The following is a 57,671-nucleotide window of genomic DNA, read 5'->3' as shown; positions in this document are numbered from 1 at the left end:
ATTTTTACCGGAAAATCAAGAGCTGAGCTCAAAATTTTATATGAATCCGCGAGGCTGGATAAGTTTTTGCTCACGTTGCTTCTGATGGATTCAAGGCTTACCTCAGGCTCCTTCCGTTTCCCGTCTTCCATCACGGTCTCCAGCAATGGCCGGCAGCCTGCCGGCGCTGCTTCATCCTTTAATCCGATAATATCTTCGACATACATGCCGGTTTCATCGGTTTTGCGGAATACCTGTTTCTCATCTATTAGAATAACCCCCCAAAGCATTAATTTTGTATCAAAGTACAGCAAGCCGCTCCTGAAGGATTTTGGCTGCTTTTTATTGACGTCATGCACAACAGAATTGATGCGGTAAAAAATTTGCGATAACGAATCGCCATTAAGCTGCACTTAATGATCGCACGGACAGAATTTCCGTATCCCCGATAGGGCGCACGTCGGCTAACCTAAGGGTAACAAGCGCCTGCGTTCTGCCAGAACCCGCAACAAACTCTACTTCAATCCCCTCTGGTTCGTATAGTTCCACAACTGCGCCGATATCTCCGCACTTTAACCCTTGTTCCGGCAAATTTTTTTCCAAAACCACTGTTTCTAATAGTTTAAGGGTCATCTTTGGTCTCCCGGATATGCCGTAATGAAATGTGGAATCTGTTCTTCCACCCGTATAATCCATACGGTTACGATATTGACTTTGCCACCCAATGGACTGGAAATATATCCCCTTATCTCGTATTTTTGCCCGTAATCTGTTGATTTGCTAGCATAAGCATCCAGGGTGAGCAAAGCACGGATTTCGGATTCTAATTGCTGCCAATTATCATTAGTATAGCCAATGGCTCGGAAAAATGCAGCTTTAAATTTTCCAACGGGATGATTCGGCGAAAGGAGATAATTCTGCAGTTTTTCCGTTGGTATAATCGCTTGATCAGCATTTGGCAGTTTCATATATGCAAGCGTTGGTTCAGTTTTAAATGTCTAATTGCTTTGAACCTGGCGCAACCGCTCGCTTATTTTTACCGGAAACACCTGTGCCCCTGTCAGAGAGGTATAAGGCTCGTTAAGCTTGGATAGATTGGTTTTGACCCTATTGCGGATATCTTCAAGACTTGTTTCAGGCAGCGTCCGCTCTCCGCCTTCCATCACGGTCTCCAGCAGCGGCCGGCAGCCTGCCGGCGCTGCTTCATCTTTTAAGCCGATGATATCCTCAACATACATGCCGTTTTGATCGGTTTTTCGGAATACCTGTTTTTCACCCGCCAGGTTGACCTTGCCGGGGCTCAGCTTGCGGATGTCCCGGTTCCTGAAATGGACCATTTTGTAGACAATATCAAAATACGGGGCATCCGCCGAGACCCCCAGTTTGGTGCCCACGCCGAATGCGTCGATTTTAGCCCCGGCTTCGATGACCCGGGCGATTTTATGTTCGTCAAACCCGCTTGAGGCAAATATTTTAACGTCTTTCAGTCCGGCGTTGTCCAGAATCTGCCGAACGCGGCGGCTCAAGTCCACCATGTCCCCGCTGTCTAAGCGCACGCCGATCAGTTTCCGGCCTTTCTGGGCCATTTCCCCGGCAATTTTAACCGCATTTTCAGCGCCTTGAATCGTATCATAGGTGTCGATCAAAAGCACGGAATTTTCCGGGTAGGTTTCGGCAAAGGCCCGGAACGCTTCGATTTCCGTGTCAAAGGCGGTCACAAAGGAGTGGGCCATGGTCCCGGATACCGGGATGCCGTAGAGTTTGCCGGCCAGCACGTTGCTGGTGCCGGCAAATCCCGCCAGATAAGAGCTTCTGGCCACTTTAAGGGAGGCTTCGCCCCCGTGGGTGCGGCGGGCCGAGAAATCGATGAGACTCCGGCCTTCGCCGGCATGCAGGCACCGGGCCGCCTTGGTGGCGATCAGGGTTTGAAATCCAATGGTATTAATTAAAAGCGTCTCAATGATCTGGGCCTGAATGAGCGGAGCGGAAACCTCGATTACGGGTTCGTCCCTGAAAAATACCGTGCCTTCGGGCATGGCACGCACCGTGCCGGTAAACCGGAAATCCTTTAAATAGTCAATAAATGCATCCGTGAAAAAACCGGTTTGTTTGAGATAGCTGAGATCGCTCTCTGTAAAGGTGTAATTTTCAAATTCAGCCAGCACATCTGCCAGGCCGGCGGCCACGAAATAGTTGCGGTCTGCCGGATAATCCCGGATAAAAAGGGAAAATACGGCATTATCCTGGATATGGTGGTCAAAATAGCCCGCTGCCATGGTCAGTTCATAGAGATCGGTTAACAGCGGTCCGGATCGGGGTAAGTAAGACATAAACTATCGACTCCGGGGTTTTCAATTTCATCAGATTACCGGCAGTTGTCACAACTGTTTGACACTGCCGCATAATTCAATTAAATGGGTCATGAATAATATGGAATATTATGATGAATTTGTTCTGTTTTTTGGGGCGGGCACGGTGGCCCGCCCTACGCATGGTATTCAATGGGCGGGCGCGGTGGCCCGCCCTGCGATGGGCATGACGGAATTTCGTAGGGTCGGCCACCGCGCCGACCGCCCTTGCGAACAGCGCCATAGTTATGAGCGTTACAGTCAGAACAAATTTAGCCTCTATAAACATAATGGAATCTTAACCAGATATCAATAAGGAATGCAGGACAGACACAATGACCGATCAGGAGAATTACCCGCTGCCGTATGAGATCCGATCGCCGGATACCATCCAAACGGATCTTTTAAATATATTGGATTATGATTACCGGGGACGCCGCGACATTGAAATCAGCATCCGGCACCCCGAGTACACGTCGGTCTGCCCCATGACCGGGCTGCCGGATATGGGCACCATCACCATCACCTATGTGCCGGATCAAACCATTGTGGAACTAAAGTCCCTGAAATATTATCTGCTGCAATACCGGAATGTGGGAATCTTTTATGAAAATATCGTAAACCGCATTCTGGATGATCTGGCCGGGGCGCTTTCGCCAAAAAAAATGACGGTCACCGGCGAGTTCACCAGCCGGGGCGGGCTTACATCCCGGGTGGAGGCGGTTTACGTGAAGGAGACTGGATGAGTCTGCAAACGCACTATGATCTTGAGATTACACAGGAAAAGCTGTCCGATAGGTTAGGGCCGGAAGTCATTGGTGCCAAGAGCTAAATCTGGCATTAAAAGGTAAAGGACGTACGCGAAATTTTCCTTCTGTGATGCTTATGATAGCTCCGTCTGCCAAGGATCGTTCTTGTTCAGCAAGGACTCGTTTCAAATAGCGATTGACATTTTCAGGCCGCATATTCCGAAGGCGAAAGACGACAACGCTGGGAAGTCTGGCACCGCTCGCTGCCACCAAATCACCAAAATCGAGATCATGGGTCAAAAGAACCATCCCTTCATTGCGGGCCTTTTCCATAATGGCCGGGTCTGCCATCCGATTAAGCCCTTCTTCATGTAGGTGCAAGGCTTCGTAGCCCAAATCTCGCAGAAAGAAGATTGTCTTCGGTGAAATGCCCATGTCCGCCAGGAATTTCATATAGCAGCGGGTTCTATTTTATAGACAGCGTCTTCCGCCAACCAAGCGGCATATTTTAGGGACTGCCGAATATCTTCAGATTCCAGATAAGGGTATGCCTCAATGATTTCCTCTACCTTCATGCCGTTGGCCACAAGATTGATAACCAGGGATACAGTCACTCGCGTCTCCCGGATGCATGCCCGGCCCCCCATCACATTTGTGTTAAACGTAATTCGATCAAATCCCAACATGAGTTTGCTCCGTTCTAAATTCCGATGCATATTTAAAGAATTTCATAAAATGCCATAATATCGCTAAGGTATTGTGCTTTGTCTGAATCAGCACTCACTATAGCACTAATATGTATATCCGGAAAATAATTGTCAATTTTAAATTCATACCTTCGAATGCGGCCGCTTTTGAAAGAGTCGGTTCACGGGCCCGCCTTTTCCGTGTCAAGGTATTGTTTGACCAGGGCTTTGCAGCGGCTGTTTTCATCGATCAGGGGAAAGAGTTCGATCAATTCCCTTTTCGCATGGACTTTCAGCTTTTCAAAAAAGGAGCTCAAATCGCGAATCAGGGCGGCGTCTACTTTGCCCGGGGCAATCTCATTTTCCCGGGATAAAATGGCCTCCAGTTCTTTTTCCAAAATACCGTGCTCTTTTTGAAATCCCAGCACCACCAGGGCCGTGTCATAGGATACGCTGCCGTTGATCGCCGCCGGGAAGAACACGTGCTCCTCGAGTTCAAAATGCTTTATCAGGTCCTTTTTTAAAAATCCGATAAACTGATTGAGCTGCGCAAAAAAGGTCTTGTCTTTTTCAGCCTTGCCTTTTGAAAATTTGGCCACATAGTCGGCAATTAATTTGTGTTCCTGGGAGAGTTTGGCAATGGTGTTATCAATTTTGCTGACATTTGTCATCGGTCACCTCTTTTCTCGTTAATCAGAAACCTGTCTTTAATTCTGCCTGCTAATTTTAACGACTCTGTCCTCTGAATCAAGGAAAAAAGCCCGATAAACGGAACAAATTTATCGTAAGGAAAAAACGGAAAACCGGCATGGTGTCTGTTTTCCGGGCAATGCATCGGGTTGGCCTCCCTGACAAAATTATTGACCGCATGCCGGGACTATATCATAGTAAATAAAGCGATTTAATTTGCCTCGCATTTTTATTGAAGCGTTAAAAACGTTTTTTTGAAAGGATTGGCGCAGACGTTTTGGCAGACGGCGGCCATATCATATATTTCAATTTTTACACCATCGGCGCCCTTATTCCGGTGGTTTTCCATTTTCTGATCACGGTCTTTTTTCTGTCCATTCCGGAAAAATCCCGGGCCACCCTTCACCTGGGCATTGCCTTTCTTTTCATCACCCTGTTTAATTTGGCCTATGTTCTCGCCGCCAGCGTCTACCACCCCATGGCCGCCTACCACCGTTGGCTGACCGTGGGCGTCATCATGCTGGCGGAAACCCATTACACCCTGTTTTTGTTCAATTATCCCCATCCGGGGCGGCTGAAGACCGAGCGGCTGATTCAAATCCCCCATTATCTGATTTCCTTTCTAATGACCGGCGTCTTCATGTGGGTGAGTTTCAAGTCAGGGGTGATCTATCATTTTGACGGGCATTACTGGGATTTTACCGCGGATGATATCAGCAAGCTCGTGGGCATTGTCATCGGGCTCTATCTGGTGCCCTTTACCGGGATTTTTATTTACAAAATGACCAAAATCCGCGGCCGGGAGCGCTGGGTGATTTTTTTTATGGGCATCGCCTATCTGGTGGGCTCATTGATTCCGGCCATTGCCAATGCCATCAGCCGGGAGGGGCTGATCGACCGCCAGTTTTTCCAGATCATCTGGGCCATGGTCAATATCTTCGGCTTCTTCTTTCTGGCCATTATCTATATTAACAACACGCGGGACCAGTCCACGTTTATGGCCAAAATCGCAGGCATCAGCATGGTAACCTTCCTGGTCCTTCTTCAGGGGGTCAGCTATTTTGCCTTAAATGACAAGGAGCAGGCCTATGATGAAATTCATCGGCAGATGAACCACCGGATTGTCTCGGCAGGCGACAACTATCAGCCGCCCCAGCTCGCCTACGTGACTGCCTATGATGCCAAAGCCCGTCAAGCCACCGTCGAGTATCAGGATAAGGGGCTGCGCCTGGACACGCGCCGGATAAAACAGGATTTGGAAAACGCCTGGTTTTTCAAAAAAATCAGCGAAACTCATGGGAAGGGCCGGCTTCGGCGCTTGTTAACCGGCACATGGCGGAAAAGCGGGCATTTGGCCGGCTACATTCGCAGTTTGGGCGCATTTGCGGCCGGACAGCCGGACGGGCTGACATCAACAGCCATCCAGGCCTATATTGAAAAGCTTGAGTTTTATGTGGGCTATTACCGCAGAAAAGTCCGGAATATGCCGGCGCAGGGGGTCCGAAAAGCGGTCGGCGCATTTCTGGACAGCAACAAGGCCACGCTTTCAAATTTTAATATCACCCTGTGGAATCATCTGGCAAAAAGTGAATCCCATGGCAATGCCCTGAAATCGGAAATTCTGGCCTATCTCCAGCCCCTGCGGCCATCCGGGGAGCGGTTTTACCGTAAACTTCCGGCCGATTCTCCGCATGTGGTCGCATTTGTTCACCATGCAGGGGATTCCAACCGCATCTATGAACTGGGATTTAGTTATGACGGCTACCGGCATTATATCCATCCGGCGGCCGCCAAGATGATTCTCCTGCTTTTCGGGTTGATCCTGTTTGCGCTGGTGGGATTCCGGCTGTTTTTTCTGGGTACCTTTATTCACCCGATGCGCATGCTGGTGGACGGCGTAAAACGCGTCAACTGGGGGGATTTAAACGTTTCGATTCCCGTGCGGGCCGGTGATGAGATCGGGTATCTCACCCAGGCGTTTAACCGGATGGTAGGTTCCATTAAGGAGTCCAACCGGGAGCTGAATGATACCCGGCTCTATCTCAAAAATATCTTTGACTCCATGCCGTCCATGCTGATCGGCGTCGATCATCAGGGCCGGGTGACCCACTGGAACCAGGAGGCTGAGCGGATTACCCGGCTGGCGGAGGATCGGGCCCGGGGTGAGGCCATTGAAAAACTGATTCCCCAGTTTGCCGAATACCTGGAGAACGTGCATGCGGCCATTAATCACCGGAAATCGCAGAAAATCGAGAAAGTCGCCTACCAGCTGGGAGGCGAGACCCGGTATTCGGATATTGTGGTCTATCCGCTGACCGCCAACGGGGTTAAGGGCGCGGTGGTGCGGGTGGATGACATCACCTCGCGGGTGCGGTTTGAGGAAATGATGGTGCAGTCCGAAAAAATGGCGTCGGTGGGCGGTCTGGCCGCGGGCATGGCCCATGAAATCAATAATCCGCTGGGCGGCATCATGATGGCCGCGCAGAATATCGAACGCCGGTTTTCCCCGGCTTTGAAAAAGAATCACGAGGTGGCGGAAGAAGTGGGCACCGAGATGACAGCCATCTCCGCATATATGGAGAAACGGGGCATTTCAAAGATGCTTGCCGGTATCCTCGAGATGGGCCAGCGGGCCTCGAATATTGTCGCCAATATGCTTAATTTCAGCCGGAAAAGCGAAACCCGGCGATCGTCCCAGAATATCAACCAATTGATTGATGAGACCATTGAGCTGGCGGCCAATGACTATAATCTAAAAAAGCAGTATGATTTCCGGCATATTGAGATCTCCCGGGATTATGAGCCCGGTCTGCCGATGATTCTCTGCATCCGCACCGAAATTCAGCAGGTGTTTTTAAATCTTTTAAAGAATGCCGCCCAGGCCATGGCGGAAAAAACCTATGAATCGGAATCACCGCAGATTCGGATCCGCACGGCCAGGGCAGGTGATATGGTGCGGGTGGAGGTGGCGGATAACGGCCCCGGAATGCCCGATTCGGTGCGCAAACGGATATTCGAGCCCTTTTTCACCACCAAGGATGTGGGAACCGGCACAGGGCTCGGCCTGTCGGTTTCCTATTTTATCGTGACCAAAAATCACGAGGGGCAGATGGAAGTCAGCGCCCGGGCCGGCAAAGGGACCCGGTTTATCATTAAACTGCCAGCGGCGGAGTAAAATGGGGCATTCAGAGATTAAAATTCTGGTGGTTGATGACGAAGAAGTGGTCAATGCCAACCTGCAAGCCTTTCTTGAAGATGAGGGGTTTACGGTCTATACCGCAGCCAGCGGTGAGGCGGCGCTTCAACTCTTGGATCGCCAGGCCGTTGATGTGGGCATTATCGACATGCGGCTGCCCGGTATGGACGGCAATACCCTGATTTTAAACGCCCATCAGAAACAGCCCTTGATGAAATTTCTGATTCATACCGGGTCAACCAACTATGCCCTGCCGCAGGCCCTGCTTGATATCGGTTTGACCAAAGCGCAGGTGTTTCGAAAACCCCTTTCGGATTTATCCGTATTGACCCCTATGATCAATCAACTGAGTAACATGGAAAAACGCGATGATTAAAGTCCTCACCATTGATGATGAAACCGTTTTTCGGGAAAATATCGTCGCTTTTCTCGAAGATAATGATTACCAGGTCATTGAAAGCGATAACGGCGAAGACGGCCTGGCCAAGTTCAGGCAGGAGGCGCCGGACATCATCCTGTGCGATCTGAAAATGCCCCGGATGGACGGCTTCCAGGTGCTTGAGGCGGTCGCCCGGGAGGCGCCTGAAACGCCCATCATCATGATTTCCGGCACCGGCGCCATTCATGACGTGATCGAGAGCCTCCGGCTGGGCGCCTGGGATTATATTTTAAAGCCCATCTATGACATGGGCGCGCTGGAGCATGCGGTGAACAAGGCCCTTGAAAGGGCGCGGCTCATCCGGGAAAACCGGCAGCATCGGGAGCATCTGGAGGCGGAAGTCAAAAAACGGACCCAGGAGATCCTGGACCGCACCAATGAGCTCCAGGCGGCCAACCGCCAGCTGAACGCGGAAATAAACGAGCGCAAGGCCGTGGAGAACCGGCTTAAGAACAGCCTGAACAGCCTTGAGAAAACCATCGAAGGCACCATCAGCACGATCTCGCTTATCGTTGAAATGCGCGATCCTTACACGGGCGGACATCAGCGGCATGTGGCCCAGCTTTCCCGGGCGATTGCCCGGGAAATGAATTTCTCGGAGGAGCAGCTAAATGGCATCTACTATGCCGGCCTGATCCATGATATCGGCAAACTGGCGGTGCCGATCGAGATTCTGGTGAAGCCGGGCCGGATTAGCAAGATTGAATACATGATGATCCGCACCCATCCGCAGGCCGGTTGGGAAATTTTAAAAGAAATCGAATTTCCCTGGCCGATTGCCGAAATTGCGCTTCAGCACCATGAACGCCTGGATGGCTCGGGATATCCCAACGGCCTTTCCGGAGATGATATCCTGGTGGAGTCGCGGATTGTGGCCGTGGCGGATGTGCTCGAATCCATGATGTTTCACCGGCCGTACCGGGAATCTTTGGGGCTTGATGTGGCATTGGAAGAAATTTCCCAAAACCGCGGCCGGTTATATGATGCGCAGGCGGTGGATACCTGCATTAAGCTGTTCCAGGAGAAGAACTTTTCTTTCAATATGACCGAGTCTAAATACCAGGACGAGTTTTTTTCCAGTTTTTTTGGCCGGCACCATACGAATCTGACCTAAATTCTGACACCAATCCATTGAAATGGGCTCAATTTGCTGTTATAAGCGGCGCATATGGATGAGCGGCAGCGGCATTTAATTGGCCGCTTACGTTGAAGCCGGACGTACCCGTACGCTGCGGCCTCTCTTGATCAGACAAGTATTCTATCGGAGTTTTCATGACATTTGAGCGGCATCGTATCAACCGGCGCGTGATCGATGATCTTAAAAACCGGTCCACCATCGGCATGTATTTTTATCTGGCCGTCACCATTGCGGTGCTCTCTGTGGACGGGTTCTACAAACGGCACCTCATATTCTCCATCATTTTTCTCTCGCTAATGGCTCTCATCGCCTGTTTCCGGGTGGTGCAGTTTAAATTCTACGACAAATTCGACCAAATCAACCGGCGGCTCAACTACTGCGCGTTTTTTACGAGCGTATATGCCACAGCCCTTACCTGGGGGGTCGGGTTTGCCTATTTCATGATTCAGCCCGAGGATTTGACCTCCAAGATGATTATGCTGGCAAGCACGGTGGGGCTTGATTCCGGCGGCGTGGTCGCCTTTATGCCCTCCCGGCGCACTTCGGTTGTCTATAACCTGATCATGCTGATGCCGGCCGCCCTGCTGATGCTGTTTCTGCAGACCAATAATATCATCGTTTTTCTGATTTGCCTTTTTGCCGCCTATATGATCCTGGTGGCTTTCAGGGGCAACCGGGAATACTGGGACGCCTTGGAAAATGAGCACTTACTTAAATTAAAATCCGAAGAGGTCGAAAAAATCAGCCGGGTGGATGTGCTCACCGGCCTGTATAACCGCCGCTATTTTGATGAAATTTTCAATGTCCAGTGGAAGGCGGCGGCCCGAAGCGCCATTCCCTTGTCCGTTATCATCTGCGATATCGATCACTTCAAACCGGTCAACGACACCTACGGCCATCTGGCCGGGGACGCGTACCTGAAAAAAATTGCCCATGTCCTCTCCGGCATTTTTCAGCGGGATACGGATTTTATCGCCAGATACGGCGGCGAGGAGTTTGTGATGCTTCTTTTAAACCATGAAGGGCCGGATGCGGTGGAGCTGGCGGAAAAGGTCCGCGCTGAGGTTGAGCGCATGACGCTTTTTTATTACAGCCATGAAATAAAAACCACGATCAGCTTGGGTGTTGCCACGTGTGTGCCCCGGCTGGCGCAAAACCGGGAGAACCTGTTTGAGGAGGCGGATAAGGCCTTGTACCAGGCCAAAAACAGCGGCCGCAACCAGGTGGTGTTTTATGAGGCCCAAAACAGCTGTTAACCCAATGCCATTAACTTAAGAGCAGAAATGGGCTCGGTGGTCATTTCGAGCGGCAGCGAGAAATCTTACAATTGCCATGATTTTTTAAGATTTCTCGTCACTATCGCTCCTCGAAATGACAGGGGCGGAATGCTAAAGAGAATGACATTGAGTGTTAACCTGTCTTAGGAAAGCAGCGATTTTTGTTTCAGCATATGGATGAGTTTTTTGGCCTTCTCCTCCGGCGTGCCGTCGATCACTTGCCCGGCCCGTTTTTTCTCAGGCGGCGCATAGCCCGACACGTTATAGCTTTTACCCCCTATATCAAGCGAATCCATGGCGATTTCCGAGATGCCGGTTTTATTGGCCCGGAGCATATTGGAGAGACTCGGATAGCGGGGGATATTGATCCCGGTCTGGATCGTGACAAGGGCCGGCAGGTCCAATTCGATCAGGGCCCTGGCCCCGCCCTCGCGTTCCTGCTCAACAGAAATCAGCGATTTTTCCGGATCAAGATCAGCCCTGACCACTGCGGAGGCCCAGGGGATATCCAGGCAGGCGGCCAGCATGGGGCCGACCTGAAACTGCATCATGTCTTCAGACATCACCCCGGTTAAAATCAGATTATAGGGTTTTTCCGATGCGATCGCTGCAATGGCCCGGGCGGTCTGCATGGCATCGCAGGCCCGGGCGTAATCGGCCTTAATGTGCATGCCCTTGTCAGCGCCCATGCCGATGCCCCGCTTGACGGCTTTCCGGGCACCGTCCGGGCCGCATGAGACGATGTCAATATGGGTTTTGCCGAACTTTTCCTTGATTAACACCGCCTCTTCCACGGCTGACTCATCAAAGCGGTTCATGGAAAGTTCCGTGTCATCATCCACCGCCTTCAAGGGATCCGGCGGTTCGTCATATATGTTCTCTGAAGCGATGATCCGGTCAAAATCCGGCACCGCCTTCACGCAGACCAGGATGTTCATGCGCGCCTTCCTTTTCTTTCGCTCTTGGTGGGAAATTTGTTCTATTTTTCAGGCAGGCGCGGTGGCCTGCCCTACGAAGGCATGCCGGCATTTCGTAGGGTCGGCCACCGTGCCGACCACCCGTGCGTCCAGGGTTTTTAGGGTTTACCGCCAGCGCGTAGGGCGGATAAGCGATAGCGCATCCGCCATGTATTTGGCTTTATGATCCCTTGGTTAAAAGGCCAGGACATCGCAGGGTTAAATTGCTTGGAGACCATTTATTTCTAATAGAATATTAAAACGTTAGCGTCAACAAAAAATAGAGCGCTCGCTCGTTTTTTTTGTTGACAGCCGAGGCGGATGCCGATAATAAATCAGCATGGACACAATGTTATTAACCTTAGCATTCCGCCCCTGTCATTTCGAGGAACGACAGTGACGAGAAATCTGAAAAAATCATGCGATTGTAAGATTTCTCGCTGCCGCTCGAAATGACAACCGAGCCCATTTCTACTTTTAAGTGAATGGCGCTGAGTGTGGGCATTAATCGCTGATCATCTTAGAAAAAGGTCATAAAAAGGGAGTAACATGGATTTTTCAATATCTGACAAAATGAAGACCATCCTGGAAATGGTCAATGAATTTGTCGACCGGGAGCTCATTCCGCTGGAGCCGGAATTTAACAGCAAGGGATTCCGGGAGATGCTGCCCGCAATCCGGGAAAAGCAGGAAAAAGTCCGGCAGATGGAGCTCTGGGCGCCCAATTTTCCGGAGGATTGCGGCGGTTTGGGGCTTTCTTTGTTGGAGCACGGGCTGCTGTCAGAAGCCCTGGGCCGGACGCCGCTCGGGCATTTCGTGTTCTGGTGCCAGGCCCCGGATGCGGGAAATGTCGAAATCCTTCACATGCACGCCACCGAAGAGCAGCGCAAAAAATATCTCTATCCCCTGGTGGCCGGCGATATCCGGTCCTGTTTTGCCATGACCGAGGTGGACATGCCGGGCTCCAACCCGGTGCTCCTTGAAACCACCGCGGAAAAGGACGGGGACGACTATGTGATAAACGGGCACAAGTGGTATACGTCTTCAGCAGACGGCGCGGAATTTGCCATTGTGATGGCGGTGACAAATCCCGAGGCCCCGGATTATACCCAGGCGAGCATGATTATCGTGCCAACAGATACCCCCGGCTTTAACCTGGTCAGAAATATTCCGGTGATGGGTCATGCGGGCGAGGATTATTTCAGCCACGGGGAAATCCTGTTCCAGTCCTGCCGGGTGCCGCAGGCGAATCTGCTCGGGCAGGAAGGCCATGGGTTTGTGATCGCCCAGGAGCGTCTGGGGCCGGGCCGGATCCATCACTGCATGCGGTGGCTGGGCATCTGCCAGCGGTCCTTTGAACTGATGTGCCGCCGGGCCAACAGCCGGCAGATTACCAAGGACGGCAAGCCCCTGGCCTCCCGGCAGATCATTCAGGCCTGGATTTCCGAAAGTGCGGCCGAGATTCAGGCGGCCCGGCTGATGACGCTTCATGCAGCGTGGAAAATTGACAATGAGGGCGCCAAGGCGGCCCGCCATGATATCTCCATGATCAAGTTCATGGTGGCCAACACCATGCAGCGGGTGGTGGACCGGGCGCTTCAGGTGCACGGCGGCCTCGGTATGACCGATGACACGATCCTTGCTTTTTTCTTCCGGCACGAGCGGGCCGCCCGGATCTATGACGGGGCGGACGAGGTGCACAAGGTGGCTTTGGCCAAACGGATTCTGCGGGAATATCCCGCAGAAACCGGATAAACAGAAACCGGATAAACGGGCAGGCAGATGCAAACGGCGGCAAATACATTTCAGCATATGCGGTTCAATGAATTCCGGCAGATGGCCCTGGTTTCCATGGAGGAGCTCTGCCGCGAGATTTTTCATGAAAACCAGACTTCCATCAAGACCAAGAAGGAGGCCGTGGCGGTCCGGAACTTGGCCAATATCTTTGACACCACCCTGAAGCTCTCCAATGAAAAGGGCTTTCAGACCATGAGCCTGAGGGATCTGAGCCGGGCCTCGGGGCTAAGTATGGGCGCCCTCTATTCCTATTTTACCAGCAAAGATGAACTGCTGGAGATGATCCAGAACCAGGGTCAGCGCTTAACCCGCCGGATACTCAGCCAACAGATCGAATCGGTTGAATCGGTCGGCCAGAAGCTGCGCATGGCCATCCGGACCCATCTGTACCTGACCGAGGTCATGCAGCCCTGGTTTTACTTTTCATTCATGGAGACCAAGAATCTGGACAAGGCCCAGCAGAAAAGGTCGATTGAGGGGGAACTGGCCACCGAGCAGCTGTTTATCGACATTCTGGAACAGGGGCTTCGCGAAGGGGTGTTTTCGCTGGAGAATCCGGTTTTGACGGCCACGGTAATCAAGGCCATGCTCCAGGACTGGTATGTCAAGCGCTGGAAATACAGCCGGCGGCGCGTTTCCGTGGACGCGTATGCGGATTTTGTGATTTTTGTCATTGAGTCCATTGTGATGTCAAATTCAATGTCGTTAACTTAACAGTAAAAAATGGCTCAGTTGTCATTTCGAGCGCCAGCGAGAAATCTTATAATTGCATGAATTTTCAAGATTTCTCGTCACTGTCGTTCCCCGAAATGACAGCATCGGAAGCCTGAGGCCAATTGTTTTTATGCCGGTTAAATTCAGGGAGTTGTAAATGCCGATCGTTGATACACCGACTAAAATTCGCGATGGGGAAGAGCTGGATCAGGCGGCTGTGGAGAGTTTTTTAAAGCAGCATATCGAAGGGCTGTCCGGCAGCCTGGAGATTAAACAGTTTCCCAGCGGGTTCTCCAACCTCACGTATTTTATCCGGGTGGGGGACCGGGAGATGGTGCTCCGCCGGCCGCCATTCGGCAGAAAGGCCAAAACCGCCCATGACATGGGCCGCGAATACAAAATATTGAGCGCCCTGTATCCGGTCTTTCCCTACTGCCCGAAGCCCCTGGTCTATACCGAGGATGAGAGCATCATGGGCTGCCCCTTTTACGTCATGGAGCGGCTGCAGGGGATTATCCTGCGAAAAGACCTGCCCGAGGACCTGTCCCTTGCGCCGGCGGATGCCCGCCGGCTTTGCGAGAATATGGTTGATCTCCACGTGCGGCTGCATTCCCTCGATTATGAGGCCATCGGCCTGGCAGACTTCGGTAAACCCCAGGGCTATGTCCGGCGCCAGGTGGAGGGCTGGAGCAGGCGGTACCGGGAGGCCCGAACCCCGGATGTCCCGGATTTCGAGCCGGTGATGGCGTGGCTGGCCGCCAATCAGCCGGATGATTTTGAGCGTCCGGCAATCATTCACAATGACTATAAATTCGACAACCTGGTCTTAAATCCGGACAACCCTTTGGATATTATCGGCATTCTGGACTGGGAGATGGCCACCCTGGGTGATCCGTTAATGGATCTGGGGGCGTCCCTGGCCTACTGGATCAACCGGGATGATCCGGAGGAGATGCAGCTCATGCGGATGCTGCCAACGACCTACGAGGGGATGATGACCCGCCGGGAGGTGGTGGATCGGTATGCGGAAACAGCGGGGATTGAGCTGGGCAATTTCGATTTCTATTACTGCTTCGGCCTTTTCCGGCTGGCGGGTATCGCCCAGCAGATTTATTACCGGTATTATCACGGCCAAACCAAGGATAAACGGTTTATCCAGATGGGCTATGCGGTGGGATTTCTGGAAAATGCCGCCAAAGGCGTCATTGGCTGATAAAATCGTTGATGGTTAACAGGGAGTAGACATTTACCCCGCAGGCCTCGATGTTTTCGCGGCCGTTCTGCTCGCAGCGGTCAAGCAGCGCAATCACGCTCAGGATCTCAAGGCCGTAATCCCGGACCGCATTGATGGCCTTGATGGTGGAGCCGCCGGTGGTAACCACGTCTTCAATCACAATTACCGGATCGCCGGGTTCCATGTTGCCTTCGATCGGCAGTCGCAGGCCGTGGGCTTTGGGTTCTTTTCGCACGGAAAACGCATCAATCGGATTGCCCCGGAGCTGCGAGGTGTAGGCCACGGAAATGGCGATCGGGTCCGCGCCCATGGTCAGCCCGCCGATGCCTGCAGGGTCTAGGTTAAGCTCCTGAATTTTGTCATACATCAATGCACCGATCAGGACGATGCCTGGCGGGTAATAGGTCACCCCCTTCAAGTTGAAATAGAAGTTGCTTTTTTTGCCGGAAGCCAGCGTGAATATGGGCTCTTTGGAATACTGAAACGAACGCTGCCGGATCAGATCAATGAGTTGGTCCCTTTCGGTCATGGATAGAAATCCTTTCCCTGTTTTGTTAAAAAAGCTATCGATGACTAACCGAATGGCCAAGGATTGTCAAGCCGGATGATATCAAGCGCAACCCAGATTCGCCATATCTATTTTGAGGCGGGCACAGTGGCCTGTCCTTCTATTTTGAGGCGGGCACAGTGGCCCGCCCTACGCAGGATGTGCCTGGGACCAACCGTCGTAGGGCCGGCCACCGTGCCGGCCAAAAATTGAACGGCGGACACGACCGCCCGCCTACAGTGAGATGTGCCGTGAATAATCGTCGTAGGGTCGGCCACCGTGCCGACTGTTTCGGCTCTTAATCCCAATCCCAATAAGGAGCTTTAAATGGAGAATTTAATCTATCAAGCCAAAGATCACATCGGCTACCTCACCTTAAACCGGCCGAATAACTATAATGCCTTTGACCGCCAGACCATTGAGGAGTTCGAAACATTCTGGCGGGACCGGCGCTATGATGAAAGCGTGCGGGTGATTGTGCTTGACGGCGGGGATGCCAAAGGGTTCTGCGCCGGGCTGGATATGCAGACCTACGGGCCGGAGATGTTTAAGATGCCGCCGACGGAGGCCTATAACGGCCAGGCCCGGATGGCCAGACTTCTGCTTGCCATGCGCATGGCGCCGCAGCCCATTATCTCCTGCATCCACGGGGCGGCCTCCGGCTTTGGATTTTCTCTGGCCATGGCCTCGGATATCCGGATTTTGGCGGAAAACGCCCGGTTTAATGCGGCCTATATCAATATCGGGCTGGGCGGGGCGGATATGGCATCGAGCTATTTCCTGCCGCGTTTGATCGGCTCCGGCCGGGCCAATGAATTCCTGCTCACCGGCAACTGGATGAGTGCGGAAGAGGCCATGCAGCTGGGGTTCGCCAGCCGGCTGGTGCCAAAGGATCAAATGCTTGAGACCGCCGGGGAGCTGGCCCAAACCATGGCGAGTAAAACGCCTCTGGGCCTGCGAATGACCAAGGAGGCCATCAACGTCAATATCGATGCCGGGGGCCTTGAGGCATGCCTCCAGATGGAGGATAGAAACCAGATGATGGTCATGTATTCGCTCAAACTGGCATCACCCGAATAGGCGGGGCTATGCCGACATTAATTGTTTCTTGTAAGCCTCGATCAGGTGCTCGGCTTCTTCCCTGCTTCTGATCCGGGTGATGGCGCGTCTGAACACAGAGCTTGCCGGAAGGCCCTTGGAAAACCAGCCGAGGCGGCTGCGAAGCATCCGGCAGGCTTTTTTTTCACCGAAGAGCGTAATCATCTGATCCATATACCAATGCATCATCTGAAACCGATGCAATGGGTCCACCGGCGGAATCGGCTCATGGCGGAGGGCTGCCAGGGCCTGGGTAAAAAAACAGGGGTTGCCGATGGCCGCCCGGCCGATCATCACCCCGTCACAGTTGGTAGCTTCGATCATTTTCTGGACATCGGACGGCCGCTTGATATCCCCGTTTCCGATCACCGGGATGGCAGCGGCCTCTTTTACCCGTTTAATCACCTGCCAGTCCGCACACCCCCGAAACCCCTGCCTGGCGGTGCGGGGATGGACGGTTACGGCATCCACGCCGCAGGCCCCCGCTATGCGGCAGAGCTCGATCGCCTGCCTGCCCGAGGCATCCCATCCGGAGCGGATTTTAATGGTTAACGGAATGCGGATGGCCTTTCGCATTTTAATGAGCATCTGCTCCGCCCGGTCCAGGTCCTTCATCAATGCCGCGCCCGCGCCGGTGCGAACCACCTTTTTGACCGCGCATCCGAAATTTACATCAATAATATCCGCACCCATGGCTTCCACCATAGCCGCCGCCTCGGCCATAATATCGGGGCGCTGGCCGAATAACTGCACGGAAATGGGCTTTTCCGCGTCATCCATCACCAGCATGTCCCGGGTTTCCGCCGAGCCGTAATGCAGCCCGTTTGAGCTGATCATTTCACTGCACACCAGGCCGCAGCCCGCCTCCCGGGCCAGAATCCGGAAGGGCATGTGGGTAATGCCGGCCATAGGGGCCAGAATCAATGGATTGGTGAGCTCTATGTCGCCGATTCGCATAACGGGTGACTGCTTTTTGACGGGTTGGCATAGCAGAACAGGCAGTTGTGCCGGCAGGGCTGGCGGTGGTAGGAACCGATATCCGAGGAGGTCGTACACCCGCATCCCTGTTTCACGCGCTGGCCGGCGTCTTTTCGAAGCGAAATGTCCCCGCCGAAAAAATCCATCAGCAGCCTGCCGGGGATGCATCGGCTGGGTCCAATGGGGGCGCCTGCCGGCAGGGCGGCCATCACCTCTTTTTCGCAGCAGGTATATAGGTCAATATCGTGCGGTTTGAGAATCTGCGCCAGCCATTGCAGCACCCGCACTTTTTCTTCTAACGGCGGATCATTAAAAACAAAACCCGGATAGGCGGCCAGGCGCTTTTTGATCTTGGGGTAATGGTCCATGAAGCTGGTGATGCAGCGGCGAATGCCTAAATCGCCCATAACTTCGGCAATTCGGGCAAAATCCGTCAGGTTGTCCATATCCGGCCCGCCCGGCGGCCGGAAAAAACAGACCGGGTCAAAGCGCCAGTGAATCGCTTCCGGGCCGAACCGTTCGACAAGCCGGGAAAGCGTTTCAAAACGGCCATTTAAGGGCGGGATATGGGGCTCAAGCCATGGGGATTCAGAGTTTAGGGTGAAATTGAAAAACAGGTGATAGCCCATTTTCTGAAGCCTCTCCCCGTAGCCGCCATCCAGAAACGGGCGGAAGTCCTTGGACCAGAAAACAATGGTATGCACATTTTCAGGCGTTGCCGTAACTTTTGATACGTGACGGTTGAACGGATTGGTCATTTCAAAGTATCCGTCATAAATCCCCTGCATGAACCAGTCCATGTAAAAGGCCGGAATATCGGTGCGGCGGGAGGCGGAGATGATGATTCTGGCTGGTGTTTTTCCGCTCATTTTTTGGGTTGGCGGTCCCATAGGGAGACCACCTTGGCATCCTCCGGGGAATCCTCTTTTTCTTTTTCCGGCGCCTGCTGCTGTTCCTCTTTTACAGATGCCTCTTGGCTTTCTTCCTGATCAGATTCTGGTTCCGCCTCCGGCGGGGCCTCGACTTTTTCAAGCCGCAGCCGGTTGCCACCCATGGTAAATTCTTCCCCGTTGATATACACATCCCGCAGAATCCAGGTGACCGTCTGCAGCGGGATCTGGAGAAGCAGGAGCGTCACATGATACCAGTCTTTTTTGACATCCGGGGAAATGGCCTCGATGCGGGCAAAACCGGCGGGCTGATCCTCATAATAGATTAAAATAATATCGTTTTCCTGTGCCATAGGCTACGCACCTTCTAAGTAACTTGTTTTTTGAAAGCTCGAAATGGATATAAACCACAAAGGACACAGAGATCACGGAGAAGGCTTCTTATAAATAATGTTTTCTCTGTGGCCTCTGTGCTCTCTGTGGTTAAGAAATTGGTCCCCAAAAGGTGTAGTGGGGTATAAAATATTATATTTATTAAATCAAAAAGTTATGGTCGGCACGGTGGCCGACCCTACGATGAATCGGGTTTTTCCCCATTCGTAGGGCGGGCCACCGTGCCCGCCTGAAAAATAGATAGAACAAATTTACCGTGCCTCAGTGCCTTTAAAGTTATTTTTAGCTCGGTCCCGGGCAGCGGTCCGGGGGAATGTTTTTATCGCCACCGCGGTTAAGCCTAAATCCATGTTAAAGAAAACTATATTACGCCTTGAAGGCGGATGCAAGGGGGTCTCAATCCGAGCGGCGGGGGAAAAATATAGTGCGCAGCCAGTGGAAAAGGGAATTGCCTTTTAAGTTTTCCCGGTCCATGGCATCGATATCTTTGGCAAGCATGGCCGGATCCGCAAACCATTCCGAGCGCATGGCAAATTTCTCCTCCGGATCAAGCGCCTTGACCACCCGGGCCGGATTGCCGGCCGCGATGGTGTTGGGCGGGATTGAGCGGATGACCACGGAGCCGGCGCCGATGATGCTGTTATCCCCGATCTCAACGCCTTTGCAGACGATGGCGCTGTCGCCGATCCACACATTTTCGCCGATGGAGATCGGACGGGTGGGGCCAATCGTCCAGATCCGGTTATAAATCCCGTGCCAGTCCGCATCCGTGATATAGGCATGGCTGGCCAGCATGGTATTGTCCCCGATTTTAATATAATCCGCGGAGCTTATGCGCACACCGGGGCAGATCAGGCAGTAGTCGCCGATTTCGATGCCGCCTTTTTCTTTATCTTCGGGCCACACCGTCAGCCGGACTTTCTTATCTTTAGAGGAGAGGATATTGGCGTGCCGGCCGATCTTGATGGGGGCGCCAAAGACTTCGATATTCCAGGGATGAATGACGGTATATCCCGGCCCGAGCAAATCGAACTGGGGGCGCAGAAAATACCGGGCATAGGCCTGCTGGAATTTAATGTAGGCTTTTTTTAAAAAATAGGGCCGATGGTCTCGTCGCAAGAAAAGCGCCTTATTTCAGATAGAGAGCAAACTCTGAGGTGTTCCAGAAGCTGTGGTTGAAAAATTCCGCTGCCGGCGTTATTTGATACAGGGCATCCGCGGCCATGATGAACACCCCGTTGGTCCAGGAGATTTTATCCTCCGGCCAGATTACCATGTCCGGATAGGTAAACCCGCACCAGTAGGAGCCGTCTTCGAATTTGCGGTCAATCAGCCAGGAGAAGACAATGGCGGCGATTTCATGGCTGCCCATGGCCGCCAGGGCGATCACCAGCTCGCAGGTTTCGGCAATGGTCACCCAGGGGCGGTCAGAGACGCAAAGCACCCCCATTCCTTTTACAACGAATTTCTTCCACTGCTGATCGATCCGATCCTGGGCCGCTGCGCCGGTGACCGCGCCGGATAATACCGGATAAAACCAGTCCATGGAGTATCTGGATTTGGTGATATTAAAAAGATGGTAGCCGTCCCGGATGGCCTCGCCCAGATTGATCAGCGCGCTCTTCCATTCGGGTTTGGCTTTGCCGAGCAAACCGGCAATTGAGATTGCGCATTTAAGGCTCATAAATATGGAGCTCGACCCCGTAAGGAGCGCCATGGGATCGATTTCCAGGTCCGGGCTTTTGGCCCAGTAGATTTCCCCGGTGGGTGCCTGGAGGCTTACCGCAAAATCCATGGCCGCCTCAATCGTTGGCCACATTTGATACAGAAACCGGATGTCCCGGGTGATCAGATAATAGTGGAATACCCCCACCGCGATATAGGCCGAGATATTGGTTTCCCGGGTGCGATCCAGGGGGGCGCCGTCAAGGTAAGCGGAATACCAGCTGCCGTCTTCCAGCTGGATTTCTGCCAGCCATTCATAGGCGGCCCGGGCCTCGGCGATATAGCCGCAGATAGAGAGCCCCATGGCCGCTTCCACATGATCCCAGGGATCGGTCTTGCCGCCCCGGCTCCATGGAATTTCCCCGGTTTCTTTCTGTAAATCGGCAATCATTAATGCAATGGCATCAATATCAACCGAAACCGCCGGCTTCTTCCAGGGAACCTCCATCTTCATGGCCTCTCTATCCTTTTGCATCCCGGTATCCTATTTCTGCACGTTGAATTTGTTTTGGCGAACAACCCCATAACCATGGGGTTGCTCGCATGTAAGGTCGGCACGGTGGCCGACCCTACAAAATGTCAGCATTGTTGCGGGCGGGCCACCGTGCCCGCCTGAAAAATAGATAGAACAAATTTACCGTGCCTATTTCTGCCTGATCGCAGCGCGCGAGCTTTTAACGTAAATTAACGTTCATGAAAGTTTATAAATGAAAATATCTGCCACAAAAAGGATGGAGAAGCAATAAATTTCGGCATATTCGGCTGTTTTAACCGATGTTGGGCAGAAGCGTCCACTTAATGGCCCAGTCGCTGGTATCATCGAGCTGATCCAGGCAGACGATGCCGCCGTTCTGGAATTTCATCACAGTGATATCCGGATTGCCGGCGGTCAGATAACTGGTGATGCGCTCCATAAACGGGAGGTGCCCAACCAGCATCATATTTCCTCCGGGATCCGCGCTTTGGGCGACAGGGACCACATCGTCAAGCGCTTTAATCCCCGCCATTTCCTGGACCCCGCCGCCGGCCTGGAGGTAATCCGCAAATATCTCTGCGGTCTGCCGGGCCCGCTTTTTACCGCTGTGTTTGATTTCGCCCACTTTCACGTTATACCCGGCCGCGGTTTCGGCAATGCGTTTCACGTCCGCAATCCCTTCCTCCGAAAGGGACTGGTCGGGGTCCACATCCTTTTTTAAATTTTTGCCGTGCTGAACCAAATAAAGTGCCATAAGTTACCTCCTTTTTAATATAAATATATAATCAATTAAGTAGGTTCTGCAAACTTTGATTTTTTATTCCTCGACGGCGGCCGGTGCGCTGGTTATTTTATCTGCTTTTTAAGAGGCCGCTGTTCAGCAGGCGCCTTACGAATAAAAGATCCTTGACTGAAATCAGGAAGTGGCATAGGTATTTATATTATCTTATGATCTGAAAGGAGACTGACTTTAAATGGCATACACTGTAGCCCTAGCGGGCAAAGGCGGCACCGGAAAGACCACGCTTGCCGGACTGCTGGTCAAATATATGGTAAAAAACGGGAAAACCCCGATTCTGGCCGTGGATGCGGATTCCAACTTTAATTTTAACGAGGTGCTCGGTCTGACCGTAACCGATACGCTCGGCAATGCGCGAGAGGATATGAAAAAGGGGGCCGTGCCCAGCGGCATGACCAAGGATGTCTTCATCACCATGCGGATGGAGGAGGCGGTCATGGAAACCGGGAACTATGATCTTATCGTGATGGGCCAGCCCGAGGGCCAGGGCTGTTATTGTGCGGCCAATAGTCTGCTGGTCAACGCGCTTGAGCGGCTATCGGATAATTACCCCTATATCGTGCTGGATAACGAGGCGGGTATGGAGCATATCAGCCGGCTGACCACCAAGAATGTGGATGTGCTGCTGATTGTCACGGATGCCTCAAGGCGGGGGCTCCAGGCGGCCCTTCGCATCAATGAGCTCGCCTCGGAGTTAAATATCGGGGTGATGCGGACCTGTCTGATTTTCAATCAGGCCAAAAACGGGGTGCCGGACAAAGCCGCCAAAATGGTGGAAGAGGCCGGTGTGGAGCTTCTGGGATCAGTGCCCGAGGATGCCTCGATTTATGATTATGATTTCGAGGGCACACCGATTATAAATCTCCCGGAAGACAGCCAGGCCGTGCAGAATGCCTTTGCGCTGTTTGACAAGATTTTTTGATTCGCAGGCACGGATGTTGGATGTCATGCCGCATAAACCGTCCGGGAACGTGGATAAGGCGCCGCCCTGTCCGTATCTCTATATCTATTACCTCTCCGGCCGGCTGAGCGTAAAGGAGACCCATGATTTTGGGGCTTCGTTTATCGGGAACTGGGAAGAGGGGGAGACCTCGTTTCTTTTTTTTGCCCGTCCGGCGGATGACATGATAGAAAAGTTTTTAGCGGCCCGCCCCCGTCTGGAGCTCAAAGACCGGTTTGAGATGAGCTATGCGGACTGGCATGGGGGGCCGGTGGCGCCGTTTCAGGTGGGCGGTTTGCAGGTGGTGCCGCCATGGGCGAAAACGCCTTCGGGGACGGCTGAGCAGACGCTTGTGCTGGATCCGGGCGTGGTTTTCGGTGCGGGCAATCACCCCACCACCCGGCACTGCCTGATGGCCGTTGAGACGCTCATGGCCAATGAAACGGTTGAAGCCGTGCTCGATCTGGGGGCCGGTACCGGGCTTCTGGCCCTGGCGGCGGCCCGTCGGGGGGCGGCCCGTGTGCTGGCCGTGGATAATAATTTTCTGGCCGCCAAGACCGTGTGGACGAATATCCGGCATAATCATCTAACGGATCGGATGCTTTCCATCGCCGGCGACGCCCGGGACTTTATTGATTGGCCGGCGGATCTGGTGGTGGCCAACATCCATTATGATGTGATGCAGCAGCTGGTGGCAGCCCCCGGTTTTCGGCAGAAAAAATGGTTTGTCCTGTCCGGGCTCATGCGTACCCAGGCCCGGCGGATTAAAGACCGGCTTGTGCGCTGCCGGGCTGAAATACTGGAGGAATGGATACAGGACGGCATCTGGCACACGATGTTGGGGAAAATGATGTAACCGTCGAAAGGATGCTTGATGTACATTAAATGCTGGGGGTCCAGGGGGTCTATACCGGTTTCCGGGTCTGAGTATGATAAATACGGCGGTGATACCACCTGCATTGAGATCCGCACGAAGAGCGGCGAACTGATTATTGTGGATGCCGGCTCCGGCATGCGGCGGCTGGGCAACCAGCTTACCATCGAGGGCTGCCGGCTTTTCCATATGCTGTTTACCCATTCCCACTGGGATCACCTCCTGGGATTTCCCTTTTTTAAGCCCCTGTTCAGTTCGGAGTCGAATATCCAGATTTACCGGTGCCCGTTTCCCGGCAAGTTTGTCGAGACCATCGTAGCCAAAATGATGAGCCCGCCTCATTTTCCGGTCCGGTATTCGGACCTTCGCGCCAAAATTTCGTATCAGCAGGGCTGCCCGTCAAGCTTTCAAATCGATACGGTGACCGTCACCCCGATCGCCTTGAGCCACCCCAACAGCGGATGCGGATACAAATTCGAGGAAGATGGCAAATCCTTTGTTTTTCTAACGGATAACGAATTGGGCTACACGCACCCCGGCGGCCTGAAATTTAAGGATTACAAAGCCTTTTGCGAAGGCGCGGATCTCTTGTTCCATGATGCGGAGTACACGCCCGAGGAATACGCCCAAAGCATTGAATGGGGACATTCCACCTATACCGCCGCCCTGGAACTGGCCCTGGCCGCCGGTGTCAAACGGCTGGGGCTTTTCCATCACAACCGGGACCGCACGGATCAGGGCATGGACCACATACTGAATCAGACCCGCAATATTATCTCCGAGCGAAAATCCGGGCTGGCTTGCTATGCTATAGGCCGGGATATGAGCTTTGAAGTCTGATGGCAGCGTAAAAAGCGGTTTATGCCGCCACCCCGGCATTTTTGCAGAAACTAACTCAAAAAGGCCCTGAAAATCAGCCCATACTGTCATTTCGAGCGTCAGTGAGAAATCTTTACAACAAGATTCCTCGTCACTATCGTTCCTCGGAATGACAATAGCACAACACTTTGGAATAACGACATATATTGTTTGGTTCCTTAGAATTGTTTCCTCCGGGCCGTTTGCCCGGGACCGAGCCTATAAATAACTTTAAAGGCACTGAGGCACGGTAAATTTGTTCTATCTATTTTTCAGGCGGGCACGGTGGCCCGCCCTACGAATGGGGAAAAACCCGATCCATCGTAGGGTCGGCCACCGTGCCGACCATAAATCATCGATTTCATTAACCTAATACCTAATACCCAAAACCTAATACCCGTGAAATTACTTAGAAGAAGGGATTTTGTGATACTACATGCAGGATGAACAGAGCGGATGGACCGTCACCTTAAATTTACCCGCCCCCTCCCTGGATGATAACCGGGCGGATGCGGACCGGTTAAAAGCCGTCCTGGCATCCGCCTTTAACGCCGACGCCGTTGATATTGATCTTTCCCTGCTAAAAAAGCTGCCGGCCCGTCTGCGTAAGTGGGATTACCAGGCGCGCTGCCTCTGCTTTAACGACTACGGGCGGCTGCGTCTGGTGGGCATCAAGGCGCCGTCTGATTCCGCGCCGTTTTATGGGCTGGCCGTGGACCTGGGCACCACCCGCGTGGTGTTTCGGCTGATAAATCTTGATACGGGCGAGGCCATGGCGGAACAGGCCTTTGACAACCCCCAGATTGAAATCGGCCCGGATATCCTTGAGCGCATTCACTATGCGGATACGGATGGCGGTCTGGAGAAGCTGAACCGGCTGATTATAAACGGTTTTCAAGAAAATATAGACGCCATATGCCGCAAAGCTGAGATCCGCGGGCAGGATATCTATCTAATGGCGGTGGCGGGAAATACCAGCATGGGGCATCTATTCATGGGGCTTTTTCCGGGCGGGATTATCCGCGAGCCCTATATCCCGGTGGTTAACCGGCCGGGTCTCCTGCCGGCGGCCTCCCTTGGCATAGACATTCATCCGGATGCCTGTGTGTTTGTGTTTCCGAATGTGGGCAGCTATTTCGGCGGGGATCTGATAGCCGGTATCCTTTATTCCGAAATGCACGAGTGCGATGACATCGCCATGCTGGTGGATGTGGGGACCAATGCCGAAGTGGTGCTGGGAAACCGCGATTGGCTGGTTGCGTGCGCGGGTGCCGCCGGCCCGGCACTTGAAGGCGGGGTGTCGAGAATTGGCATGACCGCCGGTCCCGGGGTGATCGATGAGATTCGGATCGATCCGAAAACCCTGGCGTTTGATATCCATACCATTGATGATCAGCCGCCAAAAGGTATCTGCGGTTCGGGCATGATCGATCTGGTCGCCCAGCTTTTTCTCGCCGGGCTATTGGATATCCGGGGCCGTCTGGTGCCGGATGCCCATCCGGAGCGCATATACAAAACAGATGACGAGCGCCGTTTAGTGATTGTTAATGCTGAACAGTCGGCCACCGGCGAGGCCCTGACCCTGGGACAGGCGGATTTTGACAGTCTGATCCGCTCCAAGGCGGCCATGTACACGATCTTAGAAACCATTACCGGATATGTGGGCGTCACATTCAAGGACATCAGCCGGTTTTATGTGGCCGGGACATTCGGCTCCTTTATCCGGCCCCGCTCGGCCATCACCATCGGCATGATTCCGGACCTGCCCGAGGAGACCTATCAGCCGCTGGGTAACAGCTCATTGGGCGGCGCCGCCCGTCTGCTCGAGGAGCAGACGGCCATGACCGCGGTCCAGCGGATCTACCAGAACATCACCTACCTGGAATTAAACGTGAACCAGGAATTCATGAACCGTTTCAGCGCGGCCAAATTCCTGCCGCACACCGAGGCAGATCACTTTCCGTCTGTCAGGCAGGCGCATTAGAAGGTTTCAGGTTTCAGGTGTCAGGTTTCAGGCCTGAATATTTCCATCCTGAACACTGAACACTGAACACTGAAACCTTCCTCACGCGCTCAGCATAAACAGATTTACAAACCGGGGATCCAGATCCTCGGCTGAGACGCCGCCGTATTCCGAGACGATTTCGGCAAAAAGTGCTTCCAGGGCGCGGCCCAGATTGTTTGAGATTTCCTCTTCGGTAAATGCCGAGGCCCGGGAGAGCCAGGAAAGAAATTCGGATTTCATGGATTCTCTGATTTTTGGCCCGTCCCCGTTTGCCTCCCACAGGGAGCGGTAAAAGGGCTTGAACGTCTCTGTTGGGATCGGCTCGGGCAGAACCGGGAGGCTGAGCTCATGTCTTGCCCACAGGGTGAGCAGGAGGTTTTTATAGGTGACAAAATGGCCTTCGGGCAGATCATCCGTATTAATTGCCATGCATGAGAGCATATCGTCAAAGGCCATGGCCTGCTTTAGGGCTTTGTGGGTGGACTTGATGTCTTTAAACGAGGCAAACTCCCGATAGAGTCCATCTGTGGTCTGGTAATTGTCAAAGAATTTCGGTCGGTTGACCAAGAGCCCGCCGAGGACCCCCACCAGAAATTCGTCCCAGAAGCTAAGCGCCAGCCGGTTGTTGGCAAACCAGCTTTGCTGCTGCCATTGTTTGGCCCGCTGCCGCAGGCCGACCACCAGGCCGTAGCCCAGCCGGAAGATATCGATGAGCGGATAGGTTTTGATATAAGCCGCCGTCTGGCTGTCATCAAGCCGGGTCTTTTTGTCGGCCAGGCGCTCAAGGCCGATTTCCAGGTAGCCGCAGGATTTTTTAACGATTTCCCGAAGTTCTTCCCGCTCGTGGATCGGTTTTTGATCGGCCGCGGCAATCTGGTTGCAGAGGCCGGCGAATTCGATTTGAATCTGCTGAAAGGTCTCATCCAGGCTCATGATGCTCAAAGCCCGGCTAAACCGGCTGCCCTTTTCCAGAAACGCGAGGTGATTGAGCGGGATGGGCAGAAAATTCGCCTCGAGACGCCGCCCCCCCTGGATCTGTTTTGCCTGCTTTTGGATCACCTTGATATTGATCGGCTGATAGACGCCCACTGCCTCATCAAAGGGCAGAAATCCTTTTTCCGCCAGCCGTACGTTGCGGAAGCGGTAGGCCTCCTCCTCGCTTTCAGCCGGAAGCACGTTAAGGGCCCTTAAGAGCGTCTCCTGGTATTTGACGTGATCGGTCATGGCCAGGCGGTAGAGCATGTCGGCCAGAAAGGATTGCTGCTTTTCCAGGCTGTCCGGATCATTTTCCCGCTCCGCCGGTGATTCGATCAGGCGGATATAGTAGGTGTCATCAAAGGTGTAGAAATCGCCGTCCAGCTCCGAGGGATCCTGGTCATGCTCCCGGATGCAGACATCTACGGTCTGATAGAGATAGTATTCAATTAAATCGGATTTTTCCGCCTGCGCCCAGTTAATAAACCGGCTGGGGGCGGCTTTTAGCAGCAGATTCAGCCAGTGGGTCATGGATTTTAAATCGATCCGGTCGCGCTGCCAGATTTCAGCGTCCAGGATATATTCCCACTGCCTTGAGGAGGCCATGGCCAGAAGTTCCAGAGAATCGGACGGACCGATGTCATGGATCAGAAAAAAGAAGTCTTCTTCTGCAAATGAGTGAATCAGCGCGGTCGGCTGCGGGTGGTCCAGGATCTCCCGATAGGCGGTTTCCGGCGGCTGGGAAAGGATCCGTTTTCGTTCCGCATCCAGTTTTTCCACCCGCTTAAGGTGTCTTTCCCACTCGCTGCTTCCGGTTATCGGTGTTGTCATAATTAACTATAACCCAAATTTAATATTATTTACCGGGGCACTGGGAACAAAGCGCTTCTTCAATATCCGAGCTGCCATAGGTTTTGTCAAAGGTTTCGCTGAACTCAAAAGCCAGTTCCCTGGCCCGGTATTTAGATGCCGCGGGGGCCGGGATAGGTCTTCAGGATAATCTCGTGCAGCGGGCGTTTGGGCACATGATGCACACCGTTTTCGTCCCGCCAGTACCGGATATTATTGTCAGTGGCTGTTGAGTCAATAACAATGGTTTCAGCCGGTTCGCCCAGGGCGATCACCAGCATGATTTTATAGCGTTCCGGGATTTCCAGGGCCGCGCGCAGCTTTTCGCGGTTGATGGCGCCTATGAAACATCCGGCAAGCCCCTGCTCGCAGGCGCCCAAAAGAATGCTCTGTCCGGCAATGCCGTGGTCGCACCAGAAATCCGTGCTGATCTCCGTATCCCCCAAAATGACGATATAGGCGCTCGGCCGCTCGCCCGCCGCCGGGCCCGGCCAGTCCTTGAGGTAGGCAGCCCATGCGAGGCAGGAAAAAATTTCGGCGTTAACCGCCGGATCGCCGGACAGAATGTATTTCAGCGGCTGCCGGTTGGCGGCGGATGCGGACAACCGGCCTAAATCAACCAGGGATTCAAGGGTCTCCGGCGAAATCGGCCGGTCTTCCTTAAATCGCCGGCAGCTGCGGTTTTGCTTAACAAGATCCGCAATCATTACCGTCACTCCTTACACTCAAATCGTTCCTGTACGGGCATCTGCTGTTCAATCCAGACAAGCACCTTGTCGATCTCTGATTTAAACTCCCGAAGCGCTTTGCCCCGGTGGCTGACCCGGCTTTTTTCCGCCATGGTGAGCTGGGCGAATGTTTTATCCAGGGGCGGATAATAAAATACCGGGTCATAGCCGAAGCCGTTCTCACCCATGGGCGCTTCGGTGATAATGCCTTCACACCGGGCCTCGTAGGTCAGGGCCGCGCCCGTTGGCACCGCCAGGGACAGCACGCATTCAAAGGCGGCGTTTCTGTTTTGAATGCCTTTCATGTCCGCCAGGAGTTTTTCGCATTTTTCGGCCTCTGTCGCGTTTTCCCCGGCATAGCGCGCGGAATGGATTCCCGGGGCCCCGCCCAGGGCTTCCACGCACAGCCCGGAGTCATCCGCCAGTGCCGGCAGCCCTAACACCCGGGCGGTGAGGCTCGACTTTTGATACGCATTTTCGTCAAAGGTGCTGCCGTCCTCCGGCGCTTCCGGAATCGGGCCAAAGTCATTTAAGTTTTTGACCGCGATCGGAAAATCTTTCAGCAGGTCCCGGATCTCGGCAGTTTTTCCCTTATTGCGGGTCGCCACCACAAGTATTCGATTGTTTTTCATCATACTTTTTACGTCGCCATCATATTTAAGTTTTGCAGGCAGGCACGGTGGCCTGCCCTACGCAAGGGGAAAACACGCCCGTCGTAGGGTCGGCCACCGCGCCGACCGCTCGTGATTTGTCTGAAGCGCTAGAAACCCGTGCCCTTTTTGACGTTTTTGCCGCCGGTCTGGCAGTAATCATAGATAACGCCCACGGCATTATTGTAAGTGTCCGGATCGAGTCTTCCGAATTCCTCTTTTAGCTCTTCGGCCAGTTCCCGGCTCTGAACCTCACCGCGTTGGCAAAGCCGGCGGGCAATCAGCGCTTTGTATCCGGTAAACGAGTTGTAGGTAATATCCGGGTTATCCGTATTGCAGGCGGCTTTTAATTGATCCACCCGTTTTTCATATTCATGAAGCTTCTTTATTAATTTGGCTTTTGCCTTCTGGTTTTTCGGCAGAATTATTTTAATTGATTTAATCATGACCCCATCATTTCCTCTAACCCCTGATGCCGGTCAAGGCATAAATACCATGAGTATAAAAAGGCTTTTTATTATCGCGGACAGATAAATCGTGCCGGGGAGGCAAGAACTCCCGAGGGGCTTTGTAAATTTCTTTTTTTGTCAAATAACAGCGTTTGGATGCGAATTCAAGATTAATTCCAAACACCACTAACCGTTCCGGTCAAGAAAAGACTTTACAGTTTTCCGGGCGTTGGTATATTAACCGCTAACTATTACGCCTGCTTAAACCTAAAAAGCCAGATAAGGAAATTGCCATGCATAAGCTGATTGTTGACAAGCCCGGGGAAAGGGCGTTTCTCTTAGGCAACGAGGCCATCGCCCGGGGCGCCGTGGAGGCGGGGGTGGCGTTTGCCTCTACCTATCCGGGCACGCCGTCGTCTGAAATCTCCCTGAATTTTTTTCAGATGGCCCGGGAAAGCGATCTCTATTTTGAATACAGCACCAATGAGAAGGTGGCCCTGGAGGTCGCGGCCGCGGCTGCGAATTCCGGTTTGCGCAGCATGTGCATCATGAAGCATGTGGGCGTGAATGTGGCCGCTGATGCGCTGATGACTTTGGCCTATGTCGGGGTGCGCGGCGGGCTGGTCATACTGACCGCGGATGACCCCTATATGTTCTCCAGCCAGAACGAGCAGGACAACCGCTATTACGGAAAGCTCTCCGGTCTTCCCATACTTGAGCCCTCTTCGGCCCAGGAGGCAAAGGATATGGTGGGGTATGCATTTGATCTTTCAGAAAAACTCCAGGAGCCGGTCCTTTTCCGCACCACCACGCGGCTCAACCACTCGACCGCCCCCATCGAGTTCGGCCAAATGAAGGCGCCCCAGACAGCCGGGGATTTCACAAAAGATCCGTTCAACTATGTCACCGTGCCCGCGGTGTCGCGCAACCTGCACATTAAGCTCCTGAAACATATTGAAGAAGCCGAGCAGATCGCCTGCGACTCCCCGTATAATTTCACCCTCGGGGAGGGGCCCTGGGGCGTTGTCTGCAACGGCGTCAGCTACAATTATGTGACCGATGCGGTGAAAGAGCTGAATATAAGCGATAAAACCCGGGTTTTGCGGGTCGGATTTTCCCATCCCATGCCGGGGGAGCTGATCAAAACCTTTTTGGCCGGATGCGAGAAGGTGCTGGTGGTCGAGGAGGGCGAGCCCTATATGGAGGAGGCCGTCAAAGCCCTGGCCCAGGAGGCCGGACTGACGATTCCCATTATGGGAAAAGATCCGGAACTTTTCTCCCGGTTGTTCGAATATGATCCGGCGCTTGTCAGAAAAACCATGGCCGCGTATTTTGGTATCCCCTATGAGCCGCCCAAACTGCCGGATGCATCCGATGTGCCGGAGCTGCCCCAGCGGCCGCCGAACCTGTGTGCGGGCTGCTCACACCGGGCAACCTTTTATGCGGTGAACAAGGCGGCCGAGGGGATTGAGACCATCCGGCCGACGGATATCGGCTGCTATACCCTGGGATTTCTGCCCCCGCTTTCCAGCGGGGATTTTCTCATCTGTATGGGCTCCTCCGCCGGCACCGCCTGCGGGTTTTCAAAGGCCACGGGTAAAAAGGTTATCGGGTTTATCGGCGATTCCACCTTTTTCCACTCCGGCATTCCGGGCTTAATCAACGCGGTGTTCAACCGCCATGACCTGACACTGGTGATTCTGGACAACCAGACCACGGCCATGACCGGCCATCAGCCCCATCCTGGCGTGGATATGGATGAGCTGAATTACGGCGGCTACCAGCAGGTCTCCATTGAATCCGTGGTGCGCGGCATCGGGGTGGAGCATGTGACCGTCATCAAACCCTATAATGTAAAAAAAAGCATTGCCGCGGTCAAAGAGGCGATTTCCCATGACGGGGTTTCAGTGATTATCGCCCGGCAGAACTGTACGTTGTTTGAAAAAAGCCTCAAAAAATCGGTGGGAAGGCCTTTTTATGTGAGCGATCGCTGCAAAAACCATCGGATCTGTATCAATGAACTGGGATGCCCGGCGTTTTATGTGGAAAACGATTCCGTGCAGATCAACTCGGCCCTTTGCACCGGCTGCGGGGTCTGCGTGCAGGTTTGTCCGGAGCATGCCATTTTGCCGCTTAAAAAAACTGAATAATCAATACCGAAATGCGCGTTTCAAACACGGGATAGGATATATGGATATTACACGCTTGATCATTGTTGCCGTAGGAGGCCAGGGCAATCTGTTGGCCTCAAAAGTGCTGGGCGAAGCCGCCTGCCGGGAGAATGTGCCGGTTCGGATGAGTGAAATCCACGGAATGGCGCAGCGGGGCGGCGTCGTGGAATCGGCCATGGTGTTTGGCGATGCGGAAAGCACCATTATTTCAGACGGCGAGGCAAATATTCTGCTGAGCTTTGAGCCGCTGGAGGCGCTTCGGGCGATAAAAAAATGCAATTCCCGGACGGTTGTGATCACCAATACCGCGCCGCTGCCGCCGTTTACCGCGGCCATCGGCAAAGGGACCTATCCGGATATGGACAGGATGCTGGCACTCCTTAAGGCCAAAACCGGGCATCTGATTACCCTGGATGCCGCCCGCCTGGCCAAATCCGCCGGAAATGAGCTATCGGTCAATATCGTGCTTCTGGGCGCGCTGATCGAGATTGATCTGCTCCCGGTCACCCCGGAGAGCGTGCAGGCCGCGATTAAGGAAACCACCAAAAAAGCTTTTCTGGACACAAATTTGAAGGCATTGGAGCTGGGGCGCGAGGCCGTGCGGGATCAGATTTCCTGATAGTTTACACCCCGACCAGATAAGTGTGATAGATTTCTTCCTGCTCGTCAAGAATCTCGTTTAAGATACCAAGGGTAGTCATCGGGTTCATGATTACGGCCCGCAAAACCACCTTGCTCTCCGGGGCTTCGTTCGGTGCTGTTTTGAGTGCCGTCCGCGACACAAAACTCCAGCCCGCCTCACGCTGCAGCCGCTGCAAGTTGCGGTTAATGGCATTTAACCGCTCATTGGCCGCCTGCCGGGCGTCGTCATCCCCTGAAACCAGCTGATGTTTAAGCGCCGGCGGGCACAGGCGGTAGGTCAGGATATTTAGCGCCGGTGCGGTGACCAGCTCAAAATTCTCCCGACGGTCGATTTCCTCGGCAAATGCCGCCGCGGTTTCAATGCCGTGATTGATCAGGAGCTCATAGCCCTTGGTCCCCATAATTTTAAGGGCACTGTCGAGAATCAGCGAATTGGCCTCCCGCGAGCCGGAAAGCGATTTTATACCCAGATCCACCGAGCCCCGGCGGTTTACGTAATTGGCGTAATAGGCGATGCCATCCATGGCGGTGGGGCTTTTGAAATAGACCATGCCGCAGCTCATGGGCATGTAAAACTGTTTATGCCCGTCAATGGTCACCGAATCCGCGCGCTTGATGCCCTCCAGCAGGTATTTGTATTTGCCTGAAAAAAGCGTGGGACCGCCCCAGGCCGCATCCACATGCAGATGGATGCCGTGTTCCGCGCAGATATCGGCCATTTCCGGCAGCGGATCAATGGTGCCGGTTTCCGTAGCCCCGGCAATGCCTACGACCGCCACTATGCTGGTTTTTTGATCCGCCTCAAGCTCTCGGATGGTTTGCCGGAGCGCCTCTATATCGATCCTGTTGCGTTCATCGGTTTCAATCGGAATCACGTTTTTGTTGCCGATGCCTAAGATGCCGGCCGCTTTTCGAAGCGAGTAGTGCCCCAGACGGGAAACCAGAATGACCGCCCGGTCAATTTCATGGGCCCTGTACGCGGCGGCCATGCCGTCCATCTCCACGCCGTCAAAGCCCGGTTTGGGCGCCAGTCTGGCGTTTCTGGCCACCCAGAGGGCCGTCAGGTTGGCGCTGGTCCCCCCCTCCACAAAGGCGCCCAGCGTGGTCTCGGTGTTCTGGACATGCGCCTGGTAGAAGGCCTCGCTGTTTTCAAAAATCATGCGGTGGATTTTGGCGATTACCTGTTTTTCGATGATCGAGACCACCTTGGAGGTCTCAAGTTTGACCACATTCTGATTGAGGGCCGCCACAATGGTTTTTAAATGCACCATGAAAAAAGGGATGGCCGAGGTCATATGGCCGACAAAATAGGGAGAGGCGATGTTAACGGCGTGCGGGGCGATATCGTCAATCACGCAGGTAATAACATCCGCAAGTTTTTTTTCCGGGTTTTCGCGGATTCTCGTATTGGTAAATTGCTCGGATAGATCCTTCAGGCTTTTGGCTTCGGTGATGCCTACGTGTTTTCTCAAAAAATCATGGAGCCCGAAAAGGATCTGCTCCATGTATTTGATAAGCGTTTCCCGCGAGGCATGGTCCTCGGGTTGGATAAACACTTTGAAGAGGTGCTCCCAGTCCGCAATCAGATCCGGCCTGTCGGGTGCAGGCGAGTGGTTTGCGCTTGAATGATTCCCCATTACCTTGATTCTTTGTCGTTTTGGCGCGATATCTATTTTATAGACTGAAAAATTATTTAAAAAGAATGTAAAAATCTGTAACGCTCAATTCCGATTAAAAATATACTCGTTATTACATATCAGCGCAATCATCAACACATAATATCCATTTTATGCTAAATGCCAAAAAATAACGCCCCGCGGTTGCCGGCGGATAAAGCGGCAAAAATTCAAAAAGCGCTTCTGACCTGGTATCAGGCGCATCATCGAAGCCTCCCCTGGCGGCAATCGCAAGACCCTTACCGGATATGGGTCTCAGAGATCATGCTCCAGCAGACCCAGGTAAATACCGTGATTGCTTATTTCAATCGCTTTGTGGCAACATTTCCGGACATCTTTTGCCTCGCGGCCGCGGATCTGCAGGACGTGCTCAAATGCTGGGAGGGCCTGGGCTATTATGCCCGGGCCAGAAACCTGCACAAGGCGGCCCGGGAGCTGGTTGACAAGGCAGACGGCCGGATTCCCGATCAGTGGGATGCCTTCCGAAAGCTACCGGGGGTGGGCGATTATATCGCGGCAGCGGTGCTTAGCATTGCTTTTGGAAAACCCTGGCCCGCGGTGGACGGGAATGTGAAGCGGGTCCTGGCCCGGCTCTTTGCAATCGATACGCCGGTCAATCAATCCGCCGCCCACAGGCAGTTTCGAGCGGTTGCCGCCCGGCTTCTTGATAAAACCTCGCCGGGTATATTCAACCAGGCGCTCATCGAAGTGGGGGCCCTGGTCTGTAAACCCGCGAATCCGGACTGCGGGGCCTGCCCCGTTGCCGAATGGTGCCGCGCCCGGGGGGAGGATCAGGTGTCGCAATATCCGGTGCGCATCAAAAAAGCGCCGGTGCCGGAATACCGTATGGTGATCGGGGTGATTGTCAAGGGGCAGCGCCTTTTGATCGTTCAGCGCCCGGCCGAAGCTATGCTGGGCGGCCTCTGGGAATTTCCCGGCGGGGTTCGGCAGGCGGGTGAATCCGGGGGGTCCGCCTGTCTTCGAAATATCCGCGAAGCGGTCGGACTGGAGGTGGCCATTGGTTCCCGGTTGACAACCATCCGGCATGCGTATACCCATTTTAAAATAGTTGCCGATGTCTATGTCTGCCGCTATACTGGCGGCCGGGTGCGGCGGAACGGGCCGCCGGCCCATTGCTGGGTTTCAATAAACGCGCTGTCCCGGTACCCGTTTCCCGGATCGCACCATAAATTTATCCCTTTGCTGATGGATATTAATGACAGATTATCCGCAGATTCCGCATTCCAAAATATGGGAAAAAATTGAGCAGGGCGCGGCCGTAGTCACGGTCAACCGCCGGCTGGCCCGGCATCTGACGGGCGAGTACGCGGCCAGAAATATGGCCGCCGGCCGGTCCGCCTGGGAGACCCCGGATATTTTTCCGTATTCGGCCTGGCTTGAAAATCTATATGATGCCCTGCTGATTAATCCCGCATTGGCATCGGCTGAGAAGTGGCCGGATAGGCTTTCTCCGACTCAGGAGCTATGGATCTGGGAGTCCGTGATCCGGGATTCCGATTACGGCAGAGGGCTGCTTCAGGCCCAGGCCGCAGCCAAAACCGCACAGCAGGCCTGGCGCCTATGCCGGCAGTGGCGGATCGATATCAGGCAGCTATCCCATGCCCCGCCGCCGGATACAGAGGCCTTTATTGACTGGCTGCAAAACTTCACCCGTTGGTGCCGGCGCGAAAACTGGGTGGCGGCCTCCGGTCTGCCGGATCTTGTGGCCTCAGCTATCCGGCAGTCTCTGATTGAGCCGCCCGAGACCATCCTGTTCGCCGGGTTTGATGAATACCCGCCGCAGATGACGGATCTCTTCGCTGCGATCCAATCCGTCCAAAAAACGGTAAAGCTGATAGCCGCGCCTTCAGTCTCAAGCCATGGCGAACGCGTTGAACTGCCGGATACCGAGACCGAGATTACCCATGCGGCCTGTTGGATCCGGCATCTGCTCACCGAGCGCCCGGATCAGCGCATCGGTGTCATTGTGCCCGACCTTGAGGCCGTGCGGCAGCCGATTATCCGGATTTTTGATGATATCCTGCATCCGGATCTGGTGTTTTCAACAGATACGGATCTTGAGCGGATATATAATATTTCCCTGGGGCGGCCCCTGGCGGATTATCCGATGGTTGGCCTGGCGCTGGCGATGCTTGAAAGGGGTGGTGGCTGTATCCCGTTAAGTATCCTCACCGGGATTATGCGATCCCCGTTTATCGGCGGCGCGGATGCGGAACTGGCGTCCCGGAGCCTGTTTGATGCCCGCCTTCGAAAAACCGGTGAAACGGAGTTTAGTGTTGATGCCATTTATAAAAAAGCCGAAGCGACGGGATGCCATCACCTTGGCCGGCTCCTCCGGGCTTTGGAAGCGGCTGCCGGGGGGCTGTCCCGCCCAAGGCTTCCTTCCCAATGGACGACGGTTTTCACGAGCCTCTTGGCGGCTTTGGAATGGCCGGGGGGGCGAACGCTATCCAGTACGGCATACCAGACCCTTGATGCCTGGCAGGAGGCGATCTCCCGGCTGGCGGAAATGGACCGGGTGCTCGGTCAGATTCCCCATGCGCGCGCCGTCCGTCTGTTAAGGCAGATTCTGGCCGATACCCTGTTTCAGCCGGAGACAGGCGATCGGCCGGTTCAGGTGATGGGGGTGCTGGAAGCGGCCGGTGCCGCCTTTGATGCCCTATGGGTCATGGGGGTTCATAATGAGGCCTGGCCGCCGCCGCCGCGGCCCAATCCGTTCATTCCCATATGGATTCAACGAAAATACCACATGCGGCATGCCTCCGCCGAACGGGAATACGAATACGCCAAACAGATCACCGGGCGCCTGACAAGTACTGCCCCAAGGGTGATTTTCAGCTCTCCCCGGCGCCAAGGGGATGCCGAGCTCTTTTCAAGCCCCCTGATCCGGCACCTTCCGCTTTCCGACCTGGATGCAGGGAAAATCGACCCCCCCCAATTCTGGAGTGACTTTCGCAACGCCGCGGCATTTGAGCGCACCGCGGATAAGACAGGCCCTGAAGTGGCCGACGGGGCGTTCGTAAGCGGGGGTACCGGGCTTTTAAAAGCCCAGGCCGAGTGCCCGTTTAAAGCGTTTGTCAAATACCGGTTAAGGACGGAGGCGCTGGAGGCCCCGGTTTCCGGGTTGTCCGCAGCCGAGCGGGGGGCTTTGGTCCACCGGGCACTGGAAAAACTGTGGGAGACCCTGCAAACGCATGACGCATTGATGCGCATGCCGGAAACGGATCTTCTGGCAGTCATCGAAAAAACGGTAACGTCCGCCATCCGGGAAAAAAGCGGGTTAAAGCCGCAAACCTTTACCAGGCGGTTTACCGCGCTGGAGACCGATCGTTTGATCGCCCTTATCACGGAATGGCTGGAAAAGGAGCGGGAGCGCGCCCCGTTTGCGGTGCAGCACCGGGAGGCCGAACTGCCGGTCATGATCTGCGGATTCGGCCTGAAAACCTATGCGGACCGGATTGATCAGCTGGCAGACGGCCGGCTGGTGATTATCGACTATAAAACCAGCACGCCCACATTAAATGACTGGTTTACCCGGCGCATGGCCGAGCCGCAGCTCCCCCTTTATGCGAGCAGCCTGAACGAGCCGCTGGCGGCCGTATTGTTCGGCCAGGTCCGAAAAGGCGAGGCGCGGTTTATCGGTGTGGCTGATGCGGAGGGGATCGCCCCGGGGGTTTGCGCGATTGAAAAAGACAACCGGCAGGCCCCGGAATATGCCTCGCTCCGGGAGCTGCTGCCCCAATGGCGGGCCCGGCTCGAGGATCTGGGAAATGAAGTAAAGTCCGGTTATGCGGCCGTATCGCCCACAGCCATTTATCAAAGCTGCCGGTACTGCGATTTCGCCCCCATATGCCGCATCAATGAACGCGATATGCTGGAGTCGGAAAATGAAACAGGCGGATAAACAGCCGGTGGCGGATGCCCGGCAGCGGGAGGCCGCCATTGACCCCGAACGCTCCTTTATCGTACAGGCCCCGGCCGGTTCGGGAAAAACCGAGCTTCTGATCCAGCGCTTCCTGAGGCTGCTGGCCGGCGTAAAGACGCCGGAGGCGGTGGTGGCCATCACCTTTACCCGAAAGGCGGCCGCGGAGATGCGGAGCCGGATTTTAAGCGCCCTTGAACGCGCCGAAGATCCGGAGCCGCCAGAGGCCCCGCACGAAGCGCGCACCTGGCGGCTGGCCCGGGCCGCAAAGGCGCAGAATGATCGGCAGAACTGGCATTTGCCGGAGAATCCGAGCCGTCTGCGGATTCAGACCATTGACGCCCTGTGCGCGGCCATAACCCGGCAGATGCCGTTTTTGTCGCGGCTGGGCGCCCCTCCGGAAATCGCCGAAACCCCGGAAGACTTCTATCAGCAGGCCGCCCGGGAAACCGTGGCCGAACTGGAGGCGGGCTCAAAATGGTCGTCCGCCATTGAAGCCTTGATCCGCCATCTGGACAATCAGCTGGATAAGATTGAAGGCCTGATTGCCGGGATGCTGGCCAGGCGGGATCAATGGCTCCGCCATATCGCCGCCGGGGAGCTTCCGGAAAAACGGCGGGAGCATCTGGAGCGGGCATTGGAGAGAGTCGTCACAGAAGCGCTCGAAGACGCCAGAAACCGGTTTCCGGATGCGTTAATTGATGATTTGCTGGATCTGGCCCGGTTTGCCGCCGGCAATCTGGCAGATGCCAATCCGGCCTCGCCCCTTCTGGCCTGCCGGGAGCTTAAGGCCCTGCCTGCGGCCCGGCCGGAGGCCCTGGATCAGTGGCTGGGGCTGTGCGATCTGCTATTGACCAAAGACGGCGGCTTCCGCCGCAAGTCGGATAAAAATCTGGGGTTTCCGGCGCCCAGCAGCGCAAAAAAAAACAAAGCCCTGAAAACCCTCTATGAAGAAAAGAAATCCGCCTTTCAAGCCCTGATATCCGAGCTGGCGGCTGATTCCGGCCTGGCCGGGCGACTGCACGCCCTGCGCGGCCTGCCGGCGTGCGCTTACAGTGACAATGAATGGGTGATTCTGGAGGCGCTTTCGGAGATCCTGCGGCTCGCATCTGCCCATCTGGCATTGGCGTTTCAGGCCGAGGGCAAGGTGGATTTTTCCGAAGTGGCCATTCGGGCGGACCAGGCGCTCGGGGATTCGGAAAATCCCACGGATCTCGCCCTTTCCATGGACTACCAGATACAGCACATCCTGATCGATGAGTTCCAGGATACCAGCATTACCCAGTACACGTTGCTGGAAAAAATGACCATGGGCTGGCAGCCCGGGGACGGGCGCACGTTTTTTGCCGTGGGCGATCCCATGCAGTCGATCTACGGGTTCCGTGAGGCCGAGGTGGGGCTGTTCATCCGGGCATGGCAGAACGGGCTGGGACAGTTGGCGCTCAATCCCCTGGCCTTGCGGGTCAATTTTCGCTCGCAAAAAGGGATTGTGGATTGGGTCAACCAGAGTTTTCCGCAAATTATGCCGCCGGAAAATGATGCGCATCTGGGGGCGGTGGCCTATTCGCCGGCTGAAGCCGTGTTTGGATCCGAAGGCACGGCTGCGGTAAAGATTCATCCGGTGATTCCGCCGGACCGGCAGCAGGAGGCCGAAGCCGTTTTGGCCTGTATCCGCCAGGCGCAGGCGGATGATCCGGCGGGCAGTATTGCGGTCCTTGTCCGCAGCCGGCCCCATCTGGAGCTAATCCTCAAGCATCTCAAGGCGCACAGGATCTCATTTACCGGGGTGGAAATCGAGTCCCTTAAAAACCGGCCCGTCATCCAGGATCTTTTATCCCTTACCCGGGCCATATCGCATCCGGCGGATCGCATCGCCTGGCTGGCCGTTCTTCGGGCGCCCTGGTGCGGCCTGTGCCTTAAAGATCTCTATGCGCTGGCGGCAGATGCGCCGGATAAAACCATTATGGGGCTTCTGCAGGATGCGGATCGGATCGGCCGGTTGAGTTCTGACGGGCAGATGCGGGCGAAGCGGTGCCGGGATATTCTCCTGCCGCGGATTCTGGAGCGGGAGCGCCGGTCCTTAAGACGTCTGGTCGAGGGGGCGTGGCTTTTACTGGGCGGACCGGCCGGCTGTTTTTCCGAGGCGGATTTTAACGATGCCCGGGCTTTTCTGGATCTTTTGGATGAGGCGATCGGTACCGGCGTTCTGGATGATATCGCCGCATTTGAATCCAAAACAGCCGAGCTTTTTGCAAGGCCCGATCCGGCAGCAGACCCGAAGCTTCAGGTGATGACCATTCATAAGGCCAAGGGGCTTGAGTTTGACACGGTGATTCTGCCGGGTCTGGACAGGCCGCCGCCGGCTGCCGGATCACGGCTTCTCATGTGGCTTGAGCGCTCAGGCGGAGCCGGCAGTGATCTGCTGCTGGCCCCCATTGCCGAGGCCGGGCCGGAGAGCAGCAAAACCTATGAGTATATCCGGCAGTTTGAGAAAAAAAAGCGGGCCTATGAAGATGGCCGGCTGCTTTATGTGGCGGCTACCCGGGCGAAAAAACGGCTGCACCTGCTGGGCGGGGCAAAGCCGGGCACCGAGCCGGGCGCGGTGCGGCCGCCGGATGCCGCTTCCCTGCTCTATCCCCTATGGCCGGTGGTATATGAGCGCTTTCAGGAAGCGGACAGGGACCGGAAGGCGCGTTCGGATGCCGGGAGCGCCCCCGGGCCCGGGGAAGCGGAGTCCGCCATGATTCCCTATATCCGGCGCTTGTCCCGGGACTGGCAGCCTCCTGCCCCCCCGCCGGGCTTGGCCGGCCTTTCGGTGCCGGCTCCGGAAGTCCTGGTGCCGGCATCTGAGCGCCCCCCGTTTGATTGGGCCGGGGAGACGGTGCGCCGCATAGGGACCGTGGTTCACCGCTGGCTGCGAATTATTTGCGAGGACGGCCTTGAAAAATGGTGGCCCGCCCGGGTGGAGCAATTGACAGAGCGCATTTTCCGGCATCTTAAAAGCGCGGGCATCAGCGGGGATCAGCTGGAGGAAGGCGTATCCCAGGTAAAATCCGCCTTGATACAGACGATCGGGGATCCCGCGGGCCGCTGGATACTCTCCCGCCATGCGTCGGCGGCCTGCGAATACAGAGTGTCCGGAATTTTGGCGGGCCGGCTCGTCAACATGGTCATTGACCGGACATTTGTCGATGATGAGGGGGTACGGTGGATTATCGACTACAAAAGCAGTATCCACCACGGCGGGGCCGTCGAGTATTTTTTGGACCGGGAAAAGGAGCGCTACCAGGAGCAGATGGCGGGCTATGCAAGCGTCATGCGGGCTATGGAAAACCGGCCGATCCGGCTGATGCTGTATTATCCGCAGCTCAAAAATTACCGGGAGTGGGCGGCGGGGGAGGTGTAGGGTATAGGGTGTAGGGTATAGGGTTTAAGGTGTAAGGTTTTTCCGTCTTACTCTTGCTCTGAAAAAATTGTAGTCCGCAGAAATTGGGCTTTTTACGTTGCCGTTCCCATGGGTTCCCTGTCGTATTCCCGGTAAAGTTCCTGGGTCCGGCAGGCCTGGCGCGCCAGGGCGATCAGGGAGGGGATATTGATTCCGAACGGGCAGTAGCAGCGGGTGCATAATACGCAGTCATGCCACACGATATCGCGGATTTTCGTCAGTTCTTCCCGGCTCACCTTTCCGTTTTTCCGGTATAGGCGGCCGATGGAATTGATGAATTTATATGAGGGCATATACCGGGGATCTTTGGTGGCCGCATACAGGAAACAGCTTTCCGCGCAAAGGCTGCAATGCGCACACACCTTTAATCCCAGCTTGATCTCTTGTTTGTTGTGTTTGAGGATCCGTTGGATCGGCGCGGTATCAATATCGGTTCGGGCCATAGGAAGTCTCCGTTTGAGAATCAGAATTGCCAGGTGCGTTTGGGCATCCCCAGGCTGTATTCGTTGACAATGAAAAACCGGCCGAAAAAGAAGAAAATCATATGAAAAAATTTGGAAAACGGGATCAGGATCAGCAGCAATTCCCCTGAGATCATATGAAGTATGATCATCAGCTTGTAATCCAGTACCAGCTGATGATGGGCCATAAAGCCGGTTAAAAACGGAAAAATTGCCAGAATCAGCAGCAGGATATCATAGGGCGTGGTAATGACCCGCACCCTCGGCAGAAGCAATCGGCGCAGCAGGAAAAACAGGCCGCAGAACAGGACGAGCAGGGTCAGCAGATCGGAAGTGGTTTCCGAAAAAGAGGGGATCGGTATCCCGGTGGCGGCCTTTAAAAGCACATTGTGCCCCAAAAGAAAAATCGGGGTGATAAACAGGCAGATGTGGAAAATAATGGTCACCGCGGAGAGCACCGGACTGGTTCCCAGCATGGTGGTTTTAAGCTGGCCCAGGTAGGGTATCCAGCGCCGCCATCCGGCAATTTTTTTTGTTTTCCGGGGATTGGCGATAAATTGAATTTTTTCCGGATCACTTTTCCGGGTGAGCCGGCAGAGCCGGATGGTTTGGCCGACAAGGCCTGCTGCAAAAATAAGGCAGGCCGCCCAGACCATGGGGCCCTGGAGGAACTGCAAAAGCTGTTCTTGAGATGCCATTTTGCCTAGTCTTCCTGTAAGTACCTGTTTTCATAACCCTTTTGTACGAATTTGCGCTGGATTTGATTGCGCCATTCCATGGGTTTATGGATTCTCAGGATATCCTCGAGCCGGTTCTGGGCCTTTAAACGCTCAAAAATTTCGTGCCATGCGCAGGGCACTTCCGGGCTGATTTCACATCTGTCGCCCTGGGTGCCGCCACAGGGGCCGTTAAAAAGACCCTTGGCGCAGCGGGTCACCGGGCATATGCCGGCGGTATAGGCGAGCACGCATTCCCCGCAGGCGCGGCAGCGTTCCTCATACAAACCGATATCCCGGTCAACGCCGATGGCAATGGTGTTTACCGCCGGAAAAACGGGGGTTTGGGGGTATCGCTCGGCGAGCAGCTGGGCGCCCGCGCCGCAGGCCATGGAGAGCATGCAGTCGGCCTTTTCGGCATACGCGTCAATCTCTCCGAGATAGGCGGCATTGCACTGGCGCTCCACCGTGTAGCCGCTTATTTGCTTGGTCTCCCGGGCGTCGCGCAGCGCAAAATCGAGTTCGGATTTCAGGATATTGACTTCCTTCTGTCCCCCGGCCAGGCAGACCGAGACACAGCCGCCGCATCCGGCGATCAAAATGTCTTCATAGGGGCCGATATATGAAAGGATTTCATCCAGGGGCTTTGGTTTGGCTTTAATCATGGGGTTCTCCAAGTATCATCACAAAATCCGATGTTTGCCCGGCTGTCTGGTGACATTCCCCGCAGAGGCTCGGGCCGCCCGCGGCATCTCCCGTCCGGCCGAAATCTAAGTGGCATCGGATGCACTGCTGGTGGAAGGCTTCCTGCCGATTGATTCTATGCTTTGAATCATGACAGGATGCACATTTTGCATGCGGGTTGCCGGCATACAGCTCCATGGGATCCAGGATGTTGTTATGCGCTTTGTCATAGACATGGTGACAGTCTAAGCAGTCAAAGCTTGCCATATGCATGTCATGCGGAAAGGCCACAGGCGGCCGCTGGTTCGGGCAGGTTTCCTGTTTTACCGGGCATGCGGCCAGTATGGAAAACGTAAAAATCGCGCCAAAGATAAGCACAATACATATGCCGCTTAAGACTGTTTTTTTAGGGAGTTGATACACCCGTCATACCTCTTAAAAATGAGACAAATTCCTGAAACAAAAATAAAACATTTTAATTGCCATAGAAATTTTTGCTGTGTCAAGCCAATTTCACGGCCATCAAAACATAAGCATGTTTCGCGGTTTAACAATCACTGAGGGGGCACCGGCCAGAGGCCTTATTTTTCGGCAAACAGGCCAAAAATATGAACGCGCAGGGTTTGTGGCCGGGCTGTAAAAATGTTATTTTAAGCCCGTAAAATTTTGGATTCGGATTTAGCCGGGTGAAACGATACCCGCTTAATGAATCAAACAGGGCGAAGAAAGGAGCAAAGAATGAAATCCTATCGTAAAGAGCTGTTTTTCAACGTTCCCACCCGCCGCGCATTTATCAACATCACTCCGCAGGTTGATGAGTGCCTGGCGGAAAGCGGGGTCAAGGAGGGCTTGGTGCTGGTAAACGCCATGCACATTACTGCCTCTGTATTTATTAATGATGATGAATCAGGCCTGCATCAGGACTATGATGAGTGGCTGGAGCGGCTGGCCCCGCATGAGCCGGTTTCCCAGTATCGGCACAATGTGGGCGAGGATAATGCGGATGCGCATATGAAGCGGCAGGTAATGGGCAGGGAGGTAGTGGTGGCCATTACCGGGGGACGCCTTGATTTCGGCACCTGGGAGCAGATTTTTTACGGCGAATTTGACGGCCGGAGAAAAAAGCGGGTGCTGCTTAAAATCATCGGCGAATAACAGGAAAACTCAAAATTAGGGGTTTTCGGCACAATTTAAGTCCGGGGATAAAAGGCGGGCTTCCTTTTTTGTTTTCAGTGGCGGCTGATATGTTTATCCAGCCCGTTAGATAAATCCCGGGCGCTCCATTGAAAATCGGCGATTGAAATATGCGCGGTCGGGCCGGTTTGTTTTTTGATTTGGACAAACGCCTCGAAGTTGGCAATGAAGATATCCACCAAATCCGGATCAAAGCTTTTGCCCCGTTCGCTTTCAATAATATTCCGGGCCACCTTATAGGGATATGCCGCTTTATAGGGACGGTTGGAAGTTAATGCATCAAATACGTCCAGCAAGCCCACAATCCGGCCGCGTATGGGGATTTCTCTCTTTTTCAGGCCCTTGGGATAGCCCCTGCCGTTCCACTTCTCATGATGGGTCAGCGCAATGTCATGGGCCGCCTTAAGCACTTCCGCCCGGGCATCGGAAAGGATGGAGGCGCCGATGGTGGTATGGGTTTTGATAGTTTCAAATTCGCTGTCTGTAAGCTGGTCGGGCTTTATGAGGATTTTATCCGGAATGCCGATTTTACCGATGTCATGCATGGGTGCGGCATACCGGATGTTTTGCACCTCGCGCGCTTCAAGTCCGTATTTTTCAGCCATCAGCGCACAGTAATCGCTCATCCGGGAAATGTGGTCGCCGGTCTCCTCGTCTTTGAATTCCGCAGCCAGCGCCAGCCGGTTAATGGTGTCCAGGTAAGCGGATTGCAGTTCATTGTGGGTGGTTTTCAGGTCGGATAGGGCGGCATTTAACTCCTCGGCATATCTGGCCAGCTTTTGATTGTTTTTTTCAAGCTCCCGGTTGATCTTTTCGCGCTCCTGCAGCAGAAAACGTTCGCGCAGGACCCGTTTAAACCGCAGCAGAATCTCATTATTGCTGATCGGTTTGTAAATGAAATCGCTGGCACCGGCGGAAATCAGGTTTTCGTAACTGAAGTCCTCGACATAGCCGGTAATTACGATAAAATCCGCATCCGTGAAATTCCGGGCCTTCTCCAGCAGTTCCACCCCGCTGATACCCGGCATATTGATATCTGTGATCACGATGTCAATCGGTTGCCCCCCCAGGATCTCCAGGGCGGTGTCGCCGTCTTTTGCGCTCGCACACTGATAGCCCTCCCGGCAGAGTAGAAGCTCCATCATTTCCCGGATGGGCTGCTCATCATCCACGATCAGGATGCGAATGGATGCATTGGAATGCTCCGCCAGGGGCGTGGCCATATATTTGTTTTTCTCAGTCGGCATTTCAGTTGGAAGTATTCCTCCCCGGGCCGTTTGTCCGGGACCGAGCTTAAAAATGACTTTTTAATACATGATTTACTGGTTCTCATCAGGTTGAGCGTCCGCCGTCATTTCGGGAATGTATACGTGAACAGCGGTGCCTTCGCCGACCTGGCTCTCAATAAATATCTCGCCGCCGTATTTCTTGACAATCCGGTGGGAGAGGGAGAGGCCTAAGCCTTTTCCGGTTTCCGGTTTGGTGGTGTAAAACGGGTCAAACACCCGGTCCACCATCCCCGAATCGATTCCGCATCCGGAATCTGTGACCGAAATACAGGCATAGCGTCCCTGGGGCAGTGCCTTGGCTTTACCTGAATCGGCGGATGCGATGTTCGCGGACGAAACCGCAACTGTGATATGGCCGGAGCGACCGTTTGACATGATCGCATCATTGGCATTGGCGCAAAGGTTGACGATTACATGCTGGATCTGGCCCGCATCCGCCATAATCTGCGGGCAGGTCTCGTCAAATTCCGTTGACAGCTTGATCCGGCTGGAAAGCGAGCCCCGAACCAGCCGGAGGGCCTGGTCCACAACTTCCGGCACATCAAGCGGCTGGATCTGATGCCCCTTGTCATTGCGGGTATATTCCTGCACCCGATGGACGATATTTTTTGCCTTGTTGGCGGATTCCAGCGCCTTTTCCATGTGCTGGCGCGTTCGGCTGTCCGCCGGGGCTTGCATCAGGGCCATGTCAATATAGCCGATTAACGGGAATAAGATGTTGTTGAAGTTATGGGCAAATCCGCCGGCCAGGGTGCCAAGGGCCTCCATTTTCTGGCTGTAGAAAAGCTGGTTCTCCAAACTCTGCCGCTCCTTTTCCGCCTCGATGCGATCCGTGACATCCCGGCAGATCCCCCGAAAACCGGCAATCCGCTTGTCGTCGGCTTCTATCAGGGAAACCGAGGTTTCCACAAAGCATGCTGAACCGTCTTTTCGGATCAGCCGCCAGTCAAATGCCTTGGTGGATTCCCGGCTGTGATAGACCTTGTTGAAGGTGTTATAAATGGTATTGATATAGGGCGGCTCACAAATCTCCCGATAGTTCTTTTCCAGCAGTTCGGATTCGCTATATCCGAGTATCCGGCAGAGCGCGGGGTTGCAGAATTTGATGCTGCCGCTAAGGTCGGCCTCATAATAGCCGTCCTCAATGGTTTCCAGGATGTTGCGGTATTTTTCCTCGCTTTTTTTTAAGGCTTTCTCGGATCTCAGCCGTTCGGTGATATCCCGGCCCAGACTGGCCACCGCCAGGGGCCGGCCCTCATCATCGTAGATCAGCAGGCTGTTGTACTCGATCACCCGTTCCTCCCCGGTTTGGGTGATCAGGCTGACCAGCCCGGAGTTGGCCCCCTTTTTAAGCAGGCGGGCCATGTAGTCGTCGAACAGGGCCTGATATTGTTCCGGCATGAACAGGGTAATCGGCTGGCCCACCAGCTGCCGGGGATCGGTTATACCGGCATGATTCTGCATTGTCCGGTTAACCCCCAGGATTTTTCCCTGCAGGTCATGGAGGCATACGTAATCGGAAATATTATCCAGTATATACCGGAGCTGATCTTTACGCAGCCGGTGTAATCCGGTTGGCAGGTTTTGAGGGGGCTGGGACGTTTGCATAAAACACTGACCCGTTTTTAGCCTTTCAATTTATTCGGGTTTATCGGATTTATCCCGATAAAACATGTTCTCATTTGCGATCAATTTTTTATATCACTTCAAGCCGGGATGTCAAAGCCTTTATTCCGGGAAACACGGTGAATTTGTTTTGGCGAGAAACCCCATAACCATGGGGTTTCTCGCATGCAAGGTCGGCACGGTGGCCGACCCTACAAAATATCGGCATTGTCGCGAAGGGCAGGCCACCGTGCCCGCCTGAAAAATAGATAGAACAAATTTACCGTGTCCCGGGAAAGGATGTGGAAGATATTGAAAAATCGGAACGTACTGTTTATTGTATGCCCAATTTGAGCCCGCAGGGGTTCTGTAATTTTTAAAAACATTGACAATGACCGAAGCATGTCCAGATCATCTGATTTATATCAAAAAATAAAATCCCTGGAAAGCCTGCTGCCGGATGTCATGCACGCGGACCGGCATGCGGCGCTCCGTGAGCTTAAAAAGATCAAGCGCCGGAAAAACGGTGACGGGTCGGCAAAGAAAACCCGGCATGAGCTGGATCAGCTGAAGGAGCGTCTCACGCGGTCGATCGCGCATAAGGAAAAACGGAAAAAGATTCGGCCAAAGCCCGAATATCCGGAAAATCTGCCGATCACCCGCAAAAAGGATGATATTATCGCCGCCATCCGGAATCATCCGGTGGTGATTGTTTCCGGTGAGACCGGCTCCGGCAAGACCACGCAGCTGCCCAAGTTCTGCCTGGCGGCGGGCCGCGGGATCGAGGGAATTGTCGGCTGCACCCAGCCCCGGCGGATCGCCGCGGTCACAGTGGCCGACCGGATCGCCGAGGAACTGGGGGAGTCGCCCGGTGAATCCGTGGGCTATCAGATTCGGTTTCAGGAGCAGTTCAACAAGGCGGACGGCTTCATCAAGATTATGACCGATGGCATCCTTCTGGCCGAGACCCAGGGGGACAAGTATTTGAATGCCTATGACACGATTATCGTGGATGAGGCCCATGAGCGCAGCTTAAACATCGATTTTCTGCTGGGGATCCTGAGAAACCTCACAAGCATCCGCAAGGATCTGAAGCTCATTATCACCTCCGCCACCATTGATACGCAAAAGTTTTCAAAAGCCTTTGGGGATGCCCCGGTAATCGAGGTCTCCGGCCGGACGTATCCGGTGACAGTTCAGTATGCGGAATCCGATACCGACGGCGATGCAGAGGAACTTACCTACGTGGAAAAGGCGGTGGACGCGGCGGATGCAGTGATCTCTGAAAAAAAACCGGGCGATATTCTGATTTTTATGCCCACGGAACAGGATATCCGGGAGACCTGTGAAACCCTTGAGGGCCGGAACTACCGGCATACCACGGTGCTCCCGCTTTTTGCGCGGCTCCCTGCGGCCGATCAGATGCGGGTGTTTAAATCCATCCCGGGCAGAAAGATCGTGGTGGCCACCAATGTGGCCGAAACCTCCATTACGGTGCCGGGCATCCGATACGTGATTGATACGGGCCTGGCCCGGATTTCCCAGTATGACCCCCGCTCCAGAACCACGTCACTGCCGATTGCGCCGATCTCAAAAAGCAGCGCCGACCAGCGCAAGGGCCGGTGCGGCCGGGTGGCGGACGGCGTCTGCATACGGCTATACCCCGAGTCTGACTATGAGTCCCGGCCGCTTTTCACCCCGCCGGAAATCCAGCGCGCCAATTTGTCCCAGGTGATCCTCCGGATGATTTCCTTAAACCTGGGGGATATTCAGTCTTTCCCCTTTATTGATCCCCCGCCCGCAAAGCAGGTTAAGGACGGTTTTGATCTGCTCCACGAACTGGGGGCCCTGGTCCCGGCGGCAGCCCGGAAAAAGGAAAAGCCCGCAAAGAAAAAAACCCCCCGCCTGAGCGCCAGGGGCCGTGTAATGGCCGCTGTTCCGCTTGATCCCAGGCTGTCGCGAATGCTTCTCGAAGCCGCGGATCAGGGCCACCTTGAAGAGCTGGTGGTGATTGTGTCAGCGCTTAGCACCATTGACCCCCGGGAGCGGCCGGAGGATGCCGAAAAAACCGCAGAGGCGGCCCACAACCAGTTTAAGGACCCGGCCTCGGACTTTATCACCTGGATCAATATCTGGCGGGCCTGTTTTGGGACGCCGGCCATGACACGGGCCTTTGTCCGGGCAAGGGATCTTAAGGAGTTCTGCCGGTCGAATTTTTTCTCCTTTAAGCGCATGCGGGAATGGCAGGATGTGCACGAGCAGATCACCGCGATTCTAAACGAGGCCGGGGTCAAGCCGAGTCAGCCGGCGCCTGGTAAAAAAAATGAATCCGGGGATGAAGACTTTTCCCAAGGGTATGCGGCCATCCATAAATCGATTCTAAGCGGATTTTTGTCAAACATTGCGGTGAAAAAGGAAAAAAATGTCTATCAGGCGGCCAAAAACCGGGAAATGATGATTTTTCCGGGCTCCGGAGTGTTTAACCGGGGCGGGGCCTGGATCGTGTGCGCGGAAATGGTTGAGACCTCCCGGCTTTTCGGCCGCAATGTGGCCAATATCGACCGCACGTGGCTTGAGCCCATCGGCGCCTCCCTTTGCCGGTATACCTATCTGAATCCCAGATGGGAGAAAAAGCAGGAGGCGGTGATGGCCGATGAGCAGGTGAGTCTCTTCGGGCTGATCATTGAACCGGGCCGGCCTAAACGATACGGGCCGGTAGATCCGGAAGGGGCCACCGAGATTTTTATCCGGGAGGCGCTGATCGAAGGCCGGGTGAAAAAAGAACTCCCCTTTATGCAGCATAACCGCGAGCAGATCGAATCCATCCGGGAGATGGAGAACCGGCTCCGCCGCCGGGATCTTTTGGTCGCGGAAGCGGCCATGCTTGAATTCTACCGCGAGCGGCTGGAGAATATCTATGATATGGCCACGCTTAAAAAACGCATCAAGAAGATGGGGTCCGATCATTTCCTGAGAATGGATCAGAAAGATCTGTTGACTTACCATCCGGAAGACGACCAGCTTTCCCTTTTTCCGGATTCCCTTAAGCTTGTCGAATCCAGGTATGCGTGCGCGTACCGGTTTGATCCCGGCGCGCCGGCTGACGGCGTAACCGTCAAGGTGCCCGCCTCCGGGGTTTCCGCCATATCCCGGGAACCTACGGACTGGATCGTGCCCGGCCTGCTTGAGGAAAAGATCAACGCCCTGCTCCGGGGGCTCCCGAAATCCTGTCGCAAACAGCTAGTGCCTATAAATGATACCCTCCGCTGCATCATGAAAGAGATGCCCATGTATCAGGGCTCCTTGCGCAGTGAATTGAGCCGGTTCATCTATCATCGGTTCGGGGTGGATATCCCGGTGTCCGAATGGCGGGAGGCGGATCTGCCGGATCATCTGCGCCTGCGTTTTGCCATTACCGATTCAAACGGAAAAGAGGTCGCCGGCAGCCGGGATAAACAGGCACTTCTGACCCAGGCGCCTGAGAAAACGGATGCGAACGGGTTGGCCGCGGAAAGAAAAAAGTGGGAAAAATCCGGGATGACCACCTGGGAGGTTCCGGATCTCCCGGATGCCATTGCGGTTCAAGGGCGCGGGCAAGGCGGCTTTCACGTGTATCCCGCGCTTGTCCAAAACGGGGATACCGTGGATCTTCGGCTTTTCGAGGACCCGGAGGCGGCCCTTCGCGCCCATAAAACCGGGGTCGCCCGGCTTTACCGCCGCTATTTGGCAAAGGACATAAAATTTTTGAAAAAGACCGTGGCCCTGCCGTCATCGGTGGAGCCGGCAGCCATGTATTTCGGCGGCCGGCAGAAACTTGAGGCCCGGATAATGGATCGGGTGATAAATGAATTGTTTGCGGCAAATATCCGCACAGCGGAGCAATTCTACAGCCATGCCAGTACCCAGTCGGAAAACCTGCTGCCTGCCGGCCGGGCGCTAATGGAGAAGGGGCTCGCCGTCATCGAGGCCTATGCGCAGACCCGGTCCCTCATCTATAAGCTGGAATCCGGGCATGCTGACAGACCGCTGGTCACGGCCTTTCTCTCCGAGCTGCGGCGCTCGCTAAGCCGTCTGGTGCCGGAGCATTTTATGGACATCTATACCCTCGAGCGTCTGGGACACCTCTCCAGATACCTTAAAGCCCTGTCCTTTCGGGCCGAGCGCGGGGTGATGGATCTTGACAAGGACCAGAAAAAGGCCGAACAGGTCAAGCCTTTCAATGACCAGTTGGCAGCGTTTTTAAACGAAATCGAGGCGAGTACCTCCCAGGAGAAGCGGGATGCGGTGGAAGAATTTTTCTGGATGATCGAGGAATTCAAGGTCTCGCTCTTTGCCCAGGAGCTTAAAACCGCGTATCCCGTATCCGCCAGGAAACTTAAGCAGCATGCGGATCACATCCGGCGGATGATATGAGTCACAGCCCGGAAAATGCATTGACGGCCGAGTCAACGCCGCAGGTGAGTGTGATCATCCCCACGTTCAACCGGGCCTGGGCGGTGGGCAAGGCTATTGATTCGGTGCTTTTCCAGGATTACCCGAATTTTGAACTCATTGTGGTCGATGACGGCAGCATAGATCAAACCCGGAGCCTGCTTTCAGCCTATCAGTCTTGGATCGTTTATATCCATCAACCCAATCAGGGGGTGAGCGCCGCCAGAAACCGCGGCATCGCCGCGGCCTCCGGCGACCTGATCGCATTTCTGGATTCCGATGATTACTGGCTGCCGGGAAAGCTTTCCGAGCAGGTCGCCTTTTTTAATGCCCATCCCGATGCCCTGATCTGCCAGACCGAAGAGGTCTGGATCCGAAACGGCCGCCGGGTTAACCCCCGCCGGCGGCATCAAAAGCCTGCCGGTGATATTTTTATCCCCTCCCTTGAACTGTGCCTGGTCAGTCCGTCTGCCGTGATGGCCAAAAAGGCGCTGTTTGTTGAAATCGGCGGATTTGATGAAAACCTGCCCGCCTGCGAGGACTATGACCTGTGGCTGCGGGTAAGCTCTCAATACCCGGTCCATTTGATTGAAAAACCGCTGATTGTTAAACAGGGCGGGCATGCCGATCAATTATCCCGCCAGCCGGGTCTGGACAAGTACCGGATTTTTGCAATTGAAAAAATCCTGGCCGGCCGCTTGCTGACCGATGAAAAATACAGCGCGGCGGTTCGGGCATTAAAAGAAAAGTGTGAGATTTATGCGGCCGGCTGCCGAAAGCGCGGGAAAAACGGGGAAGCGGATTATTATTGGGGGCTTTCGCGGCAGTATGGGCCTATGAACTGAAGAATGGGATGGTCAGGCAGTAGACCCCGTGCTCCAGGGTGGCCTTGACCTCGGCATCGCCTTTTTCAAATACCCGCATCATTTCTTTATTGGCCGGGAGAACATCCGCGGTAAAGCCCTGTAGACCGCGCTCCTTGGCGAGCCGCATCAAAAGCTTGTAGAGATAGGTGGCGATACCCAGGTTCTGGTACTCCTCATCCACGATAAAGGCCACATCCGCATAGGGGCGGTCCTTATGCCTCACGTACCGGGCCTCAGAAATGATATGGCCTTTGCCCAGATCGCCTACCAGGCCGACGATGGACATTACCTGGCTGTAGTCGATATTGACATATTCCTGCATCTTGGAATGCGGCATGGTCTTAAGGGGCGTGAAATACCGGTAATAAACCGATTCATCCGAGAACCGGTAGAACAGCCGCCGCATCTCCTCCTCGTCAGAGGGGCGCATCGGCCGGAAACGGACCTCCACATTGTTCTTAAAGGTCTGGCGGGTATAGATATCCGCCGGATATAGATGGGCGCTTTCAGCCAGAAAAATCTGATCCCCGTAAATGATATTCTGCTTTTTGGCCTCCTCGATCAGCCACTGGCGGTCATCGGGATGGGCGACTTCAATAAGGGCCTGGGCGCGCTCCCGGATGGTGCGGCCGTTTAAGTTGGCCACCCCGTACTCGGTTACTACAAGATCCACGGATTCCCGGACATTCAACTGATTGGGCACATCCTCAAGCGAGCCCCGGATATTGGATTCGCCTTTCAGGTTCCGGCTGGGCAGGGCAAATATAGTGTAGCCGCCCGGGGAGATCTCTGCGCCGTTTACAAAATCGATCACCTCCGAGGGGTCGGTGGTGATATTGCTTTTGCCCACATGAAGGGCGATCCGTCCGGTCAAATCGGTCTTTCGGATGTTGGCGACAGCCACAAATCTCGGATTCCGGCCGATACGCATGGGGTTGAAGACCTTGTCAATCCCCTGAAACTCCACCAGCGGATTCTGGTCCAGCCAGGCCATTAATTCCTGGGTGCCCATGGCATAGGAGGTAAGGGATTTGCCTGGGAAATGTTCCTTGTAGCGGTTGGACACCGCCCCGCTTTTTACCAGATCCATCAGGGCATCCGTAAATATCGGCGTATGCACCCCAAGGTTTTTCTTGTTCATCAGGTGCCGGCCCAGGGGCTCATATAAGGGACCGATGGAGAATGCGATACAGGAGCCGTCCTCAATGGCGGAGGCCACGTTGGCGGCGACCCGGTCAAACACCTCATCCTCCGGCCACCGGTCAAAATAGATCGGTTTTTCCGTGGCCTTGACCAAAAGATCGAATTCGTTAATGGAGACAAAGGTGTTGCCTAACGTCTGGGGCACATCCGGGTTTATCTCACCCACCACAACGCCTGCCTGATGCATGACCTGCCGGGCCACATCCACGGAGATCCCGAAGCTGCAGTAGCCCAGCCGATTGGGCGGGGAAATCTGGATAAACGCCACATCAAAGGGAATCCGGCGGGAATCGATTAACTGGGTCAGCCGGGAGAACCGGCTGGGGATCAAATCCACGCGTCCGGCGGTAATGGCCTCCTTGGCCACCCAGCCGGAGAAAAAGGTTTTCAGCCGGAATTTCTGGGTCTGCAGTTTCTGGATGGAGATGGCATCCCCGAAGCTCAACAGCTGAAACAACTCAAGGTCCTGCAGATTGTCCGCATTCGAGTTCATCAGTTCCCGGACCAGGGTGCGCGGTTCGGCCGCACCCGTGCTCAAAAAGATGCACATGCCGGGCTCGATCTTTTTCAGTGCCTTTTCCGGCGGGATGACCATTTGTTCCCAGGATGGGGTATCCATATCATTCATGAGATTCAGCTATACAATTGTTCAATTTCATCCTGATAGGCGTCCATTGCCACCGCTTTCTTGATCTTCATGGTGGGGGTCATCATTTTGTTTTCCACGGTGAATTCCGGAACGATTTTAAAGCGCTTGATGGTTTCATACGAGGGCAGATCCTTGTTCTTCGCCTGGATTTCGCTTTCAATCAGTTTATAAATCTGCTCATTGTTGATCAGGTCATCAAAGGAGTTATAGGGGATGCCGTTGGCATCCGCATATTCGGTGACATTTTCCTCATCCAGGGTGACCAGGGCGGACAGGAATTTCCGGCGGTCGCCCACCACGCAGAACTGGTTAATGTATTTGGAGGTCGCCATTTTTCCTTCGATGGCCGAGGGGGCAACGTTTTTACCGCCTGCGGTGATGATGAGCTCTTTTTTCCGGCCGGTGATCCGCAGGAAGTTTTCCGAGTCGATTTCCCCGAGATCGCCGGTATGGAGCCAGCCTTCGGGGGATAGCGTTTCCGCGGTTTCATCCGGCATTTTGTAGTATTCCCTCATCACGTTTCTGCCGCGGAAGAGAATCTCCCCGTCATCGGCGATTTTCTGCTCAATTCCAGGGCCCGGGGGGCCGACCCAGCCGATCCGGTAGTTATCCGGGCGATTCACATTGGTAAACGAGGTGTTCTCCGTCATGCCGAGGCCTTCGAGCACCAGCACATCCGCGCCGATGAAAAATTTGGCAATCGCGGGCTCCAGCGGGGCTGCGCCGCTGATGCAGAACCGGAGGCGGCCGCCCAGGGCTTCATGGAGCTTGCTGAACACAAGGGCGGAGGCGATTTTGTGCTTCAATCCCAGCATAAACGGGACCGGCTCGCGGTTTAATTTGCAGTCAGCCATTTTGTCGCCGATGTTTCTGGCCCAGTTGAAAATCTTGAGGGCCACACCGCCTTTGGATTCCGCCCCGCTTAAAACTTTTGAATACACTTTTTCATAGATGCGGGGAACGCTTGGAAACCAGTGGGGCTTGGCCAGTTTTAAATCCTCTGTGATGGTGTCCATACTCCGGCAGTAGTTGGTAGTGGCGCCGATCAGCAGGGTGGCATTGACGAGGGTGCGCGCAAAGATATGGGCCAGGGGTAGAAACAGGAAGGTCTCATCCCCGTCCCGGACATCCGCACTTGCCTCCACGGATTGGGCGGTAAAGGTAACGTTGTCATGGGTGATTACCGCCCCTTTGGGCACGCCCGTGGTGCCTGAGGTGTAGACGATGGTGGCCGTATCCTGGGGGGTGGGCATCTGGATGCGCTGCTGGAGATCCTTTTCCGAGATGTTTTTGGATAGGCCCATGAATTCGTCAAAACTGATGACCCAGTCGTCATTGGCCGGGGCATCGCCGTTGAAGAGAATGACCTTGCGGATATTGGGAATCTCCTCGCGGATTTGCTGGAGTTTGTCCAGCTGCTGCTGATTTTCGGCAAATACCACCACGGCATCCGAATGGTTGATAATATATTTACAGTCTTCCGCCAGGTTGGACTGATAGATGCCGACTGTGGCCGCGCCGATGGTGGCGTTGGCCATATCGCACAAGACCCAGTAGTAGCAGGTATAGCTCAGGATAATGACTTTGTCCCCTTTTTCCACGTCCAGAGCCATGAGGCTTTTGCCCGCCTGTTTGACCTGGTCGTAGAATTCCCCCCATGTAACCGATTCAGAAGACCCTTCGCCGTCCAGAAACCATCGATGCGCGATCACATCGGATTTCGCATCAATCGTTTTTTTGAGCATCTGGTGGACGTTTTGATAGTCTACAAATTGCATTAATGCCTCCCTTTTAAATTTGTATGGTACGTGCCATTATCCGGATGAATTGGAGTTGTGCCGGTTCGCAAGCGAATGAATACCGGCGGTGTTACATGAACCTGACGGGTTGTCCAATGAACAGTGCTTGTCATATTTGAAATATAGTTGGATGTCAAGGAGTTTCAGGTATATCGGGAAGCTTCGGCAAAGTGGGTTAATAAAACAGCACCCCCCCGTATCCGACAAACGTATCCCCCGGGCTGTGCTCATAGCTTGAGCTGTACCCGACGAACCGGGCATTTTGGGCCCCCAGGGATTTAACCGCGGCAATGGCGGCCGCCGCCGCGCCGGGGCAGCAGGCATTGTGGTTGGAAAGTCCCTCTTTGATCACGGTTTCCGGCGCCATGTCGAGCATGGCATCGATGACCTGGCGGTCGTTTTTGTCTTTAACCCAGTTATAGGCCTCGCGGCCCTTGCCGGCCGGCGTAAATCCGAAATTG

Annotated in this window: 51 protein-coding genes (2 of these 51 running past the window's edge); 22 read left to right on the top strand and 29 right to left on the bottom strand. The window is 54.4% G+C overall.

What is annotated here, in order from left to right; all coding sequences use genetic code 11:
• The 4 genes in view from U5L07_15790 to U5L07_15775 are tightly spaced (at most 30 nt apart) and all read right to left on the bottom strand, a layout consistent with a single transcriptional unit that may run on beyond the window.
• Positions 1 to 392 carry the 5' portion of a hypothetical protein gene (locus U5L07_15790; protein MDZ7833212.1) on the bottom strand. It extends 46 nt beyond the left edge of the window, so the window shows 392 of its 438 coding nt (coding positions 1-392); the start codon lies at positions 390 to 392; its stop codon lies off the left edge, out of view.
• Positions 382 to 612 carry a DUF4926 domain-containing protein gene (locus U5L07_15785; GenBank protein ID MDZ7833211.1) on the bottom strand — a complete coding sequence of 77 codons (231 nt, stop codon included), beginning with the start codon at positions 610 to 612 and terminating at the stop codon, positions 382 to 384. Before U5L07_15785 ends, U5L07_15790 begins: the two co-directional genes overlap by 11 nt.
• The gene (locus U5L07_15780) at positions 609 to 947 is read right to left on the bottom strand and encodes a hypothetical protein (protein MDZ7833210.1); all 339 of its coding nucleotides are present in this window, start codon (positions 945 to 947) and stop codon (positions 609 to 611) included. The genes U5L07_15785 and U5L07_15780 overlap by 4 nt, the downstream gene beginning before the upstream one ends.
• A gap of 30 nt (positions 948 to 977) precedes the next feature.
• A complete protein-coding gene (locus U5L07_15775) occupies positions 978 to 2,309 on the bottom strand; it encodes a nicotinate phosphoribosyltransferase (protein MDZ7833209.1) in 1,332 nt (443 codons plus the stop codon).
• 100 nt (positions 2,310 to 2,409) lie between these two features.
• Between U5L07_15775 and U5L07_15770 the strand changes: the two genes are divergently transcribed.
• Both U5L07_15770 and queF read left to right on the top strand, forming a co-directional pair.
• Entirely contained in the window at positions 2,410 to 2,643 is a 234-nt protein-coding gene (locus tag U5L07_15770; protein ID MDZ7833208.1) for a hypothetical protein, read from the top strand.
• Positions 2,644 to 2,662: 19 nt separating this feature from the next.
• Positions 2,663 to 3,073 carry a preQ(1) synthase gene (gene queF, locus U5L07_15765; protein ID MDZ7833207.1) on the top strand — a complete coding sequence of 137 codons (411 nt, stop codon included), beginning with the start codon at positions 2,663 to 2,665 and terminating at the stop codon, positions 3,071 to 3,073.
• A 66-nt stretch (positions 3,074 to 3,139) separates the two neighbouring features.
• Here the strand turns inward: queF and U5L07_15760 are convergent, their stop codons facing one another.
• From U5L07_15760 to U5L07_15750, 3 genes are all read right to left on the bottom strand, one after another.
• On the bottom strand, positions 3,140 to 3,529 hold the full coding sequence (locus tag U5L07_15760) for a DUF5615 family PIN-like protein (protein MDZ7833206.1): 390 nt from the start codon (positions 3,527 to 3,529) through the stop codon (positions 3,140 to 3,142).
• Positions 3,526 to 3,762, bottom strand: coding sequence for a DUF433 domain-containing protein (locus U5L07_15755; protein ID MDZ7833205.1), 237 nt, complete (start codon positions 3,760 to 3,762; stop codon positions 3,526 to 3,528). Before U5L07_15755 ends, U5L07_15760 begins: the two co-directional genes overlap by 4 nt.
• Before the next feature lie 182 nt (positions 3,763 to 3,944).
• The gene (locus U5L07_15750) at positions 3,945 to 4,433 is read right to left on the bottom strand and encodes a hemerythrin domain-containing protein (protein MDZ7833204.1); all 489 of its coding nucleotides are present in this window, start codon (positions 4,431 to 4,433) and stop codon (positions 3,945 to 3,947) included.
• A gap of 296 nt (positions 4,434 to 4,729) precedes the next feature.
• Here U5L07_15750 and U5L07_15745 point away from each other — a divergent pair, with 296 nt between their 5' ends.
• From U5L07_15745 to U5L07_15730, 4 genes are all read left to right on the top strand, one after another.
• Positions 4,730 to 7,627, top strand: coding sequence for an ATP-binding protein (locus tag U5L07_15745; GenBank protein MDZ7833203.1), 2,898 nt, complete (start codon positions 4,730 to 4,732; stop codon positions 7,625 to 7,627).
• Between the two features lies 1 nt (position 7,628).
• Positions 7,629 to 8,024: a response regulator gene (locus U5L07_15740; protein ID MDZ7833202.1), complete on the top strand. Its 396-nt coding sequence runs from the start codon at positions 7,629 to 7,631 to the stop codon at positions 8,022 to 8,024.
• Complete coding sequence (locus U5L07_15735; protein ID MDZ7833201.1) at positions 8,017 to 9,201, top strand: response regulator; 1,185 nt, start codon at positions 8,017 to 8,019, stop codon at positions 9,199 to 9,201. The genes U5L07_15740 and U5L07_15735 overlap by 8 nt, the downstream gene beginning before the upstream one ends.
• A gap of 158 nt (positions 9,202 to 9,359) precedes the next feature.
• Positions 9,360 to 10,481 carry a GGDEF domain-containing protein gene (locus tag U5L07_15730; protein ID MDZ7833200.1) on the top strand — a complete coding sequence of 374 codons (1,122 nt, stop codon included), beginning with the start codon at positions 9,360 to 9,362 and terminating at the stop codon, positions 10,479 to 10,481.
• A gap of 164 nt (positions 10,482 to 10,645) precedes the next feature.
• Here U5L07_15730 and U5L07_15725 read toward each other — a convergent pair whose 3' ends face one another.
• Complete coding sequence (locus U5L07_15725) at positions 10,646 to 11,440, bottom strand: electron transfer flavoprotein subunit beta/FixA family protein (GenBank protein ID MDZ7833199.1); 795 nt, start codon at positions 11,438 to 11,440, stop codon at positions 10,646 to 10,648.
• A 567-nt stretch (positions 11,441 to 12,007) separates the two neighbouring features.
• On the opposite strand from U5L07_15725, the gene U5L07_15720 reads away from it, so the two are divergent.
• The 3 genes from U5L07_15720 (at position 12,008) to U5L07_15710 (ending at position 15,182) form a co-directional block, all read left to right on the top strand.
• Positions 12,008 to 13,213: an acyl-CoA dehydrogenase family protein gene (locus U5L07_15720; protein MDZ7833198.1), complete on the top strand. Its 1,206-nt coding sequence runs from the start codon at positions 12,008 to 12,010 to the stop codon at positions 13,211 to 13,213.
• A 27-nt stretch (positions 13,214 to 13,240) separates the two neighbouring features.
• Positions 13,241 to 13,969, top strand: a complete 729-nt coding sequence (locus U5L07_15715) for a TetR/AcrR family transcriptional regulator (GenBank protein ID MDZ7833197.1) — start codon at positions 13,241 to 13,243, stop codon at positions 13,967 to 13,969.
• A gap of 157 nt (positions 13,970 to 14,126) precedes the next feature.
• Positions 14,127 to 15,182: a phosphotransferase family protein gene (locus tag U5L07_15710; GenBank protein ID MDZ7833196.1), complete on the top strand. Its 1,056-nt coding sequence runs from the start codon at positions 14,127 to 14,129 to the stop codon at positions 15,180 to 15,182.
• On the opposite strand, the gene pyrE is transcribed toward U5L07_15710, so the two are convergent.
• The gene (pyrE, locus tag U5L07_15705; GenBank protein ID MDZ7833195.1) at positions 15,172 to 15,732 is read right to left on the bottom strand and encodes an orotate phosphoribosyltransferase; all 561 of its coding nucleotides are present in this window, start codon (positions 15,730 to 15,732) and stop codon (positions 15,172 to 15,174) included. The two genes, U5L07_15710 and pyrE, sit on opposite strands and share 11 nt — an antisense overlap.
• A gap of 345 nt (positions 15,733 to 16,077) precedes the next feature.
• Here pyrE and U5L07_15700 point away from each other — a divergent pair, with 345 nt between their 5' ends.
• On the top strand, positions 16,078 to 16,830 hold the full coding sequence (locus U5L07_15700; protein MDZ7833194.1) for an enoyl-CoA hydratase/isomerase family protein: 753 nt from the start codon (positions 16,078 to 16,080) through the stop codon (positions 16,828 to 16,830).
• A 6-nt stretch (positions 16,831 to 16,836) separates the two neighbouring features.
• Here the strand turns inward: U5L07_15700 and dusB are convergent, their stop codons facing one another.
• From dusB to sixA, 6 genes are all read right to left on the bottom strand, one after another.
• Positions 16,837 to 17,805 (bottom strand): tRNA dihydrouridine synthase DusB, encoded by a 969-nt coding sequence (gene dusB / locus U5L07_15695; GenBank protein MDZ7833193.1) that lies wholly within the window; start codon positions 17,803 to 17,805, stop codon positions 16,837 to 16,839.
• On the bottom strand, positions 17,787 to 18,716 hold the full coding sequence (locus U5L07_15690; GenBank protein ID MDZ7833192.1) for a DUF1848 domain-containing protein: 930 nt from the start codon (positions 18,714 to 18,716) through the stop codon (positions 17,787 to 17,789). Before U5L07_15690 ends, dusB begins: the two co-directional genes overlap by 19 nt.
• Positions 18,692 to 19,069, bottom strand: a complete 378-nt coding sequence (locus U5L07_15685) for a hypothetical protein (protein ID MDZ7833191.1) — start codon at positions 19,067 to 19,069, stop codon at positions 18,692 to 18,694. The genes U5L07_15690 and U5L07_15685 overlap by 25 nt, the downstream gene beginning before the upstream one ends.
• 436 nt (positions 19,070 to 19,505) lie before the next feature.
• Positions 19,506 to 20,228 carry an acyltransferase gene (locus U5L07_15680; protein ID MDZ7833190.1) on the bottom strand — a complete coding sequence of 241 codons (723 nt, stop codon included), beginning with the start codon at positions 20,226 to 20,228 and terminating at the stop codon, positions 19,506 to 19,508.
• Between the two features lie 10 nt (positions 20,229 to 20,238).
• A complete protein-coding gene (locus U5L07_15675; GenBank protein MDZ7833189.1) occupies positions 20,239 to 21,309 on the bottom strand; it encodes a phenyltransferase domain-containing protein in 1,071 nt (356 codons plus the stop codon).
• Between the two features lie 292 nt (positions 21,310 to 21,601).
• Positions 21,602 to 22,063: a phosphohistidine phosphatase SixA gene (gene sixA / locus U5L07_15670; GenBank protein MDZ7833188.1), complete on the bottom strand. Its 462-nt coding sequence runs from the start codon at positions 22,061 to 22,063 to the stop codon at positions 21,602 to 21,604.
• A 220-nt stretch (positions 22,064 to 22,283) separates the two neighbouring features.
• On the opposite strand from sixA, the gene U5L07_15665 reads away from it, so the two are divergent.
• The 4 genes from U5L07_15665 to U5L07_15650 all read left to right on the top strand — a co-directional run bounded on the left by U5L07_15665 (position 22,284) and on the right by U5L07_15650 (position 26,764).
• Positions 22,284 to 23,030 (top strand): AAA family ATPase, encoded by a 747-nt coding sequence (locus U5L07_15665; GenBank protein MDZ7833187.1) that lies wholly within the window; start codon positions 22,284 to 22,286, stop codon positions 23,028 to 23,030.
• A gap of 25 nt (positions 23,031 to 23,055) precedes the next feature.
• Positions 23,056 to 23,904, top strand: coding sequence for a 50S ribosomal protein L11 methyltransferase (locus U5L07_15660; protein ID MDZ7833186.1), 849 nt, complete (start codon positions 23,056 to 23,058; stop codon positions 23,902 to 23,904).
• Between the two features lie 18 nt (positions 23,905 to 23,922).
• The gene (locus U5L07_15655) at positions 23,923 to 24,762 is read left to right on the top strand and encodes an MBL fold metallo-hydrolase (GenBank protein ID MDZ7833185.1); all 840 of its coding nucleotides are present in this window, start codon (positions 23,923 to 23,925) and stop codon (positions 24,760 to 24,762) included.
• A gap of 454 nt (positions 24,763 to 25,216) precedes the next feature.
• Complete coding sequence (locus U5L07_15650) at positions 25,217 to 26,764, top strand: ASKHA domain-containing protein (GenBank protein ID MDZ7833184.1); 1,548 nt, start codon at positions 25,217 to 25,219, stop codon at positions 26,762 to 26,764.
• Between the two features lie 81 nt (positions 26,765 to 26,845).
• Here U5L07_15650 and U5L07_15645 read toward each other — a convergent pair whose 3' ends face one another.
• The 4 genes from U5L07_15645 to U5L07_15630 form a co-directional block, all read right to left on the bottom strand.
• A complete protein-coding gene (locus U5L07_15645; protein ID MDZ7833183.1) occupies positions 26,846 to 28,591 on the bottom strand; it encodes a DUF6178 family protein in 1,746 nt (581 codons plus the stop codon).
• A 131-nt stretch (positions 28,592 to 28,722) separates the two neighbouring features.
• The gene (locus U5L07_15640; GenBank protein ID MDZ7833182.1) at positions 28,723 to 29,316 is read right to left on the bottom strand and encodes a nitroreductase family protein; all 594 of its coding nucleotides are present in this window, start codon (positions 29,314 to 29,316) and stop codon (positions 28,723 to 28,725) included.
• Between the two features lie 5 nt (positions 29,317 to 29,321).
• A complete protein-coding gene (locus U5L07_15635; protein ID MDZ7833181.1) occupies positions 29,322 to 29,969 on the bottom strand; it encodes an XTP/dITP diphosphatase in 648 nt (215 codons plus the stop codon).
• A 128-nt stretch (positions 29,970 to 30,097) separates the two neighbouring features.
• Positions 30,098 to 30,433: a hypothetical protein gene (locus U5L07_15630; protein ID MDZ7833180.1), complete on the bottom strand. Its 336-nt coding sequence runs from the start codon at positions 30,431 to 30,433 to the stop codon at positions 30,098 to 30,100.
• 296 nt (positions 30,434 to 30,729) lie between these two features.
• Here U5L07_15630 and iorA point away from each other — a divergent pair, with 296 nt between their 5' ends.
• Entirely contained in the window at positions 30,730 to 32,586 is a 1,857-nt protein-coding gene (gene iorA, locus U5L07_15625; GenBank protein ID MDZ7833179.1) for an indolepyruvate ferredoxin oxidoreductase subunit alpha, read from the top strand.
• A 40-nt stretch (positions 32,587 to 32,626) separates the two neighbouring features.
• On the top strand, positions 32,627 to 33,226 hold the full coding sequence (locus tag U5L07_15620) for an indolepyruvate oxidoreductase subunit beta (protein MDZ7833178.1): 600 nt from the start codon (positions 32,627 to 32,629) through the stop codon (positions 33,224 to 33,226).
• 4 nt (positions 33,227 to 33,230) lie between these two features.
• Here U5L07_15620 and panP read toward each other — a convergent pair whose 3' ends face one another.
• Positions 33,231 to 34,886 (bottom strand): putative pyridoxal-dependent aspartate 1-decarboxylase, encoded by a 1,656-nt coding sequence (gene panP, locus U5L07_15615; protein ID MDZ7833177.1) that lies wholly within the window; start codon positions 34,884 to 34,886, stop codon positions 33,231 to 33,233.
• A gap of 159 nt (positions 34,887 to 35,045) precedes the next feature.
• Here panP and mutY point away from each other — a divergent pair, with 159 nt between their 5' ends.
• From mutY to U5L07_15600, 3 genes are read left to right on the top strand one after another with little or no spacing between them, the layout of a single operon-like run.
• A complete protein-coding gene (gene mutY, locus U5L07_15610) occupies positions 35,046 to 36,191 on the top strand; it encodes an A/G-specific adenine glycosylase (GenBank protein MDZ7833176.1) in 1,146 nt (381 codons plus the stop codon).
• Positions 36,142 to 38,850 (top strand): PD-(D/E)XK nuclease family protein, encoded by a 2,709-nt coding sequence (locus U5L07_15605; protein ID MDZ7833175.1) that lies wholly within the window; start codon positions 36,142 to 36,144, stop codon positions 38,848 to 38,850. Before mutY ends, U5L07_15605 begins: the two co-directional genes overlap by 50 nt.
• Complete coding sequence (locus tag U5L07_15600; GenBank protein MDZ7833174.1) at positions 38,834 to 42,274, top strand: UvrD-helicase domain-containing protein; 3,441 nt, start codon at positions 38,834 to 38,836, stop codon at positions 42,272 to 42,274. The genes U5L07_15605 and U5L07_15600 overlap by 17 nt, the downstream gene beginning before the upstream one ends.
• A 92-nt stretch (positions 42,275 to 42,366) precedes the next feature.
• On the opposite strand, the gene U5L07_15595 is transcribed toward U5L07_15600, so the two are convergent.
• The 4 genes from U5L07_15595 to U5L07_15580 are packed head-to-tail and all read right to left on the bottom strand — an operon-like array spanning position 42,367 to position 44,597.
• Positions 42,367 to 42,756 (bottom strand): (Fe-S)-binding protein, encoded by a 390-nt coding sequence (locus tag U5L07_15595; GenBank protein MDZ7833173.1) that lies wholly within the window; start codon positions 42,754 to 42,756, stop codon positions 42,367 to 42,369.
• A gap of 20 nt (positions 42,757 to 42,776) precedes the next feature.
• Positions 42,777 to 43,472, bottom strand: coding sequence for a hypothetical protein (locus U5L07_15590; GenBank protein ID MDZ7833172.1), 696 nt, complete (start codon positions 43,470 to 43,472; stop codon positions 42,777 to 42,779).
• A gap of 5 nt (positions 43,473 to 43,477) precedes the next feature.
• The gene (locus U5L07_15585) at positions 43,478 to 44,155 is read right to left on the bottom strand and encodes a methylenetetrahydrofolate reductase C-terminal domain-containing protein (protein ID MDZ7833171.1); all 678 of its coding nucleotides are present in this window, start codon (positions 44,153 to 44,155) and stop codon (positions 43,478 to 43,480) included.
• Complete coding sequence (locus tag U5L07_15580; protein ID MDZ7833170.1) at positions 44,148 to 44,597, bottom strand: cytochrome c3 family protein; 450 nt, start codon at positions 44,595 to 44,597, stop codon at positions 44,148 to 44,150. Before U5L07_15580 ends, U5L07_15585 begins: the two co-directional genes overlap by 8 nt.
• A gap of 315 nt (positions 44,598 to 44,912) precedes the next feature.
• Between U5L07_15580 and U5L07_15575 the strand changes: the two genes are divergently transcribed.
• Positions 44,913 to 45,329 carry a secondary thiamine-phosphate synthase enzyme YjbQ gene (locus U5L07_15575; protein ID MDZ7833169.1) on the top strand — a complete coding sequence of 139 codons (417 nt, stop codon included), beginning with the start codon at positions 44,913 to 44,915 and terminating at the stop codon, positions 45,327 to 45,329.
• A gap of 74 nt (positions 45,330 to 45,403) precedes the next feature.
• On the opposite strand, the gene U5L07_15570 is transcribed toward U5L07_15575, so the two are convergent.
• Positions 45,404 to 46,615, bottom strand: coding sequence for a response regulator (locus U5L07_15570; protein ID MDZ7833168.1), 1,212 nt, complete (start codon positions 46,613 to 46,615; stop codon positions 45,404 to 45,406).
• 72 nt (positions 46,616 to 46,687) lie between these two features.
• A complete protein-coding gene (locus tag U5L07_15565) occupies positions 46,688 to 48,265 on the bottom strand; it encodes a PAS domain S-box protein (GenBank protein MDZ7833167.1) in 1,578 nt (525 codons plus the stop codon).
• Positions 48,266 to 48,664: 399 nt separating this feature from the next.
• Here U5L07_15565 and hrpA point away from each other — a divergent pair, with 399 nt between their 5' ends.
• Complete coding sequence (hrpA, locus tag U5L07_15560) at positions 48,665 to 52,675, top strand: ATP-dependent RNA helicase HrpA (GenBank protein MDZ7833166.1); 4,011 nt, start codon at positions 48,665 to 48,667, stop codon at positions 52,673 to 52,675.
• Entirely contained in the window at positions 52,672 to 53,538 is an 867-nt protein-coding gene (locus U5L07_15555; protein MDZ7833165.1) for a glycosyltransferase, read from the top strand. Before hrpA ends, U5L07_15555 begins: the two co-directional genes overlap by 4 nt.
• On the opposite strand, the gene U5L07_15550 is transcribed toward U5L07_15555, so the two are convergent.
• The 3 genes from U5L07_15550 to amrB all read right to left on the bottom strand — a co-directional run.
• Complete coding sequence (locus tag U5L07_15550) at positions 53,528 to 55,390, bottom strand: GNAT family N-acetyltransferase (protein MDZ7833164.1); 1,863 nt, start codon at positions 55,388 to 55,390, stop codon at positions 53,528 to 53,530. The two genes, U5L07_15555 and U5L07_15550, sit on opposite strands and share 11 nt — an antisense overlap.
• 5 nt (positions 55,391 to 55,395) lie before the next feature.
• Positions 55,396 to 57,189, bottom strand: a complete 1,794-nt coding sequence (locus tag U5L07_15545; protein MDZ7833163.1) for a long-chain fatty acid--CoA ligase — start codon at positions 57,187 to 57,189, stop codon at positions 55,396 to 55,398.
• 196 nt (positions 57,190 to 57,385) lie between these two features.
• Positions 57,386 to 57,671: the final stretch of an AmmeMemoRadiSam system protein B gene (gene amrB, locus U5L07_15540; protein ID MDZ7833162.1), read on the bottom strand. The gene runs 578 nt beyond the window's last position; 286 of the gene's 864 nt are visible here — the last part of the coding sequence; the start codon falls outside the window, past its right edge; it ends in the stop codon at positions 57,386 to 57,388.

Source organism: Desulfobacterales bacterium, assembly GCA_034520365.1.
Taxonomy (GTDB): Bacteria; Desulfobacterota; Desulfobacteria; order Desulfobacterales; family Desulfosalsimonadaceae; genus M55B175.
This window is presented reverse-complemented; position numbering and strand designations above follow the sequence as displayed.

Bases quoted from the DNA above. Each gene is read 5' to 3' on its own strand.
- U5L07_15785 (MDZ7833211.1), bottom strand. From the start codon at position 612: ATGACCCTTAAACTATTAGAAACAGTGGTTTTGGAAAAAAATTTGCCG.
- U5L07_15780 (MDZ7833210.1), bottom strand. From the start codon at position 947: ATGAAACTGCCAAATGCTGATCAAGCGATTATACCAACGGAAAAACTG.
- U5L07_15775 (MDZ7833209.1), bottom strand. From the start codon at position 2,309: ATGTCTTACTTACCCCGATCCGGACCGCTGTTAACCGATCTCTATGAA.
- U5L07_15770 (MDZ7833208.1), top strand. From the start codon at position 2,410: ATGGAATATTATGATGAATTTGTTCTGTTTTTTGGGGCGGGCACGGTG.
- queF (MDZ7833207.1), top strand. From the start codon at position 2,663: ATGACCGATCAGGAGAATTACCCGCTGCCGTATGAGATCCGATCGCCG.
- U5L07_15760 (MDZ7833206.1), bottom strand. From the start codon at position 3,529: ATGAAATTCCTGGCGGACATGGGCATTTCACCGAAGACAATCTTCTTT.
- U5L07_15755 (MDZ7833205.1), bottom strand. From the start codon at position 3,762: ATGTTGGGATTTGATCGAATTACGTTTAACACAAATGTGATGGGGGGC.
- U5L07_15750 (MDZ7833204.1), bottom strand. From the start codon at position 4,433: ATGACAAATGTCAGCAAAATTGATAACACCATTGCCAAACTCTCCCAG.
- U5L07_15740 (MDZ7833202.1), top strand. From the start codon at position 7,629: ATGGGGCATTCAGAGATTAAAATTCTGGTGGTTGATGACGAAGAAGTG.
- U5L07_15735 (MDZ7833201.1), top strand. From the start codon at position 8,017: ATGATTAAAGTCCTCACCATTGATGATGAAACCGTTTTTCGGGAAAAT.
- U5L07_15730 (MDZ7833200.1), top strand. From the start codon at position 9,360: ATGACATTTGAGCGGCATCGTATCAACCGGCGCGTGATCGATGATCTT.
- U5L07_15725 (MDZ7833199.1), bottom strand. From the start codon at position 11,440: ATGAACATCCTGGTCTGCGTGAAGGCGGTGCCGGATTTTGACCGGATC.
- U5L07_15720 (MDZ7833198.1), top strand. From the start codon at position 12,008: ATGGATTTTTCAATATCTGACAAAATGAAGACCATCCTGGAAATGGTC.
- U5L07_15715 (MDZ7833197.1), top strand. From the start codon at position 13,241: ATGCAAACGGCGGCAAATACATTTCAGCATATGCGGTTCAATGAATTC.
- U5L07_15710 (MDZ7833196.1), top strand. From the start codon at position 14,127: ATGCCGATCGTTGATACACCGACTAAAATTCGCGATGGGGAAGAGCTG.
- pyrE (MDZ7833195.1), bottom strand. From the start codon at position 15,732: ATGACCGAAAGGGACCAACTCATTGATCTGATCCGGCAGCGTTCGTTT.
- U5L07_15700 (MDZ7833194.1), top strand. From the start codon at position 16,078: ATGGAGAATTTAATCTATCAAGCCAAAGATCACATCGGCTACCTCACC.
- dusB (MDZ7833193.1), bottom strand. From the start codon at position 17,805: ATGCGAATCGGCGACATAGAGCTCACCAATCCATTGATTCTGGCCCCT.
- U5L07_15690 (MDZ7833192.1), bottom strand. From the start codon at position 18,716: ATGGGACCGCCAACCCAAAAAATGAGCGGAAAAACACCAGCCAGAATC.
- U5L07_15685 (MDZ7833191.1), bottom strand. From the start codon at position 19,069: ATGGCACAGGAAAACGATATTATTTTAATCTATTATGAGGATCAGCCC.
- U5L07_15675 (MDZ7833189.1), bottom strand. From the start codon at position 21,309: ATGCAAAAGGATAGAGAGGCCATGAAGATGGAGGTTCCCTGGAAGAAG.
- sixA (MDZ7833188.1), bottom strand. From the start codon at position 22,063: ATGGCACTTTATTTGGTTCAGCACGGCAAAAATTTAAAAAAGGATGTG.
- U5L07_15665 (MDZ7833187.1), top strand. From the start codon at position 22,284: ATGGCATACACTGTAGCCCTAGCGGGCAAAGGCGGCACCGGAAAGACC.
- U5L07_15660 (MDZ7833186.1), top strand. From the start codon at position 23,056: ATGCCGCATAAACCGTCCGGGAACGTGGATAAGGCGCCGCCCTGTCCG.
- U5L07_15655 (MDZ7833185.1), top strand. From the start codon at position 23,923: ATGTACATTAAATGCTGGGGGTCCAGGGGGTCTATACCGGTTTCCGGG.
- U5L07_15650 (MDZ7833184.1), top strand. From the start codon at position 25,217: ATGCAGGATGAACAGAGCGGATGGACCGTCACCTTAAATTTACCCGCC.
- U5L07_15645 (MDZ7833183.1), bottom strand. From the start codon at position 28,591: ATGACAACACCGATAACCGGAAGCAGCGAGTGGGAAAGACACCTTAAG.
- U5L07_15640 (MDZ7833182.1), bottom strand. From the start codon at position 29,316: ATGATTGCGGATCTTGTTAAGCAAAACCGCAGCTGCCGGCGATTTAAG.
- U5L07_15635 (MDZ7833181.1), bottom strand. From the start codon at position 29,969: ATGAAAAACAATCGAATACTTGTGGTGGCGACCCGCAATAAGGGAAAA.
- U5L07_15630 (MDZ7833180.1), bottom strand. From the start codon at position 30,433: ATGATTAAATCAATTAAAATAATTCTGCCGAAAAACCAGAAGGCAAAA.
- iorA (MDZ7833179.1), top strand. From the start codon at position 30,730: ATGCATAAGCTGATTGTTGACAAGCCCGGGGAAAGGGCGTTTCTCTTA.
- U5L07_15620 (MDZ7833178.1), top strand. From the start codon at position 32,627: ATGGATATTACACGCTTGATCATTGTTGCCGTAGGAGGCCAGGGCAAT.
- panP (MDZ7833177.1), bottom strand. From the start codon at position 34,886: ATGGGGAATCATTCAAGCGCAAACCACTCGCCTGCACCCGACAGGCCG.
- mutY (MDZ7833176.1), top strand. From the start codon at position 35,046: ATGCCAAAAAATAACGCCCCGCGGTTGCCGGCGGATAAAGCGGCAAAA.
- U5L07_15605 (MDZ7833175.1), top strand. From the start codon at position 36,142: ATGACAGATTATCCGCAGATTCCGCATTCCAAAATATGGGAAAAAATT.
- U5L07_15600 (MDZ7833174.1), top strand. From the start codon at position 38,834: ATGAAACAGGCGGATAAACAGCCGGTGGCGGATGCCCGGCAGCGGGAG.
- U5L07_15595 (MDZ7833173.1), bottom strand. From the start codon at position 42,756: ATGGCCCGAACCGATATTGATACCGCGCCGATCCAACGGATCCTCAAA.
- U5L07_15590 (MDZ7833172.1), bottom strand. From the start codon at position 43,472: ATGGCATCTCAAGAACAGCTTTTGCAGTTCCTCCAGGGCCCCATGGTC.
- U5L07_15585 (MDZ7833171.1), bottom strand. From the start codon at position 44,155: ATGATTAAAGCCAAACCAAAGCCCCTGGATGAAATCCTTTCATATATC.
- U5L07_15575 (MDZ7833169.1), top strand. From the start codon at position 44,913: ATGAAATCCTATCGTAAAGAGCTGTTTTTCAACGTTCCCACCCGCCGC.
- U5L07_15570 (MDZ7833168.1), bottom strand. From the start codon at position 46,615: ATGCCGACTGAGAAAAACAAATATATGGCCACGCCCCTGGCGGAGCAT.
- U5L07_15565 (MDZ7833167.1), bottom strand. From the start codon at position 48,265: ATGCAAACGTCCCAGCCCCCTCAAAACCTGCCAACCGGATTACACCGG.
- hrpA (MDZ7833166.1), top strand. From the start codon at position 48,665: ATGTCCAGATCATCTGATTTATATCAAAAAATAAAATCCCTGGAAAGC.
- U5L07_15555 (MDZ7833165.1), top strand. From the start codon at position 52,672: ATGAGTCACAGCCCGGAAAATGCATTGACGGCCGAGTCAACGCCGCAG.
- U5L07_15550 (MDZ7833164.1), bottom strand. From the start codon at position 55,390: ATGAATGATATGGATACCCCATCCTGGGAACAAATGGTCATCCCGCCG.
- U5L07_15545 (MDZ7833163.1), bottom strand. From the start codon at position 57,189: ATGCAATTTGTAGACTATCAAAACGTCCACCAGATGCTCAAAAAAACG.